We start from the raw sequence: 47,269 nt of genomic DNA on the forward strand, positions 1-47,269 counted from the left end.
CACATTCATATGACGGGCAGATAATGGCTTTTTTATCCGGGCAAGACCTCGCTTAACTGCCCGGGTCATAATGCCGTCAACCGCATTCCAGCTGAGCTTTAGCTGTTTCCTTACAGCATCAACGGTGCTGATTTTCAGCCATGAGAGCACGAACGATTCGAACAGCAGCGTATACCGGCTGCCAGGCCCTGCCCACGGTACAGGCAATGTCTGGCAGCCATGCTCCGGACACATAATGCGGGGAACATCGGCTTCGACAATGGTGGTGAACTGGCAGGTATCAAGATGGCGCCATTTACGATGACGGTGATCGTGAACAGAACAGGATTTACCGCAGGTCGGACAGGCTAACCGGGTGTTTTCAGCGATCCCAACAGTGACAGTAACAGAACCGGCATTTTCATCGAGAGAAAGGGACTTTACCTGCCACGGAGCGGACAGATTGAGAATATGAGCGTAGAGGGACTTTTCGTCCATGGCGGTGACCTCTGGCGATTAAATACACCATTATCATGCCTTCAGCCACCACAACAAGGGAAGACCCATGTATGTACAGTCTAAGGTTTGGCTATGCGTAAAATCATCCACGTTGATATGGACTGCTTCTTCGCGGCGGTGGAAATGCGTGACAACCCTGCACTGCGCGACATCCCTATTGCCATTGGCGGCAGTCGGGTGCAGCGCGGTGTTATCAGTACGGCTAACTATCCGGCGCGTAAATTCGGCGTGCGCAGCGCCATGCCAACCGTCACCGCGCTCAAACTTTGCCCCCACCTGACGCTGCTTCCCGGCCGCTTTGACGCCTATAAAGAGGCGTCGAACCATATCCGGGAGATTTTTTCCCGCTATACCTCGTTAATCGAACCATTATCGCTGGACGAAGCCTATCTCGACGTTAGCGACAGCGTTCATTGTCAAGGGTCAGCGACGCTGATGGCGCAGGAGATCCGCGAGACTATCCATCGTGAGCTAAATTTGACCGCCTCCGCAGGAATTGCGCCGGTAAAATTTCTCGCAAAAATCGCCTCGGATTTGAATAAACCCAACGGTCAGTTTGTTATTGCGCCGCATCAGGTCGCAGAGTTTGTCAAAACGTTGCCGCTATCGAAGATCCCGGGGGTCGGCAAGGTTTCCGCCGCGAAGCTCGAGAGCATGGGGCTGAGGACCTGTGAAGATGTGCAGAACAGCGATCTGGCGATGCTGCTCAAGCGCTTTGGTAAATTTGGGCGGATACTCTGGGAGCGCAGCCAGGGGATTGATGAACGAGAAATCAGCAGCGAGCGCCAGCGCAAATCGGTGGGCGTTGAACGAACCCTGATAGAAGATATCCACGAATGGGCGGAGTGTGAATCGATTATTGAGAACCTCTACCCGGAGCTGGAACGGCGACTGGCGAAGGTTAAACCGGATTTGCTGATTGCCCGTCAGGGTGTCAAGCTGAAGTTTAATGATTTTCAGCTCACCACCCAGGAACATGTCTGGCCCCGGCTGAATAAAGATGATTTGATTTCTACCGCGCATAAAGCCTGGCACGAGCGGCGCGGAGGTCGGGGAGTCAGGCTGGTGGGGCTGCACGTGACGCTACTTGATCCGCAGCTGGAGCGGCAACTCGTTTTGGGATTGTAATGATGTTAACGATAAGAATGTACGAAGAGGGGGATTTTCCGGCGCTATGCGCACTATTTTTACGCGCCGTTAAAGAGACCGCCAGCGCCGACTATTCCCCCCGGCAAATTGCCGCCTGGGCGCAGGTTGATGAAGCCCGCTGGCGGCAAAAACTCGCGGCGTCACGCGTACTGGTGGCAATAAATGATGCCTCGCCGGTCGGGTTTATTACCGCCGTGGATGACTACATCGATTTACTATTTGTCTCTCCCGACTATAGCCGCCAGGGCGTCGCCAGCGCGCTGCTCAATACGCTATTGAGGCAGCTTCCCGAGCGCGCTTATACGGTAGAGGCCAGTATTACGGCAAAGCCCTTTTTTGCGCGTCACGGCTTCACGGTTATGCAGCCACAGGAAGTGACGGCGCGGGGTGAACGATTTCTTAATTATTTGATGCGGCGGCAAATCGATCCCACATATAGCGCGTGACAGGTATGCCCGGATGCGGTTACCACAATCGGCACGGCGTGCTTTTCGCTCGGTCATCTTACAAAGAAAAGGCCCACTCTCTGCGGAGTGGGCCTGTGTTGTCTTACTTCGCCGGAATGGATTTCAGCAGTTCAGTCAGCAGCGTCCAGTACTGGCCCACGCTTTCGATATGAACCTGCTCATCCGGGGAGTGAGGACCGGTGATGGTTGGCCCGATAGAAACCATGTCCATATCTGGATACGGTTTTTTGAACAGACCGCACTCCAGGCCCGCGTGGATAATCTGGATGTTCGGCGTCTTGTTGAACAGACGCTGATAGGTTTCACGCACCAGATGCATCACCGGCGAGTTGGCGTCCGGCTGCCAGCCAGGGTAGGCGCCTTTCGCTTCGGTTTTCGCACCGGCCAGCTTGCCCAGCGAATCCAGCATGCTCACGACATAATCTTTTCCGCTGTCGATTAGCGAGCGAATCAGGCAGTGAATCTGCACGTTGTCGCCGGTCATGGTCACCACGCCGACGTTCAGCGAGGTTTCCACCACGCCTTTTGCCACATCAGAGTTGCGGATGACGCCGTTTGGCGTGGCGTTCAGCAGACGCACAAAGGTATCATGAGATTGGGCCGTCAGCGCAGGCTGCTCGTTAGCAACCGACTCCAGCAGCACAGTCAGGTTTTTCTCTTTGGCCGCCAGCTCGTTTTTCAGGATCGCCTGGTACTCATTAGCCAGCGCTTTCAGCGCGTCCGCTTTATCCGCGGCCACGGCGACTGTCGCGAACGCTTCACGCGGGATCGCGTTGCGCAGGGTGCCGCCGTTGAAATCGACCAGGCGCAGATCCAGCTCTTCAGCATGGCCTGCGAGGAAGCGCGCCAGCAGCTTGTTGGCATTACCTAAACCAACGTGGATCTCGCCGCCGGAGTGGCCGCCTTTGAGTCCTTTAAGGGTCAGCTTAAAGCTCTGAAAACCGGCCGGAACGGCTTCGCGGGTCAGCGCCAGATCAGAGGTGAAGTCGATCCCGCCGGCGCAGCCCATGTAAATCTCACCTTCTTCTTCGGAGTCGGTGTTGATCAGGATATCCGCCTGCAGCCAGTTGGCCTGCAGGCCAAACGCGCCGTCCATACCGGCTTCTTCCGTCATGGTCAGCAGCACTTCCAGCGGGCCGTGAACCACGTTATCGTCAGCCAGTACCGCCAGCGCGGAAGCCATGCCGATACCGTTGTCGGCGCCCAGGGTGGTGCCGCGCGCTTTGACCCACTCGCCGTCGATGTACGGCTGAATCGGGTCCTTAGCGAAGTCATGAACGGTATCGTTGTTTTTCTGCGGCACCATATCGAGGTGCGCCTGCAGCACAACCGGTTTGCGGTTTTCCATACCGGCAGTCGCGCCTTTACGAATCAGAATGTTGCCAACCTGGTCGCGTTCCGCGTGTAAGCCTTTTTCTTTTGCCCAGCCCATGATGTGCTCAGCGAGCTGTTCTTCGTGATAGGAGGGGTGAGGAATAGAGCAGATTTTGGCAAAAATATCCCACAGCGGCTGCGGGGATAATTGAGACAGTTCAGACACGATAAGTCTCCTTACAATCACCTGCAAAAGTCGTTTGCAGATCGAGGGGTTAGCAATCAAATACACTACAAGCCCGGGCTTGCGCGATGGGGTTGAGAATACCACTTTCCGTGTACTCTGGTAGTGTAAACCGCGTAAAAAGAGTCGTCGTGGCTGCTTAACGCTGGTTTTTAGCGCGTCAGATCTCTATAATCTCGCGCAACCATTTTCCCCCTCGAACATTATTTAAGCCGTATTACACAGGCTGGGACACTTCACATGAGCGAAAAATACGTCGTCACCTGGGACATGTTGCAGATTCACGCCCGCAAGCTGGCCACTCGCCTGCTGCCGGTTGAACAGTGGAAAGGCATTATTGCCGTTAGCCGCGGCGGTCTGGTACCGGGAGCACTACTGGCGCGTGAACTGGGTATTCGTCATGTTGATACCGTTTGCATCTCAAGCTATGACCACGATAATCAGCGTGAACTGACCGTGCTGAAACGTGCGGAAGGCGATGGCGAAGGCTTTATCGTGATCGATGACCTCGTCGACACCGGCGGTACCGCCGTAGCCATCCGCGAAATGTATCCGAAAGCACATTTTGTCACTATCTTCGCAAAACCGGCCGGCCGCCCGCTGGTTGATGATTATGTTGTTGATATTCCCCAGGATACCTGGATTGAACAGCCGTGGGATATGGGCGTGGTGTTCGTACCGCCTATCGCAGGTCGTTAATTTCCAGCATAAATGCTAATTACCACGCCCGGTTTTGCCGGGCGTGGTTTTTTTTACCCTTGCGCAGGTTACAATAGCTTCAGTGGCAACATGATGGAGGCTGCACATGTCCCAGGCTAACCTTAGCGAAACGCTGTTTAAACCCCGATTCAAACATCCGGAAACCTCCACGCTGGTGCGTCGGTTTAATACCGGAGCGCAGCAACCGATCCAGTCTGCGCTCAGCGGTAATCACGTTGATCACTGGTATCGATTGATTAACCGCCTGATGTGGATCTGGCGTGGCGTGACGCCGCAGGAAATCCTCGACGTGCAGGCGCGCATCGTCATGAGCGATGCCGAGCGCACCGACCCGGAGCTTTACGATACGGTCGTTGGCTATCGCGGCGGCAACTGGATCTTTGAATGGGCCAAGCAGGCGATGGACTGGCAGCAGAAGGCCGGTCAGGAAGAGAATCTGCTCGTGAGCGGTCGTCACTGGCTCCATGCGGCAAACCTTTACAGCATTGCCGCCTATCCGCACATCAAGGGCGATGAGCTGGCGGAACAGGCGCAGGTGCTGGCATACCGGGCTTATGAAGAAGCCGCTCAGCGCTTGCCCGGCAAGCTGCGAGAGCTGGAGTTCTCTATCCCCGGCGCCGCGCCGATCACCGGTTTCCTGCATATGCCGCCAGGCGATGGGCCGTTCCCGACGGTACTGATGTGCGGCGGGCTTGACGCGCTACAGACCGATTATTACAACCTGTATGAAAACTATTTTGCGCCGTTGGGTATCGCTATGCTGACCGTGGATATGCCTTCCATCGGTTTCTCCTCAAAATGCAAGCTGACCCAGGATACCAGTCTGCTGCACCAGTATGTGCTGCAGCATCTGGCTAATGTGCCCTGGGTCGATCATACCCGCGTGGCCGCTTTTGGTTTCCGTTTCGGCGCGAATATCGCCGTGCGGCTGGGCTATCTTGAGTCCCAGCGCCTGAAGGCGGTGGCCTGCCTGGGGCCGGTGGTACACGGCCTGCTGGTGGACCCGCTGCATCAGGGGCGGGTGCCGGAGATGTATCTTGACGTTCTGGCTTCGCGGCTGGGGATGCATGACGCTTCCGACGACGCGCTGCGCGTTGAGCTTAACCGCTATTCCCTGAAGGTTCAGGGGCTGCTGGGGCGCCGCTGCCCCACGCCAATGCTCTCAGGCTTCTGGAAAGACGATCCGTTCAGCCCGGAGGAGGAGTCGCGGCTGATTACTTCATCATCATCCGACGGTAAGCTGCTGGAGATCCCGTTCAATCCGGTCTATCGCAATTTCGATCACGCGCTGCGGCAGATCGCCCGCTGGATTAGCCATAGATTTAGTTAATATATTGCTAAATTCTATCGATTTGGTAACGTCATGGCATGACTAAAGGAGATCGCAATGACGTTACCGAGTGGACACCTGAAGAGTAAGCTGATTAAGAAATTCACGGCGCTTGGCCCTTACATCCGTGAGGAGCAATGTGAAGACAACCGCTTCTTTTTCGATTGCCTGGCTGTTTGCGTCAACGTAAAACCAGCGCCTGAAAAACGCGAGTTCTGGGGATGGTGGATGGAGATGGAAGCGCAGGAATCGCGCTTCACCTATAGCTATCAGTTTGGATTGTTCGACAAAGAGGGCGTCTGGCGTCCGGTCGCGATTGACGATCCTGAAGTCACTGAAAAGCTTGAAAAGACGCTACGTGGTTTTCACGAACGAGCCGAAGCGTTGCTGGCGACGTTCAGTCTTAAGCTGGAGCCCGCCGATGATTTTAGCGAACCGGTTAAGCTGAGAGCCTGAGTTCCGGTCAGCGGCTGTCATCCTGCTCGCAATAAAACCCGCGTTTCGACCAGCGCGGGTTTCCTTCCCAGGCAAACCCGCGCTAAATACCGTTTAATATCCGACAGGGTTGACCGACGGCAATCATTCCTGCGGCCAGATCTTTGGTCACTACCGTTCCTGCCCCAACCTTGACGTTGTCGCCCAGCGTGACCGCGCCAATCACCACGGCGTGGGCGCCAAATTCGACGTTATCGCCGATGCGCGGGCTGTCGCCCTCACGGCCCTGACTGTCGGTCACGCTACCAATCGTGACGCCCTGGCGCAGGGTGCAGTTCTGGCCGATGACCGTTCCCCGATTAATCACGATGCAGTGCGGATGATACAGCTTCAGCCCATAGCCAATGCGCGCTCGCCACGGCAGCTCAATGCAAAATACACACTCGTTAATCACGATATTGAGAATAACGAAGGGGAGCCCGCAGATCTTCCACAGAGGATTACGGCTGCGATAGAGCGTCGCCAGACGATAAAGCAGAACCGCGATTTTCGCTTTTATGCCGCCGCAGGATTTGATCTCCCGGGCGACCAGCCTGATAGCCTCAAACATGGTTATTCCTTAAGGTTAAATGAAGCCAGTGAATACCATCCATCACCGGTTTTACCTTCGTTAGCGAGTTGAATACGCGGCTGGCCCTGATGATTGGTCAGGGCCGCTTCCAGACGATATTGGCCGACCGGGAGTCCGGCAGGCAGCGGCAGCGTAGCGCTGCTGTGATGATCGCCGGGTAGCCACTGGCGAACGTCATCCGCCGTTTTGATTTGCGTAACGGTAGTTCCGGCGTCATTGACTATCCGCCATTGCACAAGGTACGGGAGATAGGCTGGCGCGACGCCGTCGTTACGCCAGGTGACGTTTAGCGTAAGCGGCATGCCGCTGCGTACGGTCGTATTCCATTCCAGCTGACCCACCCGGTAGCGGTAGCCGATTCGCAATAACGCGCTATCAACGATATCGCGATATGCTGCCGGCACAGGACGCGATTTCAGATTCAGGGTACTGGCGTGCTGCGCTAATGCCCAGTCGAAGCTTGCCTGGACCTCTTCGCGGGTATAGTGCTGCACGCTTTCCCACTCCGCCATATAACCGCAAATTTCCAGGCTAACGGGGGCGTGCTGCCAGCTATCATTAAACCCGGGCCACGCGGTCTGCGCCGCGGCCAGGCGTTGAGGATAGTCATCGCGCATATGGCTCCACTCTGCGGAAAAGTTATGCCAGTCTCCCCAGCAATCTGCGCGCCACCCCGCGCCTTTTTGGCTGGCCCAGGCCAGCGAATTACCGCCGCTGATTAACATGATTTTGGGCGTTTTCGGGAAACTGCTGAAGTGCATATCAACGTAGCGATTGAGCTGCTCCGGAGCGTACTTTTCCAGCAACGGCGCAACGTCAGTAAAATTGGAGTTGTGCCATTCCCCCCACGAACCCACCATGCCTATATCGACAAACGCGAGGTTCGGATTGCCGTCATAACGTGCGCCGAGGGCGTTAAGCAGCTTTTGCGCATAGGCGATAAAGATCGGATCGCTGAGGTCCGGCACAAAGGTTTTGCCATTTTCGACCCATTGTCCCTGAATGCCTTTTTTGATAAGCCAGGCGGGGATTTTCGAGCCCGATTGCGGTTCATCGAGCGCCATGAAACGCAATCCGACGTTCATCGCCGGCTGATGCTGGGCGGCGACGCTGAAAGCACGATCGATCGGCGCAAAATCATAGACGCCTTCTTCAGGCTCCAGATCGCTCCAGTAAAAGCGATCGTATTCGAACCCGGTGTCCGGGTACTCTTTCAGAGAAGGCTTCTGGCCATAACCATCGTGGAAACTGGCCACGCCGATCCCTGGGTTCGTCAACAGACCGGTAAAGGCCGGCGGGGTGATAACCGTGCGTTCAGCCAGCACTGCCGCTGAGGGTATGACTCCGGCCAGCAGTAGCGCCACAAGGCGCGCGGCGCGGCGCAGCGAAAAAGAGCTCATCGTTAATTCACTTTATCGTGGAGGTTCACAAACCACGTCCAGATACCGACGTGGAAGTCTTTAAACACATCGATACCCAGCGCGGATTTCAGCATATAGAGCGCCAGCAGCACCGCAAGAATGGCGAACAGCACGGCGATGGTAATCGCCAGGGTGGAGAATATACGCCCGAGCAGCGTACTCTCTCGCGGAATTTTGCGCAGATCGCGGCCGCATAAAAAGACCACGAAATAGCGGCGATGCAGAAAAGGAAAACTGTGGCGAAAATCGATGCGATGGCGCGAGGCCAGGCTCGCTCTCACCAGCGCCTGTTCAATACCGCGCTTTTGTTCCGGCGTGAGTGAGGTTTCTGTTTCCGGGTCAAGCGCGGAATAAAAGCGCTCGACGACCAGGTCGGATGTTGATTTAGTCACGGTTGACTCTTATTCATTAAACGCTGATAGACCTGAGCGGTTTTTGCCGCAATGTCCGGCCAGCGGTATTTGGGCATCAGTTGGCTGTAATCCGCGGTCTCCTCGCCGCGCCAGGACTGGATCTTTTGCGCCAGCGCGGCGACATTGCCCGTCGGAAAATAAACTTCTGCAGGCAGGCCGATCTCGAGGTTGGCGGGGATATCGCTGACGATAACCGGCAGTGACCAGGACATGGCCTCCAGCAGGGCAATGGGCAGCCCTTCGTGATAAGACGGTAGAACAAAAAGCCCGGCCTGTGAGAACAAAGTGTACAGCGGATCGCCGCTAATAAAACCGGTCATGATCGCTCCCGGGGTTTCGGCCGCCTGCTTCTTCAGCCGTTCGCTGTACTCATCAGGATGGTCGGCATCGCCAATCAGTACCAGCGGCAGCGAACAGTTCGAGGCTTTGTAGGCGGCAAGCAGATCGTGCAGCCCTTTTTCTTCCACAAAACGGGCGACGGCGACAATGTATTGCCCGGCTTTCAGCGAATACTGATTCAGCGTGGCCCGTTGCGTCTCTTCGGCGGGAAGCGGCGGTTGGCGCACGCCGTTATAGATCACGTTAGCGTTGGTACGGCCGTGTTTGGTCTTAATCAGCGTATTAATCACTTCCGAGATCACAATAACCTCGTTGGCATATTTCACCGCCCATTTCTCACCGAGGCGCAGCATCTCTTTCGCCATTTTGCCCCACTTCTGGCGATCGTAGTCCGGGCCGTGGTGGGTAAAAACGACGCGCTTGCCGAGCAGGCGCAGCAGCGGGACCACCAGGCCAGGGCCGACCGCATGAACGTGAACCACATTTGAGCCGTCAAACAGGGTCGTGAAGGCGGCCAGCGTAGAGTGAATAATGGCTTCGAATTTACGGCTTTTGGGCGCCCACAGGCTTTTCAACCGCACGCCTTTATATTCGCTACGGCGATAGTCAACGTACGGTGAGCGGGCAATGACGCAGATATCGGCGTCATTCTGGTAATAGATTTCCGGATAGAGATTCTGGCAATGGGTCTCAACGCCGCCCTGGACGTTCGGAATACCGCGGGTGCCAAGCACCGTCACTTTGAGCTTCATTTCTCTTCCCCCACGAGCTGCTGATAGAGTTCCTGCAGAACCTGCATATGCCGGGCGAGATCGTATTTCTCCTCTAAACGCTGGCGTGCGTTGATGCCCATTTCTCGCGCCTGCTGCGGATTGGCGGCCAGGCTATCCATGATGCGCGCCAGCGCGTCGGCATCCCCGGGTTCCACCAGATAGCCATCAATGCCATCGCGAATTTGCTCCGGAATACCGCCGATATTGCCGCCGACGACGGGGCGGCCGAACGCCATCGCCTCCAGCACCGACATCGAGCAGTTTTCATAATATTCGGAAGGGACGATCACCGCCCGCGCGCCGCGAATCAACGCGTTGAGCGCGTCTCCGTGGCGCATATAGCCGAGAAATTCCGGACCGCTAAAGCGGGCGCGCAGGTCGCTGCCGAGAGGGCCATCGCCGACGATTTTCAGCGGCATGGACTGCTGCATTTTTTGCTGCGCCAGCGCCAGGGTGGCCACGCCTTTCTCACGGCTCAAGCGGCCGATATAGAGGAAATAATCCCCCGCCGTATCGCCCGGGATCGTGGTGCTGGCATCAATACCGTTGACGATCACATCGATCCGCGACCTGGGTAATTTACGCAGCAGCGTCTGACGCATAAATTCGCTGGGAGCTATAATGCAATCGAGCATGGCGTAATTTTGCGCGAACTTTTGCCAGTAGGCCTCAAGCGAGAGCAGCAGGCTTTTAAAGGTATCGCCCTGCTGGCAACGATGGCGAAAGGCGTTGCTCACCGAACCGGTAAGACAGTCATCGCAGACGTGGCCATCGCGCAGCATGGTGTACGATGGGCAGACGATTTTATAATCGTGCGCCGTCAGTACGGTTTTGCAGCCAAAGCGCTTAGCGACGCCAATCAAGGCGGGCGTCAGCTGGTGGTAGATATTATGAAAGTGCACAATATCCGGGCGCTGCTCCAGCAGCAGGGTGTTGAGTTTATTGCAGGCCTCAGTGTTGTAGATAAAGTCGATGCCCGCTTTGAGCTTGCCCGTAAGCCCGTGGCTTTGATGATAATCCACGTTATGTACGAAGAAGCTTTCCCAGGGCGAAGGCTTATTTTCCGCATGCTGCATGCTGAAGTCGACAACCTGATAGCCCGCTTGCAGCATGGCGTCTCGCTCCTGGAAAAAAACGGTTTCCGCTCCGCCCTTAATAAAAAAGAATTTATTAACGAATAATATTTTCATGTTCTGTCTGGATATGTTTTGGGTTGGAGACGGTCACGGCGGGCTGTTTCAGCGGATCGCGAACGGCGTTAATCAGGCCTCGCACCATACCTGCGGAAAATAACGATAAGTTGATCACGCTCTGGACGCCGTCCCGCAGCGACTTGTTTTTAATCGCCTTCAGCGCGATAAACGCAAGCAGCGGAAGCAGGGCGATAATAATCACACCGGGATTGAACGACAGGAGGCAAATAATCAATACCAGGATATACAGCGTGAATATCAGTTCGTTGCGAACAATCTTAAGCGCGGCGGGGAAATGCTTTTTCCCCCAGCAGTTGCGTAATAGCTCACCCGGCGCCCATAAAAAACCGTTCTTCCAGCGATAGGTCAACATTTTAAATGTCGGCATGGTATAGGACGCATGGCTAAAATAGGGCGCGGCGAGGCGGTGGAGTTTATAGCCCGCGGCCTGCAAGCGGATCCCCAATTCGGCTTCTTCATAACCGTGAAGGTTAAGATTGGTCAGATAGCCAATTTTCTCGATTGCCGAACGGCGATAGAGGCCGCCGCCGCCAAGATGATCGGTATCGCCCTGCGGATAGATAAGATGCAGGCGCTGCTTGCGCGATTTAAACTCATAGTTAGCGGCGTCATCCATCTCGACGCTGCCCGCCACGCCCGCATATTCAGGATGCGTTTCAAGAAACGCCACGGCGGTGTCGAGAAAACCCGGCTCCAGCTCCATATCGCCGTCCAGCAGCAGCAGATAGTCCCCTTCGCTGAATAACCAGCCCAGCTGGTGGCCCACGCCGCAGCAGCGATCTTTTGCGTTATCGAGGCAGACCACCATCGCGTCTTTGGCGACGGCCAGCTCGCGGGTATTGTCGGTGGAGAGGCTATCGGCGACGATAATCTGATGCGGGTAAGGCTGCAATTGCTTGCGGACGCTGTCGATCGTTTTTTCAATACCCTGCGCTTCGTTGAGGGTCTTAATGCTGACGGTAATTGATGGCGTTTTATTCATATTGGGTACCGGAGTTCAGACGGACGGAACGATGAATGACAATAAGCGTCCCGAGGGCCAGCCATAATAAAAACTGTAGCATGGGAATGATCATCAGGATCTGGCTATAGGGAAGGCTGAGTAAACAGCCGATGGCAAAGACGTAAAACGCAGGCGCGGAGCTGAGCAGCTGTAAATCTTCATGTTTGAGATCGTAGCGGGAAAAGGTCTCTTTGGGCCGCATGCCGATAAGAATAGAAGCAATCATGGCGATAAATAAGATCACGCCGATAATACCCACTTCCCACAGCATCATGCTTAGCGCGGTGGAGTCGAGTATCAGATGATACCAGGCGCCGATATAGCCTGGAGAGACGGTACTGCCGCTGTTGGTCGCGTTCAGACCGTAGCCAAATAGCATTCCGCCGGGGCCAAAAAGCTCGTTATGCTTAAGCCAGAAGAAAATAGTGGTAAACCGGCCGAGCTCGCCGCTTTCCATAATGTAGTTAGTATCAAAAATATAACCGAGGGAATCGATAAATACCGAGAGCGCGCTTTTGGTTGGATCCCCGCCGAAGGCCGACGAGTAGTTGGAGGCGAGAATGGTGATAGCGGCAAAAATTAACACCACCATTCCGGCGGCGATTATCATCAACGAGCGCAGGGTGACTTTGCTGATGCCGCTGACGTAAGCGGGCATGATCCACAGCAGCGCCAGTAAGAACGGCGACAGCAGAATCACGAATTTTACCTCGCCCACCACGCAGAGGAAAAAGGCCAGCACGATATGCGCCGCCATCGACTTGAACGAGCAGATACCGTGCTTAAATTCGGACACCTTCAGCAGCATAATCAGCAGGCAGAACATCCCCATGGCCGCGGTATTGCCGCCGCCCATCGGGTCGCCGCCAAACGTGCCGACCACCGAATCCCACTTTTCATCTTCGCCGCGCAAAGCCACGCGTTTTGGCACCACCACCAGCACCTGATAGATAGCCAGCGGGAACTGGACGTAGAACAGCCAGTAAAAAAGCTGAGTCAGGCGATGCAGCTGCGACTCGCGAAACATACCAAGCAGCATGCAAAACATCACCAGCGACAGGGCCAGTTCGTTTTTAAAACCGACGATGGCGGTGACGATGCCGGATTGTAAAACCGTGGCGCAGAGGCTAAGGATGATAAAGGTCAGATACAGCGCCAGCACCACCTTCTCGCGCGCGCTGAGCGCCAGGGGCTGCTGCCGGCTTTGCATCATCAACAAAACTACCATTACCAGCACCATGAAAAACGGAAGCCATAATACGGCGACAACGCCGGTGAAATACTGCACCGTGCCGCAGAAGACGATGGTCGTCAGCGCGAATATCTCCAGATAGCGACCGGTGTTTAGCTGCATATTTTCTGCTCCTGCCGGGAGAGCTGCAGCGCCCGCTTATTCATTTTCAACAGAATGAACAGATAGCGAATGCTGGTAAGAACAGAGAAGGTCAGCAGAGCAATTTCATAGCTTTGGCCCAATTCAGGTAGAGCGATAAAAGCGACGATAATGATCAGCAGCTGCTCTATCTGAATGCGTAAAAAATAGCGTTTAGAACCAAAGATAAGCTCAATAACGGTCAGCGGACTGACGGCCAGCGCGGCGAACAGATAAGGCAGCATATAGCGTGAGGTTGGAATGGAATTGAGCCACTCCTGGCTGAAGCCCAGGCGCATGACCAGCGGATAGAAAATCCAGATCCCAAGGATACAGATCAGCGCCGCGGCCATCAGCAGCAGGCGAATTTTTTTGTATTCCGCATAGTTAAAGGTGTTGTTGCGAAAATCCATCGACCATTTTGAAAAGATGGAGTTGCGCACCGCGTTACCGACAATCATCACCGGCGATAAACAGAAGCGGCTCACCACCGAGAAATAGCCCGCGACCAGCGGTGAAAACCAGACGTTAATCAACATCGTCGGCAGGTTATTGCTGGCCATCGCCAGCACTTCCGCGCTGCCGACGCGGCTGAGGTGCTGCCAGTGCTGGCGCGCAAAAAGGCCGTTCGCCCGCGGTGAAAAGTGTGCCGGCGTCAGGGTGCTGAAGCGAAACAAACGCAGCAGGCAGAGGCCGAGCAGCAGCAAAATGCCCGCCATCCAGGCAATATAGAACAGCGTGGTATTCGGCATCGCCAGCAGAGCTATCGCCACCACCAGCGACACGGCGATACGCTGGAAGGTGAGGAACTGATAGTTACCGCCGCGCAGCGAGAGGTTCTCGGCGATCAAAACCAGCGCATAGCCGAAGGTGAGCAGGTAGAGAAACGCGATATTGAGATGGAACATCAGTCCCGTGACCACCGCCCACGGCAGCGCCAGAAGCAGGCTTTGCAGCAGGCAAAACACCACGTTCTGCCCCAGCTCATGCTCTTCCTGGCGCGGGATCAGCAGCTGCGACGCAAAGGTGCAAACCTGCGCGCCAATCAGCACGTTGCTGTAGATCATCGCATAGTGCCCGACTTCCGCCATGCCGTAGCGATGGGAAATCAGCCATACGGAAAAAGCGCCGATCGCCTGCGAGAGGACCGAGGAGCTGGCGATTGAAGAAATACTCTTAATTAAGTTCATAATCGCTACTTCGGTGAAATCAGTTCGCCCATGCCGCGCTCGGGCAGGCGTTTGCCCTCCTGCGTCTCCAGGTTCTCTTCTTGCACCCGGTTAAGCATGGTGGCGACTGGGGTTGGCGCGGCGGCTTGCAGACGATGTTGCGCGTCGCGGATGCGCGACGCCTGCTCGCCTGCGTTGACCACCAGCAGGCTGATATCGACGTGCGGCGCCAGCAGCAGGGCGTCCTGGGCCAGCCCGAGCGATGGCGCATCAATAATCAGATAATCGTAGGTCTGCCGCAGCGTCGTCAGCAGCGCCGGGAGCCGTTCAGAAGTGAGCAGCAGCAGGGCTGAGTCGCTGAGTTCGCCTCGCGGCATAAAATCCAGCGTCTCGGAAAGGGGGACCACCGCCTGGGACGCGGCGCTGCGGCCATCAAGACGCTCGCTGAACCCTGTTTTATGCTGAGGATAGCGCGCGGAGAGCCCCGCGCTTGCGAGATAATCTATATCGATGAGTAAGGTTTTGCCTGACTTAGCGGCGGACCACGCCAGCATTTCGGCAATCAGGCTGCTGCCGGCGTGGGCCTGTGCCGAGGTCACCAGTATCGTCCCGCTATGATTATTCTGGCCGAGCAGCGCCAGGCGCAGGCTGTGGAGCATATCGGCATACAGCAGGTTCTGGAACGTCAGCTTCGCGCTGTTCGCCTGAGGCAACAGCGGAAACTCACCGCTGGCATCAAGGCCCGTTTTGGCTTTGAGTTCGCTGATGCTGTTCACCGTTTTGTCGAGCGCGGTGCTGACTATCAGGTACATGATGTACAGCGCCAGCGCCATCAGGGTCGCCATCACGATAAGCAGACCGCGCTGCGGTTTAGAGGGAAGGTTTGGCGGCACGGCGGCATCGTAGATCACTTCATCGGGAACCGAAAAGCTCTCGGAGAGCTTCTGCTCATTCGCCCGCTGATACAGCGATTTATACAGCTCTTCGGTTTTGTTCAGCGCGGTCATCATGGTGTTGTATTTGTCGCGCCTGGCGCCCAGCGCCTGGAAGTCGGCTTTCTGATCGTCGAGCATCTTCTGATAGTGCTGTTCATCGTCCAGCGCGATCTGATACTGCTGGCGTAAGCCGTTAAGCAGTTCCCCCAACACCTGGCCTATCTGCCCGTTCACGACCTGCAGCTGGGCCTGAGCCTGAAGATATTTCGGATGCTTAGGGCCATAGTGTTTCGCCGCTTCCGATAGGTTACGCCGCGTCTGGATCAGCGCGATGCGCAGATCCTGAATCTGCGGATGACCGGAAATTTCCGGCAGCGAGATGATGGCTTCCGGCGCTTTTCCCTGCTGGCGGCGCACTTTGTCCCACACCGTTTGCGCTTTCAGACGGCGCTGGGTGGCGTCGGCCAGATGGTTAATCACGATCCCCAGGCGCTCGGTCTCGTAGCCATCCATGCTGCGAAAGGTCAGCAGGCCGTTTTGTTTGAGAAAATCATCGATGTCGGCTTTCTGGCGATCGAGCTTATCGCGCAGATCGTCCATCATTTTCTCGTTCCAGCCCTGGGCCTGGAGCAGGATTTTCTGCTTCTGCGCCAGGCTGTAATCGATAAACGCCTGCGCCACGCCGTTGGCGATATCGGCGGCTTTTTGCGGCGATTTCGCCTCCATCGAAACGGATACCAGCTGCGTGGTGCGCACGCCGGAGATGGTCAGGTTTTTTTGCAGGGCGCGCAGCGCATTATTGACCCGCGCGGCCTCATCAAGATTGTCCCCGCCGTTAAATTCCGGGTCCCGATCCAGCTTTAGCGCTTTTACCGCGGCTTCCAGCACCACGCGGGAGCCCATCAGCGCGTATTTGGTTTCATAGTAATCGCTGCGGGTGGAATCATAGTTTTCCAGCCGCGGCAGGGGGGTAACATCCTGCGACTGCGCTTTAAACAGCACCGTCGCGGTTGCGGTATAGCTGGATGACATAAAGCGCGTCAGGATCCACGACGCCGCGGCAGCCACCACCACCACCACCAGGCACCAGATCAGCTTGTGCTTAATTTTGTTGAAATAAGGCGTGAAGTCGATAAAGCCTTCTTTCTTCTTTCCATTTTCAACTAATGAAATAGCCATATCAGAAGAAACTCATGCCAATGATGATGGTATCTCCGGCCTGTACGGCGGAGTCGGCGGCGACGTTTTCCAGCAGTTTACCGCTGCGAAACTGACGAATGCGGATGTCATGGCGATCGGCGCGATCGGTAAACCCGCCGGCCAGCGCAATGGCTTTTTCAGCGGTTAAGCCCGGTTCCCAGGCGTAACCGTCCGGTTTTTTGACTTCGCCTAACAGATAAATTTTACGGTATTCGGCAATGCTCACGGTCACCATTGGCGCCTGCAGATAGTTACCGCGCAGCTTATCGGCAATTTCGTTGCCGACCTGTTCAGGCGTTTTCCCTTTCAGCATCAGGGAGCCTATATAAGGATAATCAACGCTGCCGCTATTATCGATTTTTACGCGCATAGTGAGATCCTGCTCGCCGGAAACCGCGATATTGATCTCATCTCCCTGGTCCAGATGATAAACGGCATCCGGCGGCGTTCGGATTGTCTGCGGCGGCGCCGAACAGCCCGCCAGCCATAGCGCCAGAAGAGAAATCACCGCCCGTTTTCCATAGCTAAGGATCATATTTGTACCTGCGTCATAAAAATAATGGCCGAGTCGTTGTAGCCCAGCGTGCGCTCGACCTCATGGTCATAGTCCGGGCCAATATAAAAGGCATCTTTTTCTTTATTAGAATGCATCGTGTTCCATTGCAGCTTCAGCTGAAAATTAACGGATGGGCGGTAGTCGTAGTTGAAGGTGAGCGACACGAGGTTTGATCGATCTTTGCGTCCGTTAGTCTGGTGTTTGTAATCCTCTGTAATATAAGAGTAATCAACCAGAGTGGAGAACCTGTCGACCAGCCAGTGGTGCTCATAGCCCAGACCGAAATTTGATACCAGAATATAGCCGCCGGAGTCGGTGGGATCTTTTATTCGTTGTGAACTGTGTAGGTTGAGCTTTATCTGTTCAAGCGGTTTCCAGTCGGCGTTAATATCCCAGTTCAGGCCGTTGAACCCCTGCGAGTCGGGATTATGGATAAAATCTTTATACAACCAGGCGACGTTGCCGTTGATCTCGGTCTTGCCGGAAAGACGATTTTTCATGCCGACCAGCAGATAATATTCATTACTGTCTTTTAACGGGTTGAGCTCATAGCGACGCTGGTTGGTAATAAAACTGTAGCGATAGCGCAGCGTCTTGGCTTTTTGATCAAAAAGCTCGGCGACCAGGCTGTTTTCATGCCACTCCTGATCGTGCATGTAGTAATGAAAGTCGGCGCTGGCGTCCTCAATGCTGTCGAGATTGCGAAAGCGCAGCTGCTTATGCATTAGCGCAACTTCTGCTTTACCGCGCCCTTCCGGCGCCCCGTAGCTATAGCGCAGTTCACTGTTAAAGAAGCGCGTGGCGATGGGCTTATTAATGCCAAACTCTTTAAACTGCTCGGGGAGAAACCCCTCGGTGGTATCGCGGCCGCGCTCTTCATGGCCGAACGTTTCATCGAGATCCAACGACAGCCCGTGCATGCTGCCGAAGCGCCATTTGCCGTTAAACATAAAAAAATGGTTGTCGCGGTTATCTGCGCTATCGCTGGCGTAGCGGCGGTAATCGCCGGAGTACATCAATAAATAGCGGTCCTCGTAGCGCTCGCCGATGGCTTTGAAAATCGGCTTAACGCCTTGATAAGCTGAGCCTATTTCATTCCCGCCGTAGCGTTGCCAGGTCACGTTGTCATTGTAACCGACGTCATAACCCACCTGGCTCTCGAAATCGATGCCAGCCACACCGGTATGTGGTTTTGCCTGCAGGTCAGCCCATGCGTAAGGCATCGCCAGCAAACCTGCCAGGAAAGTGAGTTCAGAACGCATTCTTCCCCACAAATCCGCGGAAAAACGTTAAAAACACAATTTTAATGTCCAGCAGCAGCGACCACGACTGAATATATTCCAGATCGTACTGAATGCGTTTTTCCATTTTATCAATCGTGTCGGTTTCGCCGCGAAAACCGTGTATTTGCGCCAGCCCGGTAATGCCGGGCTTCACTTTATGGCGGATCATGTAATTTTCCACCAGCACGCGATACTGCTCATTATGCGCGACCGCGTGAGGGCGTGGGCCCACTATCGACATGGTTCCCTGCAGCACGTTAAAAAACTGCGGCAGTTCGTCAAGCGAGGTTTTACGTAAAAAGGCGCCGAAGCGGGTTATGCGCGGATCGTTACGCGTCGCCTGGGTCACTACCGCGCTGTTTTCCATCACGCGCATGGTTCTGAACTTCCAGACGGGGATCTGTTTACCGTTCAGGCCGTAACGGTTTTGTTTAAACAGCACCGGGCCCGGCGAAGTCAGCTTAATGCCGATCGCCACCGCCAGCATGACTGGCAGGCTGACCAGGGTAAAAAAAGCGCCAAGCACGATATCTTCGATACGCTTGAGTACTGCGCCTTCGCCTTCAAATGGTGAGGTAAAAATGCTGATCGTCTGAATATTGCCGAACATCCGCAGCTGAGAAATATGTGAGCTGTAGGAAAAGAGGTCCGGTACCAGAAACACATCTACGGTGGTGTCGGAAAATTCATTCAAGAACTGGCGAATACGCTGCTGGGCGACCATCGGCAGGGCAATATAGACTTCATCGATTTCTCCGGCTTTCGCCAGCGCCAGCAGGTCGCGCGAGTTGCCTTTTTTCTCAATGCTGAACAGGCGACTGTCGCGCTGCACGGCGCGGTCCTCAAAGAAGGTGATGTCAATCCCGTCGTGGGTATACTCCTTAAACAGCGCCTGCTCGATGGCCAGCCCGGCTGGCGTTATGCCTAAAATAGCCACCTTGAGTCTGGATTTGAAAAAATAGCGGCTGGAGATAACGCGAATCAGAAACATACTAATAAATATGGCAATCGAGCACAGCACAATAATTTCAGCTAATCGCACCGCGTTTGTGCTGGCGTGATTGTTCAGTAATACTTCGGCGCTTACAAACAATAAAAATGATAACAAGCCGCTTATGCTGACGCTGAAAAACAATTTAGTTAATTTTTTTAAATACTGGCCTTTAAATTGACCAGAATATAGCTGAAAGTGTTCATTGGCTCTGATAAAAATCAGTGAATATATTATGCCCAGGAACAGAGAGGCCGTTGAGGGTTCGACGAAAAAGTATTTTAAATAAGCGAAAATAAACAAGTTGACGGCAATAAAATCCAGTAGCTTCATCAGCTTACTATAGCGGGCGTTGTAAATTTTAATGGTGCTATCCGTCATCTTTTTGCTCGTTTTATAGTCAATAAAATGATGTCCTGTCCTTCTTTAAAGCTGAATTTATGTCTATGAATCTATTCAAAAATTAAGCTTTAGCTCGGCGTTGATTATTGTAGCCTACGATTAATCCTATGTCGAACCTGCCCCGGACTGAGAGGAGATAACTTTTCCTGACGGGCAATAATATTTTATCATTGCCTGAAGCATAAAAATGGCGGTTACGATTAAATAGGGGCGGAGAGAACCGGGCGGCAAACGAACGGCCATCATGACTACATTTCCTGGCCGATCCGCACTTGAGCGTTAAAAAATTCGCGCCAGCGGGGCTGGCGCGTTTATTGGTTAAATCCCAATGCACATGTATTTGATTTCTAAGTAATCATCGATGCCATACTTCGACCCTTCACGGCCGAGACCGGAAGATTTCACGCCGCCGAACGGGGCGACCTCGGTGGAGATCAGGCCGGTATTAATCCCAATAATGCCGTACTCCAGCGCTTCGCCGACGCGAAAGACGCGGCCCAGATCGCGAGCGTAGAAATAGGCCGCCAGGCCGAATTCGGTGTCGTTGGCCTGAGCAATAACATCCGCTTCATCTTTAAAGCGGAATAGCGGGGCGAGGGGGCCAAAGGTCTCTTCTTTCGCCACTTTGGCATTACCGGGGACGTCCACCAGAATCGTTGGCTGAAAGAAGTTTCCGCCGAGCTCATGAACTTTCCCGCCGGTTACTATCCGCGCGCCTTTGCCCAGCTCATCGGCGATATGCTCCTGCACTTTAGCGATCGCTTTCTCGTCAATCAGTGGCCCGATGGTGACGTTGGGCTGCAGGCCATCGCCGATTTGCAGCTTACTCACCGCCTGCTGAAGCTTTTCGGTGAAACGATCGTAGACGCCATCCTGGACGTACAGGCGGTTGGCGCAGACGCAGGTCTGCCCGGCGTTGCGAAACTTGGAGGCCAGCGCGCCTTCGACGGCTTTATCCAGATCGGCGTCATCAAAAACGATAAACGGCGCGTTGCCGCCGAGCTCCAGCGAGACCTTCTTGATATCTTTCGCGCACTGTTCCATCAGCTGGCGGCCAATTTCCGTCGAGCCGGTAAAGGAGAGTTTGCGCACCAGCGGGTTGCCGGTGAGCTCACCGCCGACCTCGCTGGCCGAACCGGTAACGACGTTAAATACCCCTTCGGGGATCCCGGCGCGGTTGGCGAGCTCCGCCAGCGCCAGCGCGGAGAACGGGGTCTGGCTGGCGGGCTTGAGCACCATCGTGCAGCCAGCGGCCAGCGCCGGGCCCGCTTTACGGGTGATCATCGCCGAGGGGAAATTCCACGGGGTGATAGCGGCGGTCACGCCTATCGGCTGCTTAATCACCAGCAGCCGCTTATCGGCCTGATGGCCGGGAATGGTATCGCCGTAGATGCGTTTGCCCTCTTCGGCAAACCACTCGATAAAGGAGGCGGCGTAGCTAATTTCGCCTTTTGCTTCCGCCAGCGGTTTCCCCTGTTCCAGCGTCATCAGGCGCGCCAAATCGTCCTGATGTTCCATCATCAGCTCAAACCAGCGGCGCAGGATACTGGAGCGTTCTTTGGCGGTAAGGGCGCGCCATGCGGGCAGCGCGCCGGCGGCGGCATCGATAGCCTCGCGGGTTTCTGCGGCGCCCATTTTGGGCACGTTGCCCAGCTGCTGGCCGTTGGCGGGGTTCGTGACCGCGAGGGTCTCTTTGCTGCTGGCGTCGCGCCAGCGTCCATTAATCATTGCCTGCTGGCGAAAAAGGGTAGGGTCGTTAAGTTGCATGGTTACGTCCTGTCCTAATCTGTTTTAGTAGTGAATGTGTCCGGCTCGGCGGGGGCTGCCATCGATTGATACTCGCGGCAGACCCAGCGGTATCAAACATCTGTCCCTGTCTAGTGTAGTCGAACGCGTTCAGGAAGCCGGGGGTTCTACGGCTGCAATAACCATATTTAATTTACGGTTATTTGAACTGGCGGTACGTTATTGTGCAAAAAATGCGGTATTTTTTATGCTCAACTGGCAAGAAAGGAGCGCTCTATGTCACAGCAAGAAAGGTTTTGTCAGGCCTGTGGAATGCCGATGTCCGCCGAAGGTGCGAAAAGCGCAAGCGACGATTATTGCGCCTGGTGCTGCGATAGCGAGGGGAAGCTTAAGTCCTGGGAGGATGCCGTTTCCGGCCTGGCCGAGTACCTCGATTCCTGGCAGAAGGTCGGGCCCGTGGAATCACGCAAGCGGGCGATGCGTTATTTAACCGCCATGCCCGCGTGGGCCCATAAAGCGGAAGATTAATCGGCTGCCCGGAGCCAATAACTCCGGGCTTTTAACGTTATCAGAACTTCCAGGAGACGCTGCCGACGATGCTGCGCTCCGCGCCAAAGTAGCAGTAGGAGAGCGAGTTACAGGCGGCAATGTAGCTCTTGTCGGTCAGGTTATTGACGTTCAGCTGGGCGCTGAGGCCTTTAATTCCCACTTTCGACAGGTCATAGCCGATCGTCATATCCACCAGCGTCCAGGACGGTAGAGTGTGCGTATTCAGGCGGTCGCTGGTAATGCCGTTGACGTAGCGCACGCCTGAACCCAGCGTCAGGCCATCCAGCGGGCCGCTTTTCACATCATAGCTCAGCCAGGCGCTGGCCTGATTGCGCGGCGCGTAGACGGCGCGCTTGCCTTGCTCTTCCGGGCTGCTTTTCTTATAGCGAATGTCGGTCCAGGTATAGGCGGCCTGCAGGCGGAAGCTGTCCGTTAGCTGGCTGATCGCCTCCAGCTCCACCCCTTTCGACTCAATTTCACCAATCGAACGATACGGATCGGTCGGTTCTTCTTTGGTGGCGATATTGGTCTGATTGATGCGGAATACCGAGGCGCTGAACTGGCTGTTCATTCCTTCCGGCTCATACTTCAGCCCGGCCTCCCACTGCTTGCCTTTCATCGGATCCAGCACGTTGCCGTTTTCGTCGGCGAAGCTGGTGGGCGTAAAGGCGGTGGAGTAGCTGATGTACGGGGCAAACCCGTTATCGAACAGATACAGCAGCGCGGCGCGGGTGCTGAAGTTGTTCTTATCCAGATCGCTGCGCGTTTGATTAAGCTTATCGATGTTGGAGACGCTGACCTGGTCATAGCGTCCGCCGAGGGTGAAGCGCCAGCGCTCCCAGGACATTTGATCCTGTAAATAGTAGCCGGTCTGGCGCAGCTTGTGCTTCTCGCGGCTGTACATGGTGATGTAATCCGGCTTCGCGCCGTAGACCGGATTAAAAGCGTCGATGGCCGGGAATGCGCCATAGTAGCCGGTGGTGTCGTTGCTGCGGTCCTGATAGTCGATCCCTATCAGCAGGCGATGGTTAACGGCCCAGGTATCGACGCTGCCGTCGAGCTGGTTATCGAGGGTGATGGCGTTCATCTTTTCGTCCGAGCCGGAATAGCCGCGGTTCAGCTCGGTTTCGTTCAGCCAGCCCGCGGCATAAACCTGATTCAGCTCGACTTTGGTATGCAGGTAGCGCAGCTTCTGCCGCACCGACCAGCCGTTATCAAACAGATGCTCGAAGTTGTAGCCGACCATATTTTCGCGGCGATCGTACTTGTCGTAGTCATCTTCTCCCTCGAAGAAGGTGTTAGCGATTTTCTTGCCGTAGTGCGGCACCACGGTACCTTCATAGGGGAGGCCCGAGTGGCTGCCGCCCTCCGGGTCGCGATGCAGATAGGCCATTAAATCAAGGCGCGTCTGGTCGGTGATGCGCCAGGTCAGGCTGGGCATAATCGCGTAGCGCTGCTCTTTTAAGGTATCAAACTGCGAGTCCGCATAGCGGGTCATGCCGCTTAAGCGCGCCGCCACGCGATCGTTATCGTCCAGCGCCCCGGTAACGTCAAACGCTGCCCCGCGCTGGTTGTTATTCCCGGCAAACAGCTTAATTTCTCCGCCGGGATCGAATGAGGGTTTACGCGAGGTGAGGGCGACGATGCCGCCGGGTGAAGAGCGGCCGTACAGCACCGAGGCCGGGCCGCGCACCACTTCGATATTTTCCAGGAACCACGGATCGACCACCAGCGAGCTGTGCGAGTTGGTATCGCCCATCATTTTCAGGCCGTCGAGATAGACGTTATCCAGGCTGCCGTCGGAGAAGCCGCGCAGGACGATATAGTCAAAGCGGTTGGAGGCGCCAATCTGGTTGCTGTAAACCCCGGGGGTATAGCTCACGGCCTGGCGGACGCTGATCGCGCCCTGTTCTTCAAACTGCTCGCGCGTGATAATAGACACCGATTGCGGGGTCTCTATATCCGGGGTGGCAATTTTGGTCGCGCCGCTCTGCATCTGCGAAGTGACCACGATGGTTTCGTTTTTTGTTGTTTCCTGGGCCAGCAGCGGGAAGGCGACGCCGCCGGTCACCCATCCTACCAGTAGCGCCAGGCGAGTTTTCGCAAACATGAACATCTCCAAAGGCATTTCTAATTGTTAATAAGAATTATTACCTTTTTGATGCTCTCTATAGCTATGCGCAATGCCAGGATACGTATGCGCGCTGCCAAAGACGCTGACTATTTTTCGCAAAAACGGGAAAAATAGATTAGCCCGGCTTTTGCACATCGCAGGGCGAGATGCCGTAGCGCCGACGAAAAGCCGTAGAGAAGTTGGTGGCGTGCTGGTAGCCCGACATCCAGGCCGCCTGCTGCACGCTATAGCCCTCCAGCAGATAGCCTCTTGCCCGCGCCAGGCGGCAGTCGCGCAGGTAGTCAAAAACCGAACAGCCGTATGCCTGGCGAAATTTGCTGCGCAAGCTGCTGGAGCTCATCGCCGCCCGCTGGGCCAGCTCATTGAGGGTGTAGTCGTTTTCCGGCGACTGCTCCAGCAGGCGGCGAACTCTCTCCAGCCGCTGCTGTTCGCCGCCCGCCGGGGCGACGTGCTTCGCGCTTTCATCCTGACAGACGCTCAGTCCATGGCCGAATAGCTGCAGGATAAGCCCTTCCAGCATCAGCTGTCGGGACACGCGACTCAGCGCGCTCTGCTGCGCGTACTGCAGTCCGCTCAGCAGAAAACCCGGTATCTGCCAGATAAGCGTTGGCGTCTGGCACCTTTCCCACTCGCGCATCAATGAATCGAGCAGGCCATCGCGCCAGGTGCCGTCCGGGTAGAGTCCGAGGGAGAGCGTACGGAGCCGGCTGTCGGCATCGTGGCGGGCGCGCATGGCCTGATGTTCGCTAAGGCGCGAGGTGAAGGCCATCCCGGAACGCACCAGGTGCTGCTCCCCGTTGAGGGTCAGCGCGACGCAGCCTTCCAGCACCACCAGCATATAGAGCGGGCTACTGTGGCGGGAGGTGGTCTCATAAGGCTGCAATACGTGAACATCAGAATGGGTGACGCACATGCCGCAGGGCAGGGTCATCTCTTCCACTTCTCCCCGCAGCACCGGGCTGGTGTGTGAAGGCTCCGGCTTTTGCAGCAGCTGCGGGAAGCGGTAGTCGATACCGTATCGTTCACCAAACGCCATAAACTCGCTGACGGAGAAGGTTTTCCTCAGCGCCTGGCGGGCGGGTTCGTTCTGCGTAGTTGTCTTGTTCATGCGGTTTTCGGCACCGGAGAGGGCGTCATCGGATGACGTCACCTTATCACTGCGCGGGCAGGGCGACAATAAAGATGAGAATCATTATCAACTTTTGCGCTGTGGCACAGAAGGCGCGCGGACGGCCGCTATCCGTGCGCCAGCGGCAGGGATCAGGCGTCTGCGTTGTCCAGCGGCCAGGAGTCGAACAGGTAGCCGTCGAAGTAGATATCATCGACGTTGGAGAACTCCAGCAGGCGGCGTTTGACGTTTTCCAGATGCTGCCACATGGCAAGCTTGGCCGCCCGGGCGTCTTTTTTGATTAGGGCGGCGAGGATCCGTTTATGATCCACCAGCCACTCCTGGCGGTAGTGGGTATCGCCGAGATGGCGATGCAGCTGGATCCACATGGGGTTATTTTCCCGCCATTGCCATGACTGCCTGAACAGCTCGACCAGCATACTGTTGTGGGTCGCTTCGGCAATGGCCAGATGAAACTGCATATCGCCGCTTTCGGAGCCGCCCGGCGCGCTGCTGGCCAGCTCGCGCTCCTCCAGCTGCAAAGCCTGGCGCATTTTGATGATATCTTCCCGGGTTGCCTGCAGGGCGGCAAATTCGGCGATATTGCTCTCCAGCAGCTGGCGGGCCTGCAGCAGTTCAAACGGACCGGCATCATTGCAATGATTGATGTCCGCGCTCTCCGCCGCGCCTTCTCCGACGGCGTTATCGAGCACGTAGATCCCGGCGCCGCGGCGCACTTCGACCAGCCCTTTAATCTCCAGCATGATCAGCGCCTCGCGGACCACGGTGCGGGTCACGTCCAGCATCTCGGCGATTTCGCGTTCCGGCGGTAAGCGATCGCCGGGGTTATAGGGCGTCTGGACGATCAAATTGCGGATCAACGCGCCGACTTCCTGATAGGGTCTGTGCTGAGAAGTTTGTGATTTCATGATGTTATGCTGTGAGATGCGATAGCCCGGTGGCTGACTATAGCATCTGGCCAGGGGGTTGGCACCTCCCCGTGCGCGGAGAGTGGGAAAACGGGTCAACCACATTGGTGTGCAGTTGACCCGTAGCAGGACAGAGCGTTACAGGCCGCCGCCGAGCGCCGCAACGCACTCGCGGGCACCGCGTTCGCACAGCGCGTGGTAAGCCTGCGTCACCGCCGCAATAAAATCGCTATTGTCCGGCAGATCGTGGGCAAAAATTCCGCTTAACGCCAGCAGCGCGGCGACGCGTTCTGCACCCCGATAACGCTGGTTGATCTGTTGGATCTCCGCCAGCAGCGGGTCGACGACATCAATAGGCTGCCCCCGCTCGTCGATGCCCTGGGTATAGCGCATCCAGCCCGCCACGCCGAGCGCCAGATGGCGCCAGCTGCTGCCGTTTTGCAGATGCAGACGGATGGGATCCAGCAGGCGCTGCGGCAGCTTCTGGCTACCGTCCATGGCGATCTGCCAGGTACGATGGCGCAGCGACGGGTTGCTGAAACGGGCAATAAGCAGCGTGGCGTAGGCCTGGAGATCGGTGCCTTCCGGCATGGAAAGCGTCGGCGCCTGCTCCTGCATCATCAGGGCGAAAGCCGCTTCGCGATAGGCCGGGTTGGTCATGGTATCGGCGATGGTTTCATAGCCGCCGAGATAGCCAAGATACGCCAGGAAGGAGTGGCTGCCGTTGAGCATCCGCAGCTTCATCATTTCAAACGGCACGACGTCTTCAACAAACTGCGCGCCGACTTTATCCCACGCCGGGCGGCCGCTGACGAAGCTATCTTCAATCACCCACTGGCGGAACGGTTCGCAGGCGATGGCGCACGGATCGTAGACCCCAAGCTGGTCGGCAATCTCCTGCAGCGTTTCCGGCGTCGCCGCGGGTACGATGCGGTCAACCATGGTGCACGGGAAGGTGGCATGGGCTTCAATCCATGCCGCCAGCAGCGGGTCGCGCGCCTGGGCCAGGCCAAGCACCGCCACTTTCGCCACGTGGCCATTCTCGCGGACGTTATCGCAGGACATCACCGTAAAGGCCTCAAGCCCCTGCTCACGGCGCAGGCGCAGCGCTTCGACGATATAACCTATGGCGGATTTCGGCGTCTCCGGGTTGGCGAGGTCGTGTTGAATCAGCGGGTTGTTGAGATCGAGCTGGCCGCTGGCCGCATCGGTGCAGTAGCCTTTTTCAGTGACCGTCAGGGAGACGATTGCCGTGTGCGGACGCGTCATGGCGCGCAGAATGCCGTCACAGCCGTCGATTTCCGGATGCAGTGCCTCTTTCATCGAACCGATAATTTTCAGCGCGGTGCTGTCAGCGCCTTTTTCCGCCACCGTGTAGAGCAGCTGCTGATTTTTCAGTTGTTCAATCAGAACGCGGTCGTTGCCCGGCATCAGGTTGACTTCGCAGATGCCCCAGTCGCTGTCGCTGGTTTCCAGCAGATGATGGGTATAAAGCGCCTGATGTGCGCGGTGAAATGCGCCGCAGCCCAGGTGAACGATGCGGGATTCCAGGCGAGAACGATCCCATGCGGGGCGCGTCACCGGCAGGTTGCTGTCGGCAATGGTTGCAGTCATAGCAAACTCCAGAGTGGGCCGCAAAAGGCGGCCGAAGAGGTAAAGGCGGGACGTCGGCCCCGCCAGTCAGGAATTAGCGGCTAAAAAAAGCGCGCTGAATCGCCAGCTCGACGCCGCGAACTTCAGCCAGCCCTTTCAGGCGACCAATCGCGGAATAGCCGGGGTTGGTTTTCTTTTTCAGATCGTCGAGCATCTGGTGGCCGTGGTCAGGACGCATAGGGATAAGATCCTCTTTGCCTTCCGCTTTACGGCGGTGCTCTTCTTCAACAATCGCTTTCACCACTTCGTACATGTCCACGTCGCCGTGCAGGTGAGCGGCTTCGTGGAACGTTTTCGGGTTCTCTTCGCGCAGCGTAGAGCGCAGATGGGTGAAGTAAATGCGCGGGCCGAACTGCTTAATCATATCCACCAGATCGTTGTCGGCGCGGACCCCGTAGGAGCCGGTGCACATGGTAAAGCCGTTAGCCATACTGTTCACCGTGTCGACCATCCACTGCATATCTTCGATGGTCGAGACGATGCGCGGCAGGCCGAGAATCGGGCGCGGCGGATCGTCCGGGTGTACCGCCATACGCACGCCAACCTCTTCGGCGACGGGGATAATCGCTTTCAGGAAGACGGCGAAATTCTCGCGCAGCGCGGCTTTATCAATATCTTTATAGGTGGCAAGGTGCTGGCGGAACTGGTCGAGGGTATATCCCTCTTCCGCGCCCGGCAGACCGGCGATAATGTTGCGGGTCAGGCGCGCTTTATCTTCATCGCTCATGGTGGCGAAACGCTGATTCGCCTGAGCGACCTCTTCGGCGTTATAGTCCGCTTCCGCGCCCGGGCGCTTGAGGATATGCAGTTCAAAGGCGGCGAATTCAATTTGATCGAAACGCAGGGCTTTGGAGCCATCCGGCAGGACGTATTCTAGATCGGTACGGGTCCAGTCGAGGACCGGCATAAAGTTGTAGCACACGGTACGGATGCCGCACTGGGCCAGATTGCGCAGGCTCTGCTGGTAGTTAGCGATCCACTTCGCGTAGTTGCCGGTATGGGTTTTGATCTCTTCGTGAATCGGTACGCTTTCGACCACCGACCATACCAGCCCGGCGGCTTCCACGATGGCTTTACGCTTGAGGATTTCGTCAACCGTCCACACTTCACCGTTCGGGATATGGTGCAGGGCGGTAACCACTCCGGTCGCGCCCGCCTGACGGACGTCAGCTAAAGTGACCGGATCGTTAGGGCCATACCAGCGCCATGTCTGTTCCATGCTTAACCTCTTTCACGTTATTGACCTGCTTCAGGCCGCTGCTTTGATGGTAGCGTCGGTTCCGGTCAACCATCGTAACGGAGGGGAAACCAGACGATATGGCGTATAAATTCCTCCAATTGGTCGAACATGTCAACCATGAATGGCAAATTGGTAAACCAAAGTGTGACGGAGATGCGCGAAAGGGAGGAAACGTTAAACAGGGCGGCATTGATAAACCGCCACGGGGCGCGGGCGGATTCTGCTGGCGTTAGCGTTAAGCAATTTTCATGTACTTCAAGAGATTACTCACAACCGGGGAAGTGGAATTCTTCATGGGCATAGGGTCAGCGCGCGGCGGGTAGCGTCGTGTTGCGAAATGGTTAACCAATGTGCCAAACCTATCGACCAGAAGAAGGGAGGCGGTCATTGATGCCGGCCGGAGCGCGTACGGACTCGCAGCAGATCACACTTTTTGATTATTACGATTTCCATATAAAAACTACGTGTTATCATTCCGCTGGTAAATACCTTTTCAACTCTCACCGAGGCTTTGATGCTGGAGAATGTCATCATCAGATAATCAGCTTCCCGACCTTTTCAGGCCGGACTGGTTATCGCTGCGCTTAAACCTTACGCGAACACCTGCGGGTGTTGGCTCGTTTTTACGCATGATGATTAACAGGTTTCTTCAGTATGAATCTATCCCGTCAGGAACAACGTACCTTACACGTTCTCGCTAAAGGTGGCCGGATCGCGCACATCCGCGATGCATCAGGCCGCGTCACCTCTGTTGAATGCTACAGCCGCGAAGGGCTCCTGCTCAGCGACTGTACGCTCGCCGTTTTCAAAAAACTCAAAACCAAAAAGCTGATTAAGTCCGTCAACGGACAGCCCTACCGCATCAATACCACCGGGCTGAATAACGTCCGCGCACAGCTGGACAATCGTTAAGGAGCCTCTGATGACAAACCATAGCTTCACTTTTCATGTCGCCTCTGAAGGCGATACCGATGACATTCTCGACGTCGAAACCCGGGCTTTCGGCTACAGCAAAGAGGCCAGGCTGGTGGCCGATTTGCTCAACGATGAGAGCGCCTGCCCGACGTTATCGCTGCTGGCCAGGCATAACGGAGAGGCGGTTGGGCATATTTTATTCACCCGGGCGACGTTCAAAGGGGAGCCGGACTCGCCGATGATGCACATCCTTGCTCCCCTGGCGGTGGTGCCGGAATACCAGGGCGTTGGCGTTGGCGGAGAGCTTATCCGGCACGGCATTGAGCAGTTGAAAGCAATGGGAAGCCAGATGGTAATTGTTCTGGGCCACGCCGCTTACTACCCCAGGCACGGGTTTGAGCCATGCGCGGGAGATAAAGGCTATCCGGCGCCTTATCCGATTCCCGAGGCGCATAAAGCCTGCTGGATGCTGCAGCCGATTTCGTCTCAGCCGCTGGGACGAACGGGCCAGATACAGTGCGCCCGGGCGTTAATGAAACCCGAGCACTGGCGCGAGTAATCAATAAGGAGATGATGATGACTATTGGCACGATTATTACAGGTTCCAGGCATATCGCGTTGTCATCCCGGGAGCGCAAAATCCCCTGGGATGAACCGGCTTTTAGCCAGCGCATGCTGGAAAACCATCTGTCGCAGGAGCACGACTGGGCCAGCCGCAGGCGGGCGGTTATCGAACAACAGGTCGCGTGGATTGCCGGACAGCTACCCGCCGGCGCGCGCATTCTGGACCTCGGCTGCGGGCCAGGCTTTTACACCCGCCTGCTGGCGGAGCGCGGCTTTTACTGTACGGGCGTGGATTTTTCGCCGGCGTCGATCGCCTGGGCCCGGCAGCAGGCGCAGGCGGCCGGGCTGGATATTGCCTATCACCAGCAGGACGTTCGCGACTACGCGCCGGAAACCCAGTTTGATTTCATTATGATGACCTTCGGTGAACTGAACGTGTTCAGCGCGGCTGAGGCCCGCTCGCTGGTTCATCGCTGCGCGCAGTGGCTGGTTCCGTGGGGAAAGCTGCTCATCGAGGTTCATACCTATGCTGAAGTTAAACGTCAGGGAATGGCCGATCCCGGCTGGCAGCGCTGTCCGCAGGGGCTGTTTCTTGATGTTCCGCACCTGCTGCTGACGGAGCACGCCTGGGATCCGGCGGCGCAAACCAGCTCCACGCGGTTTATGGCGATTGAAGAGAGCGGCAAGGTGACGCGCTTCGGCAGCCGGATGACCGCCTGGCACGATGACGCTTATCTCGACCTGCTGCGCACGGCGGGTTTGACCACCATTACCCGCCCGGATGAGGCGGAATGGCCGGTCAGCGAAACCTTTACCGGCAAGCTGTACGCGCTGCTGGCCGAAAAAAACGTTCCCGATTCTCTTTCCGCAAAACCCATAAAAGGAATTCAACCATTGGATATCCCACGTATTTTCACCATTAGTGAAAGCGCTCACCGCATCCATAACCCGTTTACGCCGGAAAAATATGCCGCCCTTGGCCGCGTGCTGAGAATGAAGGCCGGAACCCGGATACTCGACCTTGGCAGCGGATCGGGGGAGATGCTCTGTACCTGGGCGCGCGATCACGGCATTCGCGGCATCGGCGTCGACATGAGCGCGCTGTTCAGCGAGCAGGCTAAGCTGCGGGCAGAAGAGCTCGGCGTTGCCGACCGCGTGACGTTTATTCACCAGGACGCCGCCGGTTATGTGGCCGGGGAAAAATGCGACATCGCCGCCTGCGTGGGCGCGACCTGGATCGCCGGCGGCGTCGCCGGGACTATCGAGCTGCTGAGCAAAAGCCTCAAGCCCGGCGGTATGCTGCTGATCGGCGAACCGTACTGGCGCCAGGTACCGGCAACGGAAGAGATAGCACAGGCCTGTGGCGCCTCTTCGCTCGCCGACTTTCTGACGCTTGCCGATCTGGTCTCCTCTTACGATGCGCTTGGCTATGACCTCGTCGAAATGGTGCTGGCGGACCAGGAAGGTTGGGACCGCTACGAAGCGGCGAAATGGCTCACCATGCGCCGTTGGTTAGAGGAAAACCCCGATGATGATTTTGTGCCAGAAGTCCGGGCGGAGCTGACGATGGCGCCAAAACGCCATGCGACTTATACGCGTGAATACTTTGGCTGGGGCGTATTTGCGTTAATCAAGCGGTAGTTGAAATACCTGGCATAGCAGGAAGGCTATGCCGGGATCAGGGTGGGGGCAGAACCGAAGGAACGGGTGCCCCTGGGTGTTCTCTTGTCAGTTTACGCTTTGCCCTGGACAGCAGCCTGTTAGCGGCGAACTGGCCATATTCATTACGTTTTCAGGATAATTTCTTGGGGATTTCTGGCACTGAAAGCGCGTCAATTTGATTCTGCGTACTCCGCCGCTAATTATTTTTTTCCGGGCTCACAACCATCCAGACAGCTATACCTATAATGAGCGCCCCGATAACAAAACCATTGTTAACGGTTTCGTTCAGTACCATGTATCCCCATAGCACGCCAAATGGAGGAATTAAAAAGGTCACTGTGAGTGAACGTAAGGGGCCGATATCAGCGATAAGCCGGAAATAGAGTATGTAGGCAAATGCGGTACAGATCGCTCCCGCGGCAATGACGCTTATCCATGCCTCTTGCTGTAACCAGTTAACGGTCGGTCCACTATGGGGGCTCCATATAAAAAAGGGTAGCAAAAAAAAGGACGCACCTATCTGACTACCGAAGGCCACGATTTTAGGATCGAGTCCACCTTTATTTGAAATCCAGCTACGCGTCAGAAAACCGGCGATCGCATAGCAACTGGTCGCGATGAGGCAGGCAATAACGCCGGCAATTGGTTTCTCCGCTGACAGGGGTTCACCAATTGTGGTGATCGTGATGATCCCGACAACGCCCAGGAGCATGCCAGCCCATTTTCTGAAGGTTAATTTCTCTGCAAAAAATGCAAACCCAACCAGTGCCCCCATCAACGGCGTTGTTGCATTCAGAATGGCTGAATACCCTGCCGGTAACCATTTGGCGGCCAGGCAATACATCAGGAAGGGTAATCCAGAATTAATGACGCCAAGAATCACAGAGGACTTAAATTTATCTTTAAAGTCAAAAGAAGATTTAAAGATAAATAAAATAACCGCGAGTCCTGTGAAACCAAAAAAGACGCGCAAAAAAGCAGTGTTAATAGCGCCAAACTGCGGTACGGCTATACGCATAAAGAGAAAACTCGCGCCCCAGATAGCGGCGAGCAACAATAACCGAAGATAATCAGCAATGCGCATAGCGGTTCCTTTTATTTGAATGAGAAGTAACAACGCAACTGTGAAACAGGGCGGGCGTACTGACAAACAAGATTTTTGTTTATACTTAAGCTTTTCTAATTCATGAAGTCGTGTAGCCGATGAAAATGCCACCTTTACATGCGCTTATGTGCTTTGAGTCTGCGGCAAGGCTGATGAGTATGAAAGCGGCTGCCGATGAGTTATGCGTGACATCCAGCGCGGTCAGCCAACAGATTGCTAAGCTGGAAAGCATGACGAACAGCCGGTTGTTCATCCGTAGTCCTCGCCGTCTCGAACTGACAGCCGAAGGCCGCATCTACCTGCGGGCGATAAGGCCAGCTTTCAATCAGATAGCAGAAGCAACACAGCGCTTAATGAATGAAGGAAAGGCAAACAAAGTGACGGTCAGTTGCACAAGTGGTTTTGCCATCCAATGGCTCCTGCCGCGGCTGCCTGCATTTGAAAAAGCCAACGCGGGCGTGGAAGTGCAAATCAGTACAACCAACAGGCAGGTTGATTTACTGTCTGAAGGGATTGATTTCGCCATCCGACACGGGGCTGGTGACTATCCCGGGTTGGAGTCTGAGTGCCTGATAAACGATAAACTACTCCCGGTCTGTAGCCCCCGGTTAATTGCATCAGAAGACGAGCTCTCATCACCGGGCGATATGGCTGAATACACGCTGCTGCACGATGAACACCGGCTGGACTGGGCTCTCTGGTTTCGTGCTCTGGGTATTAGCGATCTGAAGACAGACACGGGGCCCGTTTTCATTGATTCCAACGGCGTGATTGAGGCCGCAATCGCGGGCAAAGGTATCGCGCTCGTGCGCAGTTCTCTTATTTGTGAAGAACTGAAGAGTGGTTTGCTGATTAACCCGCTAAAAATACCGGTTGATACGCCGATTGCGTACTATCTGGTGTACGATGAGTCCGCGGTCTTGCAGAAGATATGCCGGCGTTTCCGTGACTGGATAACCACGACCGCGACCAAAGAATTTCCCGCGATAGACAAGAGGGCTAAATAAAGAAGCTGACTCCAGTTCTGTCCGTACTCCTTCTGAATCCCCTGTGGCGTGGGGAGTAAATGGGGAGATAATCTCCTCTCCCCCTGGAAAGACATGTGTCTGGTCGTTGATTCAGGTGCGCTAAAGCGTTGAGAGGCTGCGTATTGCTGAATAGAGCAGCCCGGACGGTAGCAGCCCGTTTTATCAGAATTTGACGGTCACCTGATTGCCGAGCACCCAGGCGTTTTTAATCTCTTCGCTTCCTCCCGGATGAACGAGCAACTGCAGGTTAGGGCGCACGGTCAGCCATGGCGTCGCGCGAAAGCTATAATGCAGCTCTGCGGCATACTCGGCTCTGCGAACCGGAACATACAGAGGGTTATCATAATCATCGATCCCCCGCATCTGGTTCAGGAGCTGCGCCCGACGGGCGACTCTGTCGTTGGCGTGCATTTTACTGACGCCGAAGCTGATAAAGTCCTGCGGACGGCTGGCGAAAGGGCCTTGATAAATGGCGCCTGCCTGAATCTGATAGTCCATTGTCGCCGTATCTTTATCATTCATTGCCAGATGCCCGAAAAGGCTAAGGCCACGTTGGCGCTGGCTGCTCGAGTAGGTCAGCTGCTGGACGACATAGAGATAACCTCCGTAGCGGCCGTCGTGTCGCCGGGCGGCCTGGTGCGTGAGCACATAGGGATCGCCATTGTCATCATCCAGCACATCATTGGCGTCCGCCGTGTTATACCATCCCCCGAGTTTCCAGATGCCGGGGAGTTTTGCCGCGCCGAGAGTAGGTCGATATCCCAGTTCAAAAAGGTACATGTACCCCAGATGCCCGGTACCATCCAGCTGGAAGCTTCCGTGGCGGGTGGCGTAGGCAGGATTGTACTGAAACGCGCCGGCCTGGACGTAAAGCGCCGGGGCAGGGCTGTATTTAATACGGCCGCCCCACTGGCCTATGGGGGTGTTATACCAGACGCCGCTGCCGTGGCCGGCTAAAGAGCCGCACAGCGACAGGTTTTGAAAAAAGCAGCCGTTGTTATCAAAATCCTCTCCCGGCGGCATCAGGCCCACCTTGAGATCCAGCTTTTTATCCCACCCGGTTTTTTTGAACCAAAACTGCGTCGCGTGCCATGTTTGCCCCCGACCGTAGTTGCTCTGAACACCGGAGCCTATTACCGGCGCGCGCGGATCCTGAAGGCGATCCTGAGTCAAATCTCGCCCGTTACGATTATTCACCGACGCTTTAAATTCACCGTCGTGAATACCTAAAATCTTTTCCAGATCCATATTTACGCCGAGAATATACTGGTCGCTGTAGCGCAGAGTTTTATCGCGATCGTAACCGCCGGAGATATTCGTGGCCGTCATCGCGCTATATTCCAGCGTAAAATCATAACCATGACGGCGCAGATCCGTACGCACGCCTCCCCATTCTCCGGTCATGTTTTTTGCGGTGGGAGAAAAAAGCGTCTCGTTGGCCAGCGTCTGTAAAGGGTGTAGTAAAGCCAGCAGCATCGCGCCGCTGTGGATGAGTTTGTTCATGTTTTTACCGCCTGTTAATGATCCAGGTCTATGAATATTTCCCGGTAAGGCGCGGCTGAATCAGCCGACTGCGCCGACCTCCTGTCAAAGGTGGCTCCGCGCTTTCCGGAGCCACAGGCCGTCTATGGCGACAGCTCTTCTAACGATTTTCCTTTGGTTTCAATGGCAAAAAGCCAGGTAATTAAGCCGCCAATCAGCGCAATGACCGCGAAAGTGATAAACACAAAGCGGATCCCGAAGCCGCTGACGATAAAACCGACCATCAGTGGGCCGATGGATGACCCCGCCCGGAGCCATGCGCTGGAATACGCGGTGCCGATAGCGCGCAGTCGGGTGGGATAAAGCTCAGCCGCGTACAGATAAAGCGAGAAAGCGATGGTCTGCAGAATGGCGTAGGTCAGGCTGCCCAGAATCAAAATTTCAACGGCGGATTTCGCGCCCAGAACGGAGAGCGTGATCAGCGGAACGACGGCCAGTAAAAAGGCCCATGTGTACCAGCGTTTGCGCCCGACGCGGTCGATCATCAAGGCGCAGATCACTGAAGCCACGACGCCGCAGGAAGAGGTGATCCAGCCGTAGGCCAGGCTGGTATCGAGGGAGAGGTTAAACCAGGTTTTGTAGAGAGTTGGAAACCAGGTGATCATTCCGTTGTTGACGCTATAAACCGTCAGCCACAGTCCCCATAGCATAAAGGTGCGGGATTTATAGATACCGCCAAAGAGGGCTTTAACCCCTTCCGGAGCCGCTTTTTGCGCCGCGGGGGCTTTTATTTCCGGTTCGGGCAACGTCATCCCGCGCCTGATGACCTCTGATTCCAGCGTCGATACGATGCTGTCCGCTTCCTTCAGCCTCCCTTTTGCTGTCAACCAGCGCGGTGATTCCGGCATCAGCCAGCGCAGGGGAACGGTCAGCGCGGAGGGGACTAAGCCAATTAAAAACATGACTTTCCAGCCATAGATGGGCACCAGAAAATAGCCGACCAATCCGGCAAACATCATGCCGATAGGGAAAATCACTTCATACAACAAAAAGAAACGTCCGCGCTTTTTGGCACCGACAAATTCATTGATATAGGCGCTGGCAACGGGGACTTCCGCACCGATACCCACCCCCTGTAAAAAGCGAATAACAAGAATTGACCAGCCGTTCCAGGCAAAAAGGCAGGCCGCATCCATGAGTACGAACATGATGATGGTGATACGCAATACGCCGATACGGCCTATTTTTTCCGCCAGCGAGCCGAAAAACAGGGCGCCGCACAGCTGGCCCACGTAGCTGGCTGCAATAATAAGGCCGACAAACGTCGGCGTGAGACCCCACTCCTGGGTAAGCTGGGGGAGCGCAAAAGCGATAGCAATAATGGTATAGGCATCGAAAAACGTCGATAAGCCGACGATAACGCGGATCGCTTTCAGCCGTCGGGTGATGGGGAGGCGTTCCAGCCTTGCCAGCAGCGCGTCTGGCGTGGACGTCGTTGCGCTGGCAACGGCGTAATCTGAAGCAATGGCCTGAGTTGACATAGTATTACCCTGTTAAACGTTGTCTGGGGCATACACGTAAGGTTCTGAATAACCACAGGGCAACGAACCCTTATTCATCGACGTGCTGCATATAATGCTGTCCTGATGTGTTTATGATAACGTTACTGCAATCGATTTCACTTGCAGCTAATCCTTTGCTGGATTCGCCGCTAAGTCAATTACGCCTGTTGTATAAATGTCGAGCAGTTCACAATCTGAAAAAACTCACGCGCAAAAAGACGAAGCGGCGAATGCAAAGCAAAATGAATAAGAAATGTGAATTAAAGACCGGCTGAATGAACCCGGCAAAGTGAAGCACCATTCCTTTTGTCCGGGCGAGGTTTGACGTAAGATCCTTTAACCCCACGGTTTGCACGATGGTATCCGTTGAACGGGCAACACGGATTTTTACCCGCATTGATGAGTTGGAGCAGCAGATGGATCAAGAAAGTGAACTGAACGATTTGCCGGAAAAAAAGCTGGCGACAATGCGGGATGTTGCTCGCGCTGCGGGCGTGAGCGTCTCGACCGTTTCGCGCGTACTCGATGAACGGTTACCCACCTCGCGCAGCGCCTCGGCAGAGAAAATTCGCCAGGTGGCCCGTGAGCTGGGCTACCGTCGGGACTATGTTGCTTCCAGCCTGCGCCGGGGCGATACCGGAACGCTTGGCGTCCTGGTGCCGAGGCTGACCGATGCCGTTACGGCGATGCTTTTCGAAGAGATAGCCAGGGCGGCGGCCAGGCGAGGCTATTTCGCGATCGTTGCGACCTGCGGTGATAGCAAGGATCAGGAGAAAAACGCCGTGGAATCGCTGCTGGATCGCCGCGTGGATGGGTTGATCATGTCCACCTGCCGGCTGGACGATCCTTTGCCGCAAACCCTGCGTGAACGGGATGTGCCCCACGTTCTGGCGCTGCGTACCGACGGTTTTAGCCCCTCATCGGTCGGGGACGATGAGCTTGGCGGCTATCTGGCCACCCGACACCTGATTGATTTAGGCCACCGCGATATTGGCCTGATTGGCGGCCCTGATTTTGCCTCCAACGCGCGCAACCGGCGTAAGGGCTTTGAGCGGGCAATGCAGGAAGCCGGGCTCAGGATCGAAGCGGAATGGTGCTGTCATTCAGATTTTAATATCGCCTCGGGGGAGCAGCAGGGAATGAAAATTCTCAGCCAGCCTCATCGCCCGAGCGCGCTATTTGCCGTCAATGACGAGCTGGCGATCGGCGTCCTCGCGGCCGCGCACCAGCAGGGGCTGGTGATTGGCGAAGATCTCTCCCTGGTCGGCTACAATGATATTCCCCTTGTGAGCAGACTGCCCGTGGCGCTGACCTCGGTCAGAACGCCGCTGGAGCATATCGCCAGCAATGCGGTTGATATGTTATTGAATCCAGAGATAAATAATAATATGCGGATTACCACGCCTTCCCTTATTCCCCGTAAGTCTACTGCGTCTCCACGTAAATAATCCCCCTGCGATCCTCCCCCGACTTTCCAGGAGAAAGCGGGGAGGGTTGAATTTTGTATAACGGATCTCATCCCGGATGCAGATCGCGGTTTAGTTTGTGATCTGCGTTGCATTTTTAACCAACATGGCGTTGACGGTTTTATTTTTGAGGTTCAATGTCAATCTCGTGAAAACGATTGCAGAAACGATTTCACTTCCGTTTCAAAGAATCGCTTAACCGTAAACAAATGCTTACTCATCAAGGGGATATTTATGATTAACATCGATCTGAGAGGTTTGACTCCGGCTCCGGTTACACCCTTCACTCGCGATGGACGCGTAGACTATGATGCCATTCAGCGCCTCGGTAGCTGGCTGGGCAGCATCGACGGGGTGAAAGGTCTGGTGGTGCTGGGACACGCAGGGGAGGGGACTTTTCTGACCCAGGAAGAGCAGGCGAATGTGATCCGTGCATTTGTGAAGTCTGTGGATGATAAGCTTCCGATCATTGCCGGCATCACCGGGGAAGGGACGGAAGTGGCTGCGCTGGAGGCGAAGCGCGCCGTTGCCGCTGGCGCATCCGCCGGTTTGCTCTATCCTTCCCACGGCTGGCTGCGCTTTGGCTATCAGGATGGCGCGCCTCAGGATCGCTACCGCGTGGTGTATGAAGAAAGCGGCCTGCCGCTGATTCTTTTCCAGTATCCGGATGTCACTAAAGCCACCTACAACCTGAAAACGCTGCTGGATATCTCCGCGCAGCCGGGCGTATTTGCCATGAAGAATGGCGTACGTAATATGCGCCGCTGGGATACCGAAATTCCGGTTATTCGCCGCGAGCGTCCGGATCTGCAAATCTTAAGCTGCCACGATGAATATCTGCTGCATACCGCCTTTGATGTGGATGGCTTCCTGGTCGGTTACGGCAATATCGCGCCTGAGCCGTTAATTGAAATGATTAAGGCGGGTAAAGCGGGCGATTACGTTAAAGCGCGCGAGCTGCACGACCGACTGCTGCCGGTGACCAAAAGCGTCTACCACCGCGGTTCGCACATGGAAGGTACCGTGGCCCTTAAACATGCTCTGGTTGCGCGCGGGATCCTTGAACATGCCACCGTTCGCTCTCCGCTGCTGCCGCTCGAAAATGGCGCTGAAAAAGAGATCCACGACGCCATGCGCGCCGCTGAGCTGGGCCGCGTCGGTTAATTTATTCTGCGTCTGTTGTTAATCCGCAATGCAGAAATATCGCTTACTGTATTGCGGATCATCGGTTACTTCGCCCCGGTATTTTTTGCTGCTCTTCATCATAACGTCGGGGCTTTCACCTCTGTATATTCCTGGGTGATTTATGAAACTATTAAGCTTTCGCGTTAATGATAAAAACAAATATGGCCTGGCGACCGCTGACGGCGTCATCGATCTGCAGGCGCGGTTTCCTCAATACGGCAGCCTGCTGGAATTTATACCGCATCTTCATCTTGTTGATACTCTGCCGCCGTCTGCGAAACAGGCGAACTATTCTTTCGACGAGATCGCTTTCCTGCCGGTCATTACTGAACCGAAAAAAATTATCTGCGCTGGCGTGAATTATCGCGATAAAAACGCTGCCGGTAACGAGAAACCCTCTAATCCTGTGCTATTCATCCGCTTTGCGGATTCACAGACCGGGCATCTGGCACCGCTCCTCAAGCCGGAACGCAGTAATGAGTTTGACTATGAAGGCGAAATGGCGCTGGTGATGGGCCGTGGAGGACGCAATATACCAGAGCAGGAGGCGCTGCATTATGTTGCCGGCTACAGCTGCTATATGGATGGCTCCGTGCGCGACTGGCAGCATGCCTGCTTTACCGGCGGGAAAAACTGGCCAGCGACGGGCGGCTTCGGCCCCTGGCTGGTGACCGCGGACGCTATCCCCGACCCGCAAAATCTGAATATTACCACCCGGCTGAATGGCCAGACGGTCCAGCAGGATAATACGGGCAGCATGTTGTATTCAATTGCCGAACTCATTGCGTATATCAGCACCTTCAGCGCGCTCTCTCCGGGAGATGTCATTCTGACCGGCACGCCCGGAGGCATCGGAAAAAAACGTACCCCGCCGCTCTTTATGCAGCCCGGGGACAGGGTGGAAGTCGAGATTGAGCAGATCGGATGCCTGATGAATACCGTGTACAGCGATGCCGCGTTAGCGCGATAAGTTATCGTTTGTATCCAAAAACAGGGTGAGAGCGCGTTTGCCCGGCGGCCAGGACTTGCAGGCCATTTAATCATGTAAAGGGTTAATGCCGGACAGGGAGCCGTGGAGGCAATATATGATATTGGTTCAGTTTCTGGTGGTGCTGCTGTTTCTGTACATCGGCATGCGGGTCGGGGGGATCGGCGTGGGGTTTGCCGGCGGCGCCGGCGTGATTGTCCTCAGCGCGCTCGGCGCCACGCCGGGTGATATGCCGATGCTGGTTATCGTATTTATCATGGTGGTGATCGTGGCGATTGCCGCCATGCAGGAGGCCGGCGGTATTGAATACCTTGTTGACCTCACCGAGCGCCTGCTGCGCCGCTATCCGCGATTGTTAGTCATCACCGCGCCGCTTTCCACCTGGCTATTAACCATGATGGCCAGCACCGGGCAGGTCTCTTTTGCCTGTATGCCGGTTATTGTCGGCGTGGCGAAAGAGAACAATATAAAACCCACCCGGGCGCTTGCTCTTTCGGTCGGCGCCTCTTTGCTGGGCATTGTGGCGTCGCCCATTTCTGCGGCGGTGATTTTCTTCTCGGGGATTCTGGAAAAGGGCCATTCTGGCTGGGGCTATATTGAGCTTATTGCGGTATCAATCCCGTCCACCTTTCTGGCGCTGCTGGTCACCTCCGTTTTTTACCTGTGCTGGGACAGGATCCGCCAGCAGGATCGGCTCAATGACAATCCGGTTCAGGTGCAGGCAAGGACTGCGCGGGCGATCCCGCCCTGCGCCGGTCGTTCGGTGCTGATTTTTATCGTCGGGTTAGTTGTGGTGCTGGTTTATGCGATTGTCACCAGTCCGAAACTCGGGCTGATTGCCCATCCGGTCATGAGCAGCGGACAGGCGCGGGTAGGGGTGATGATGGGCGTTGCGCTGCTGATTGTGGTGTGCTGCCGGGTTAACGTACACAAGGTCCCGTCCGGCTCGGTGTTTAAAACCGGGATGACCTCCTGCATCTGTATTCTCGGCGTCGCCTGGCTGGGTTCAACCTTTATGGACAGTAATCAACAGTGGTTGCAAAGCGCGGTCTCGTCACACTTGCTGGATTCGCCCATGATGCTGGCCATTATTATTATGGCGGCCTCATGCTTCCTGTATTCTCAGGCGGCTTCCACAAAAATTTTATTCCCCGCCGCGCTGAGTATGGGCGTTGCCCCGGCTATTTTGGTTGCCTGCTTCCCGGCAACGGCTTCTCTTTTTATTCTGCCAAACTATCCGACGCTGCTGGCGGCGGTAGAGCTGGATGATACCGGCTCCACCAGACTGGGCCGACATATTATCGATCACCCTTTTCTGCTGCCTGGCCTGGCATCGGTCCTGCTTTCAATGCTCTTCGCCGCGGGGCTGGCTTATTGGATTCAGTGAATCGCCTGAGGCTTTTACTTTGAATACATCCGAAAACAAAGCGGTTCACCGTCGGTGAACCGTTTTTTTCGATATCAGGCTGCGAGATCTTTCATTACCTGAATAAATGCCTGAGAGACAGATTCTTCTTTATGGTGATGCCCATCCTCAATCACCCAGCGTCCGCCAGTCATCACCGCGGTAATGGGATTAGACGAGCAGGCGAAGATCCAGCGGTTGAGCAGCATCTGGTCTTCTGCGCTGGCGATAAAGGGATTCTGGCTATCCAATACGACCAGATCGGCCCGATATCCTACGCTTAGCTGGCCAATGTTTTGTCCCAGCGCTCTGGCGCCGCCTCGTAGCGCCCCTTGATACAGCACGTTGCCGACGTGAGGCTCGCCTGGGACGATGAGCCGGTTGCGGCGCTGGGCTACCAGGCGCTGCCCGTATTCGAACCAGCGTAAATCCTCGCTGACGCTGACGCTAATGTGGCTGTCGGAACCAATTCCCCAGACGCCGTTATGCTCCAGATATTGTGGGCCAGGGAATATGCCATCGCCGAGATTGGCTTCGGTGGTCAGGCACAGGCCGGCCACCGCACCGGATGCGGCGATCTTCATCGTTTCCTGAGGCGTCAGATGAGTGGCGTGGATCAGGCACCAGCGCGAATCCACGGGGAGATGGTTGTACAGCCACTCCACCGGGCGCTCGCCGGACCAGGCCAGGCAGTCATCCACCTCTTTTTGCTGTTCAGCAATATGAATATGAATCGGCTGCTGGCCAGGATGGCAGGCCAGAATGGCGCCAATCTGCTCCGGCGTAACGGCCCGTAATGAGTGGAAGCACAGACCGGTACGCTGCATTGGCTCGCCGGCCAGCCGCGATGTGAGCGACTCGTACATAGTCAGGTAGCTGTCGCTATCGTTGATAAAGCGGCGCTGTCCAACGGAGGGCGGCTGCGCGCCAAACCCGGCGTAACTGTACAGGACGGGCAGCAGCGTCAGGCCGATGCCGGCATGTTTCGCCGCGCTGGCGATACGCAGCGCTAATTCCGTCCGCTCTTCATAAGGCGCGCCGCTGCTGCTGTGATGCAGATAGTGGAATTCGGCGACCGAGGTGTACCCGGCTTTGAGCATTTCGATGTACAGATAGCTGGCGATGGTTTCCAGCTGTTCTGGCGTAATTTTATCTACCAGCCTGTACATCAGATCCCGCCAGGTCCAGAAGCTATCCGACGGGTTTCCCGCCACCTCCGTTAACCCGGCCATCGCCCGCTGGAAGGCATGGGAGTGCAGGTTCGGCATACCCGGCACGACGACCCCTTTGATGCGCGTCGCCTGCGGATTCGGCGCTGCGTTCTTTTCCAGCGCGGTTATGATGCCTTCTTCGGACACGGTTATGCCGACATTATTTGCCCAGCCATCAGGCAACAGCGCTTTTTCTGCCAACCAGACTGCCATTTTATCACCTTATTATCAGTGCTAATGTATATACATGTACATATATATACATCTAACAGGTCATAGAGTAAACTGACAACGTCAGCATATGAGGAATGGTTAATGGCGCGTAACGACCTGTCAAATTCGGATTCCATGGATGAGTTACTTGAACATCCCGCCCCCTTTTATGAAAGGGTAAAGGCCATGATCAAAACCAAGATCCACAGCGGGGCATGGCCCGCGAATTACCGTGTTCCTTCTGAAAGCGAACTGGTCACGCTGTTTGGCTATAGCAGAATGACGATTAACCGCGCGTTGCGAGAACTGACCGCGGAGGGCTTGCTGGTGCGGATGCAGGGGGTCGGTACTTTTGTCGCCGAAATTCGCGGCCAGTCGGCGCTGCTGGACATTAACAATATCGCTGACGAAATCGCCAGCCGTGGCCACCGCCACCACGCCAGAGTCTTCAGACTGACGGAAATCGAAGCCGATGCCCAGCAGGCGTTCAGCTTTGGCATGCAGCAGGGTTGCGGTCTGTACCATTCGCTGATTTGCCATTATGAAAATGGCGTACCGGTTATGCTGGAAGACCGACTGGTGAATATGCAGGTTGTGCCGGACTACCTGCAGCAGGATTTTACACGTATCACGCCGAACGCCTATCTCTCCTCAATTGCGCCGATTGTTGAAGGCGAACACGTTATTGAAGCGGTCAACGTCACGCGGGCCGAGTGTGTTTACCTGGAAATCGATGAACATACGCCTTGTCTGCTGGTCAATCGTCGGACGTGGACCGGCCGTCAGGAGAAGAAAATCGTCACCAGCGTGCGCCTGGTCTATCCCGGTCCGCGTTACCGCCTGGAAGGGAGCATGCGCAAATGATCCGTCTGCTCCCTGCCGGGTTGTATACGGAAATGCCCTGGAAAAACGGCCAGGGCGTGACGCGCGAAGTGGCCCGCTATCCGGAAGCGGGGGAATATGACTGGCGTATATCCCTGGCGACCATTCGCCAGCCTGGTCCGTTCTCCGCATTTCCCGGCTACCTGCGCAATATCAGCGTGCTGGAAGGCGGCGGGATGTACCTGACAATCGATGGGCAGCGCAGCGCATTGATTGCGCCTTTCCAGGCGCTGGGGTTTAACGGCGCAAGCAGCGTATCCTGTGAGATTGTCGGCGGCCCGCTGCTGGATTTTAATGTGATTTACCGGGAGGCCGCTCTGCGGGCGACGGTGAGCTGGTGCGGGGCGGGAACGTGGTCGCACCAGGGCGGACTGCGGATATTGTTTAATGCCGGGCCCGCGTTGCGGGTGAGCGTTGGCGACCAACGCTATTTACTGGAACATTACGACAGCCTGCTGGTGGATGAAACGGTGGCGCTGGTTATCCAGGACTCTCCGGGCGCGCGTCTGGCCCGCATCACGCTGATTCCCCTTTAATCACGCCGCAGGCTCCTTCTGCGGCGCGTGTTGTCACTCCTCTTCGCACAATGCCTGCAGCATCTCGCTGAGTTCGCCCTGATTAATCAGGGTGCGTAGCGCATGTATATCGGGGTAGAGCAGCGTATCTTTATCCCGGAACGGCACCGCCTGACGCACTCTCTCCAGCGTCGCTTCGCTGCCCACGGCGGCACGCAGCGGGCGATGGAACTCCAGCGCCTGACAGGCGCACAGCAGTTCGATGGCGACGATGTCCACGGCGTTTTCTACCGCCTTAAGCGCTTTACGTGCGGCGGCAACCCCCATGCTGACATGATCTTCCTGACCGGCGCAGGTGGATACCGTGTGGATACTGGCCGGGCCGGCCAGACTGCGGTTATCGCCCGCCAGCGCAGCGGCGACGTAGGGTGGGATCATCATCCCGGAGTACCCCGAATCCGGCGAGATAAGAAAGGCCGGCAGCCCGCTGAGATGCGTATTGGTTATTCGGTCGCAACGGGCCTGGGAAGCGGTGCTCAACTGGGCAATCGCAACGGCCAGCGCATCCAGCGCCAGCGCCGTTGGCGCACCGTGACCGTTGCCCCCTGGCATCACGATAAGCCTGTCTTCTTCAACCAGAAACAGCGGGTTATCGGTCACCGAATTGAGTTCGATGGTCATAATCTGCCGACAGTGAGCCAGCTGGTCGCGCACCGCGCCGTGGATCTGGGGGATACAGCGTAAACTAAGCGCGTCCTGAACCCGGTGGTCGCGATAACGCGCCAGGATCTCGCTGCCTTTCAGCAGGCGGCGCAGGTTTTGCGCGGTTTCCTGCTGTCCGGGATGAGGGCGCAGGGCGTGCAGGCGGGCATCGTAGCCGCGCGTATTGCCCCGCATGGCCTCGAGGCCCATCCCGCCCGCCATATCGGCGACGGGGAGCAGACGCTGGAAATCCGCCACGGCCAGACAGCCCAGCGCGGTGATCTCATAGGTGCCGCCGACCAACGCGTGACCCTCTCTGGGACCGGGAACATAGGGCGGGATACCCGCCCGCGTCAGCGCCTGTTGCGCCGGCAGCAGTTCTCCCTGATACCAGCATTTGCCTTCGCCGAAGACCGCAAGGCCGATATGGGCGGTGGCAATCAGGTAACCGACGGAGCCGCCGGCGGGTGACCACGGCGTGACCTGACGGTTCAACATATCGGCGATACGCTGCGCCAGCGCCGGGGTAACGCCGCTGTATCCCTGTAGCAGGGATTTTAACGTCACCGCCATCATGGCCCGCACTTCACGCACCGTCAGGTCCGGACCGACTCCGCAGGCGTGGCTGCGCAGCATATTCAGCTGGGTATCCGTCATCCTGTCCGGGGAAAGCCGGGTGGTGACCAGATCGCCGACGCCGGTCGTCAGCCCGTAGATCACCTGGCCTTGTTCAATGGCGCGCTGAATACGGCTGCTGACCCGCGCCATATTATCCAGCGCCGCCTTCTCCAGCACGATCGGCGCGCCGTCGGCAATCCGCACTATCTCATCCACAGTACCTGGCGCCTGCCCGAGGGTAATGCTGCCGTTCAGAGGAGTTGTCATGTCTGCGACCTTATTGGCTAAATCCGTGTTTTACCAGCCACTGATGCGCGATATCGTCGATGCTGACAAATTCGGCAATTTGCTCGTTCATGTCGATCAGATCTTCAGTCGTTAGCTGAGCAGAGACTTTGTTCAGCGTGGTGGTCACGGCGTCATTCAGCGCTTCACTGGCGACGATAGGCACAATATTTTGCGCCGCGAACAGATGTTTTGTGTCTTCCAGTACGACAAGGCGATCTTTTTTGATGGCTGGCGAGGTTGAAAGCAGATCGGCGACCTGG

At 55.9% G+C, this 47,269-nt stretch carries 42 protein-coding genes and 1 pseudogene; 17 read left to right on the top strand and 26 right to left on the bottom strand.

Annotation, left to right across the window (positions count from 1 at the left end; translation table 11 throughout):
* A partial coding sequence (locus tag HMPREF1144_RS23440; RefSeq protein WP_009654167.1) for an ISL3 family transposase occupies positions 1 to 477 on the bottom strand: 477 nt, incomplete at its 3' end.
* A 93-nt stretch (positions 478 to 570) separates the two neighbouring features.
* Here HMPREF1144_RS23440 and dinB point away from each other — a divergent pair.
* A complete protein-coding gene (gene dinB, locus HMPREF1144_RS23445; protein ID WP_009654191.1) occupies positions 571 to 1,626 on the top strand; it encodes a DNA polymerase IV in 1,056 nt (351 codons plus the stop codon).
* Between the two features lie 2 nt (positions 1,627 to 1,628).
* Positions 1,629 to 2,093: a GNAT family N-acetyltransferase gene (locus HMPREF1144_RS23450; RefSeq protein ID WP_042928345.1), complete on the top strand. Its 465-nt coding sequence runs from the start codon at positions 1,629 to 1,631 to the stop codon at positions 2,091 to 2,093.
* Between the two features lie 103 nt (positions 2,094 to 2,196).
* On the opposite strand, the gene pepD is transcribed toward HMPREF1144_RS23450, so the two are convergent.
* Positions 2,197 to 3,654: a cytosol nonspecific dipeptidase gene (gene pepD / locus HMPREF1144_RS23455; protein WP_009654180.1), complete on the bottom strand. Its 1,458-nt coding sequence runs from the start codon at positions 3,652 to 3,654 to the stop codon at positions 2,197 to 2,199.
* Positions 3,655 to 3,912: 258 nt separating this feature from the next.
* Here pepD and gpt point away from each other — a divergent pair, with 258 nt between their 5' ends.
* From gpt to crl, 3 genes are all read left to right on the top strand, one after another.
* Entirely contained in the window at positions 3,913 to 4,371 is a 459-nt protein-coding gene (gene gpt, locus HMPREF1144_RS23460) for a xanthine phosphoribosyltransferase (protein WP_004129200.1), read from the top strand.
* 106 nt (positions 4,372 to 4,477) lie between these two features.
* Entirely contained in the window at positions 4,478 to 5,722 is a 1,245-nt protein-coding gene (gene frsA, locus HMPREF1144_RS23465; protein WP_004129202.1) for an esterase FrsA, read from the top strand.
* A 57-nt stretch (positions 5,723 to 5,779) separates the two neighbouring features.
* Positions 5,780 to 6,178 carry a sigma factor-binding protein Crl gene (crl, locus tag HMPREF1144_RS23470; protein WP_004847949.1) on the top strand — a complete coding sequence of 133 codons (399 nt, stop codon included), beginning with the start codon at positions 5,780 to 5,782 and terminating at the stop codon, positions 6,176 to 6,178.
* Between the two features lie 82 nt (positions 6,179 to 6,260).
* Here the strand turns inward: crl and HMPREF1144_RS23475 are convergent, their stop codons facing one another.
* The 13 genes from HMPREF1144_RS23475 to gabD form a co-directional block, all read right to left on the bottom strand.
* On the bottom strand, positions 6,261 to 6,767 hold the full coding sequence (locus tag HMPREF1144_RS23475; protein WP_009654175.1) for a serine acetyltransferase: 507 nt from the start codon (positions 6,765 to 6,767) through the stop codon (positions 6,261 to 6,263).
* A gap of 2 nt (positions 6,768 to 6,769) precedes the next feature.
* Positions 6,770 to 8,188, bottom strand: coding sequence for a DUF4832 domain-containing protein (locus tag HMPREF1144_RS23480; RefSeq protein ID WP_009654169.1), 1,419 nt, complete (start codon positions 8,186 to 8,188; stop codon positions 6,770 to 6,772).
* A 2-nt stretch (positions 8,189 to 8,190) separates the two neighbouring features.
* On the bottom strand, positions 8,191 to 8,601 hold the full coding sequence (locus HMPREF1144_RS23485; protein WP_004847955.1) for a hypothetical protein: 411 nt from the start codon (positions 8,599 to 8,601) through the stop codon (positions 8,191 to 8,193).
* Positions 8,598 to 9,713 (bottom strand): glycosyltransferase family 4 protein, encoded by a 1,116-nt coding sequence (locus HMPREF1144_RS23490; protein ID WP_009654192.1) that lies wholly within the window; start codon positions 9,711 to 9,713, stop codon positions 8,598 to 8,600. The genes HMPREF1144_RS23485 and HMPREF1144_RS23490 overlap by 4 nt, the downstream gene beginning before the upstream one ends.
* Positions 9,710 to 10,924, bottom strand: a complete 1,215-nt coding sequence (locus HMPREF1144_RS23495; RefSeq protein ID WP_042928340.1) for a glycosyltransferase family 4 protein — start codon at positions 10,922 to 10,924, stop codon at positions 9,710 to 9,712. The genes HMPREF1144_RS23490 and HMPREF1144_RS23495 overlap by 4 nt, the downstream gene beginning before the upstream one ends.
* Positions 10,905 to 11,930 (bottom strand): glycosyltransferase, encoded by a 1,026-nt coding sequence (locus HMPREF1144_RS23500; RefSeq protein ID WP_004847962.1) that lies wholly within the window; start codon positions 11,928 to 11,930, stop codon positions 10,905 to 10,907. The genes HMPREF1144_RS23495 and HMPREF1144_RS23500 overlap by 20 nt, the downstream gene beginning before the upstream one ends.
* Positions 11,923 to 13,305, bottom strand: coding sequence for a hypothetical protein (locus HMPREF1144_RS23505; protein ID WP_009654196.1), 1,383 nt, complete (start codon positions 13,303 to 13,305; stop codon positions 11,923 to 11,925). Before HMPREF1144_RS23505 ends, HMPREF1144_RS23500 begins: the two co-directional genes overlap by 8 nt.
* On the bottom strand, positions 13,296 to 14,513 hold the full coding sequence (locus tag HMPREF1144_RS23510; protein ID WP_004847967.1) for a lipopolysaccharide biosynthesis protein: 1,218 nt from the start codon (positions 14,511 to 14,513) through the stop codon (positions 13,296 to 13,298). The genes HMPREF1144_RS23505 and HMPREF1144_RS23510 overlap by 10 nt, the downstream gene beginning before the upstream one ends.
* Before the next feature lie 5 nt (positions 14,514 to 14,518).
* Positions 14,519 to 16,606: a GumC family protein gene (locus tag HMPREF1144_RS23515; protein WP_009654174.1), complete on the bottom strand. Its 2,088-nt coding sequence runs from the start codon at positions 16,604 to 16,606 to the stop codon at positions 14,519 to 14,521.
* A gap of 1 nt (position 16,607) precedes the next feature.
* The gene (locus tag HMPREF1144_RS23520) at positions 16,608 to 17,162 is read right to left on the bottom strand and encodes a polysaccharide biosynthesis/export family protein (protein ID WP_004847971.1); all 555 of its coding nucleotides are present in this window, start codon (positions 17,160 to 17,162) and stop codon (positions 16,608 to 16,610) included.
* The gene (locus HMPREF1144_RS23525) at positions 17,159 to 18,445 is read right to left on the bottom strand and encodes an outer membrane beta-barrel protein (RefSeq protein WP_009654184.1); all 1,287 of its coding nucleotides are present in this window, start codon (positions 18,443 to 18,445) and stop codon (positions 17,159 to 17,161) included. Before HMPREF1144_RS23525 ends, HMPREF1144_RS23520 begins: the two co-directional genes overlap by 4 nt.
* Positions 18,435 to 19,838, bottom strand: a complete 1,404-nt coding sequence (locus tag HMPREF1144_RS23530) for an undecaprenyl-phosphate glucose phosphotransferase (protein WP_009654190.1) — start codon at positions 19,836 to 19,838, stop codon at positions 18,435 to 18,437. Before HMPREF1144_RS23530 ends, HMPREF1144_RS23525 begins: the two co-directional genes overlap by 11 nt.
* A 339-nt stretch (positions 19,839 to 20,177) precedes the next feature.
* A complete protein-coding gene (gene gabD, locus HMPREF1144_RS23535) occupies positions 20,178 to 21,626 on the bottom strand; it encodes an NADP-dependent succinate-semialdehyde dehydrogenase (protein ID WP_009654171.1) in 1,449 nt (482 codons plus the stop codon).
* 255 nt (positions 21,627 to 21,881) lie between these two features.
* Here gabD and HMPREF1144_RS23540 point away from each other — a divergent pair, with 255 nt between their 5' ends.
* On the top strand, positions 21,882 to 22,133 hold the full coding sequence (locus HMPREF1144_RS23540) for a zinc ribbon domain-containing protein (protein ID WP_004133790.1): 252 nt from the start codon (positions 21,882 to 21,884) through the stop codon (positions 22,131 to 22,133).
* Positions 22,134 to 22,173: 40 nt separating this feature from the next.
* On the opposite strand, the gene foxA is transcribed toward HMPREF1144_RS23540, so the two are convergent.
* The 5 genes from foxA to uxuA form a co-directional block, all read right to left on the bottom strand.
* Positions 22,174 to 24,282, bottom strand: a complete 2,109-nt coding sequence (foxA, locus tag HMPREF1144_RS23545) for a ferrioxamine B receptor FoxA (protein WP_085955006.1) — start codon at positions 24,280 to 24,282, stop codon at positions 22,174 to 22,176.
* Between the two features lie 121 nt (positions 24,283 to 24,403).
* Positions 24,404 to 25,396 carry a helix-turn-helix transcriptional regulator gene (locus tag HMPREF1144_RS23550; RefSeq protein ID WP_032721281.1) on the bottom strand — a complete coding sequence of 331 codons (993 nt, stop codon included), beginning with the start codon at positions 25,394 to 25,396 and terminating at the stop codon, positions 24,404 to 24,406.
* Between the two features lie 152 nt (positions 25,397 to 25,548).
* Positions 25,549 to 26,325, bottom strand: a complete 777-nt coding sequence (gene uxuR / locus HMPREF1144_RS23555) for a Uxu operon transcriptional regulator (protein WP_004847986.1) — start codon at positions 26,323 to 26,325, stop codon at positions 25,549 to 25,551.
* 138 nt (positions 26,326 to 26,463) lie between these two features.
* Positions 26,464 to 27,939 carry a fructuronate reductase gene (locus tag HMPREF1144_RS23560; protein WP_009654193.1) on the bottom strand — a complete coding sequence of 492 codons (1,476 nt, stop codon included), beginning with the start codon at positions 27,937 to 27,939 and terminating at the stop codon, positions 26,464 to 26,466.
* A gap of 73 nt (positions 27,940 to 28,012) precedes the next feature.
* On the bottom strand, positions 28,013 to 29,197 hold the full coding sequence (gene uxuA / locus HMPREF1144_RS23565) for a mannonate dehydratase (protein ID WP_009654188.1): 1,185 nt from the start codon (positions 29,195 to 29,197) through the stop codon (positions 28,013 to 28,015).
* 675 nt (positions 29,198 to 29,872) lie between these two features.
* On the opposite strand from uxuA, the gene HMPREF1144_RS23570 reads away from it, so the two are divergent.
* The 4 genes and pseudogenes from HMPREF1144_RS23570 to HMPREF1144_RS33770 all read left to right on the top strand — a co-directional run bounded on the left by HMPREF1144_RS23570 (position 29,873) and on the right by HMPREF1144_RS33770 (position 32,338).
* The gene (locus HMPREF1144_RS23570) at positions 29,873 to 30,130 is read left to right on the top strand and encodes a YjhX family toxin (RefSeq protein ID WP_004110819.1); all 258 of its coding nucleotides are present in this window, start codon (positions 29,873 to 29,875) and stop codon (positions 30,128 to 30,130) included.
* Positions 30,131 to 30,140: 10 nt separating this feature from the next.
* Positions 30,141 to 30,692 carry a GNAT family N-acetyltransferase gene (locus HMPREF1144_RS23575; protein WP_009654186.1) on the top strand — a complete coding sequence of 184 codons (552 nt, stop codon included), beginning with the start codon at positions 30,141 to 30,143 and terminating at the stop codon, positions 30,690 to 30,692.
* A 113-nt stretch (positions 30,693 to 30,805) separates the two neighbouring features.
* Positions 30,806 to 31,231: pseudogene (locus tag HMPREF1144_RS33765) on the top strand (class I SAM-dependent methyltransferase); the annotation flags it as partial.
* A gap of 360 nt (positions 31,232 to 31,591) precedes the next feature.
* Complete coding sequence (locus HMPREF1144_RS33770; protein ID WP_227500453.1) at positions 31,592 to 32,338, top strand: SAM-dependent methyltransferase; 747 nt, start codon at positions 31,592 to 31,594, stop codon at positions 32,336 to 32,338.
* A 217-nt stretch (positions 32,339 to 32,555) separates the two neighbouring features.
* Here the strand turns inward: HMPREF1144_RS33770 and HMPREF1144_RS23585 are convergent, their stop codons facing one another.
* Complete coding sequence (locus HMPREF1144_RS23585; RefSeq protein WP_009654181.1) at positions 32,556 to 33,443, bottom strand: DMT family transporter; 888 nt, start codon at positions 33,441 to 33,443, stop codon at positions 32,556 to 32,558.
* 119 nt (positions 33,444 to 33,562) lie between these two features.
* On the opposite strand from HMPREF1144_RS23585, the gene gcvA reads away from it, so the two are divergent.
* Positions 33,563 to 34,471 carry a transcriptional regulator GcvA gene (gcvA, locus tag HMPREF1144_RS23590; protein ID WP_009654176.1) on the top strand — a complete coding sequence of 303 codons (909 nt, stop codon included), beginning with the start codon at positions 33,563 to 33,565 and terminating at the stop codon, positions 34,469 to 34,471.
* 183 nt (positions 34,472 to 34,654) lie between these two features.
* On the opposite strand, the gene HMPREF1144_RS23595 is transcribed toward gcvA, so the two are convergent.
* Both HMPREF1144_RS23595 and HMPREF1144_RS23600 read right to left on the bottom strand, forming a co-directional pair.
* Positions 34,655 to 35,995 (bottom strand): carbohydrate porin, encoded by a 1,341-nt coding sequence (locus tag HMPREF1144_RS23595; protein WP_009654189.1) that lies wholly within the window; start codon positions 35,993 to 35,995, stop codon positions 34,655 to 34,657.
* Between the two features lie 122 nt (positions 35,996 to 36,117).
* Entirely contained in the window at positions 36,118 to 37,515 is a 1,398-nt protein-coding gene (locus HMPREF1144_RS23600; protein ID WP_009654185.1) for an MFS transporter, read from the bottom strand.
* Positions 37,516 to 37,952: 437 nt separating this feature from the next.
* Between HMPREF1144_RS23600 and HMPREF1144_RS23605 the strand changes: the two genes are divergently transcribed.
* From HMPREF1144_RS23605 to HMPREF1144_RS23620, 4 genes are all read left to right on the top strand, one after another.
* On the top strand, positions 37,953 to 38,984 hold the full coding sequence (locus tag HMPREF1144_RS23605) for a LacI family DNA-binding transcriptional regulator (RefSeq protein WP_004848002.1): 1,032 nt from the start codon (positions 37,953 to 37,955) through the stop codon (positions 38,982 to 38,984).
* Positions 38,985 to 39,236: 252 nt separating this feature from the next.
* Complete coding sequence (locus tag HMPREF1144_RS23610; RefSeq protein WP_004848004.1) at positions 39,237 to 40,166, top strand: dihydrodipicolinate synthase family protein; 930 nt, start codon at positions 39,237 to 39,239, stop codon at positions 40,164 to 40,166.
* A gap of 142 nt (positions 40,167 to 40,308) precedes the next feature.
* Positions 40,309 to 41,157: a fumarylacetoacetate hydrolase family protein gene (locus tag HMPREF1144_RS23615; protein ID WP_009654187.1), complete on the top strand. Its 849-nt coding sequence runs from the start codon at positions 40,309 to 40,311 to the stop codon at positions 41,155 to 41,157.
* Positions 41,158 to 41,272: 115 nt separating this feature from the next.
* Positions 41,273 to 42,562 (top strand): anaerobic C4-dicarboxylate transporter family protein, encoded by a 1,290-nt coding sequence (locus HMPREF1144_RS23620; protein ID WP_004848008.1) that lies wholly within the window; start codon positions 41,273 to 41,275, stop codon positions 42,560 to 42,562.
* Between the two features lie 74 nt (positions 42,563 to 42,636).
* Here HMPREF1144_RS23620 and HMPREF1144_RS23625 read toward each other — a convergent pair whose 3' ends face one another.
* Complete coding sequence (locus HMPREF1144_RS23625; protein WP_004848011.1) at positions 42,637 to 44,004, bottom strand: formimidoylglutamate deiminase; 1,368 nt, start codon at positions 44,002 to 44,004, stop codon at positions 42,637 to 42,639.
* 102 nt (positions 44,005 to 44,106) lie between these two features.
* Here HMPREF1144_RS23625 and hutC point away from each other — a divergent pair, with 102 nt between their 5' ends.
* Together hutC and HMPREF1144_RS23635 are read left to right on the top strand one after the other, a co-directional pair.
* Positions 44,107 to 44,868, top strand: a complete 762-nt coding sequence (hutC, locus tag HMPREF1144_RS23630; protein WP_004848014.1) for a histidine utilization repressor — start codon at positions 44,107 to 44,109, stop codon at positions 44,866 to 44,868.
* A complete protein-coding gene (locus HMPREF1144_RS23635; RefSeq protein WP_004848016.1) occupies positions 44,865 to 45,422 on the top strand; it encodes a HutD family protein in 558 nt (185 codons plus the stop codon). Before hutC ends, HMPREF1144_RS23635 begins: the two co-directional genes overlap by 4 nt.
* Positions 45,423 to 45,455: 33 nt before the next feature.
* On the opposite strand, the gene HMPREF1144_RS23640 is transcribed toward HMPREF1144_RS23635, so the two are convergent.
* Entirely contained in the window at positions 45,456 to 46,988 is a 1,533-nt protein-coding gene (locus tag HMPREF1144_RS23640; RefSeq protein WP_009654194.1) for an HAL/PAL/TAL family ammonia-lyase, read from the bottom strand.
* Positions 46,989 to 46,998: 10 nt separating this feature from the next.
* Positions 46,999 to 47,269 (bottom strand): glycine betaine ABC transporter substrate-binding protein (locus HMPREF1144_RS23645; RefSeq protein WP_009654178.1); only part of this gene is annotated, 271 nt, incomplete at its 5' end.

The sequence above is a fragment of the Klebsiella sp. OBRC7 genome (assembly GCF_000293135.1).
Lineage (GTDB): Bacteria > Pseudomonadota > Gammaproteobacteria > Enterobacterales > Enterobacteriaceae > Klebsiella > Klebsiella michiganensis.

What these genes read in the sequence shown, in the direction of transcription:
- HMPREF1144_RS23550 (WP_032721281.1), bottom strand. Translation starts at nt 25,396, where the DNA reads ATGAACAAGACAACTACGCAGAACGAACCCGCCCGCCAGGCGCTGAGG.
- dinB (WP_009654191.1), top strand. Translation starts at nt 571, where the DNA reads ATGCGTAAAATCATCCACGTTGATATGGACTGCTTCTTCGCGGCGGTG.
- HMPREF1144_RS23615 (WP_009654187.1), top strand. Translation starts at nt 40,309, where the DNA reads ATGAAACTATTAAGCTTTCGCGTTAATGATAAAAACAAATATGGCCTG.
- HMPREF1144_RS23595 (WP_009654189.1), bottom strand. Translation starts at nt 35,995, where the DNA reads ATGAACAAACTCATCCACAGCGGCGCGATGCTGCTGGCTTTACTACAC.
- HMPREF1144_RS23515 (WP_009654174.1), bottom strand. Translation starts at nt 16,606, where the DNA reads ATGGCTATTTCATTAGTTGAAAATGGAAAGAAGAAAGAAGGCTTTATC.
- HMPREF1144_RS23540 (WP_004133790.1), top strand. Translation starts at nt 21,882, where the DNA reads ATGTCACAGCAAGAAAGGTTTTGTCAGGCCTGTGGAATGCCGATGTCC.
- HMPREF1144_RS23600 (WP_009654185.1), bottom strand. Translation starts at nt 37,515, where the DNA reads ATGTCAACTCAGGCCATTGCTTCAGATTACGCCGTTGCCAGCGCAACG.
- HMPREF1144_RS23525 (WP_009654184.1), bottom strand. Translation starts at nt 18,445, where the DNA reads ATGCGTTCTGAACTCACTTTCCTGGCAGGTTTGCTGGCGATGCCTTAC.
- foxA (WP_085955006.1), bottom strand. Translation starts at nt 24,282, where the DNA reads ATGCCTTTGGAGATGTTCATGTTTGCGAAAACTCGCCTGGCGCTACTG.
- HMPREF1144_RS23480 (WP_009654169.1), bottom strand. Translation starts at nt 8,188, where the DNA reads ATGAGCTCTTTTTCGCTGCGCCGCGCCGCGCGCCTTGTGGCGCTACTG.
- HMPREF1144_RS23585 (WP_009654181.1), bottom strand. Translation starts at nt 33,443, where the DNA reads ATGCGCATTGCTGATTATCTTCGGTTATTGTTGCTCGCCGCTATCTGG.
- HMPREF1144_RS23605 (WP_004848002.1), top strand. Translation starts at nt 37,953, where the DNA reads ATGGATCAAGAAAGTGAACTGAACGATTTGCCGGAAAAAAAGCTGGCG.
- HMPREF1144_RS23640 (WP_009654194.1), bottom strand. Translation starts at nt 46,988, where the DNA reads ATGACAACTCCTCTGAACGGCAGCATTACCCTCGGGCAGGCGCCAGGT.
- HMPREF1144_RS23575 (WP_009654186.1), top strand. Translation starts at nt 30,141, where the DNA reads ATGACAAACCATAGCTTCACTTTTCATGTCGCCTCTGAAGGCGATACC.
- HMPREF1144_RS23610 (WP_004848004.1), top strand. Translation starts at nt 39,237, where the DNA reads ATGATTAACATCGATCTGAGAGGTTTGACTCCGGCTCCGGTTACACCC.
- frsA (WP_004129202.1), top strand. Translation starts at nt 4,478, where the DNA reads ATGTCCCAGGCTAACCTTAGCGAAACGCTGTTTAAACCCCGATTCAAA.
- HMPREF1144_RS23560 (WP_009654193.1), bottom strand. Translation starts at nt 27,939, where the DNA reads ATGACTGCAACCATTGCCGACAGCAACCTGCCGGTGACGCGCCCCGCA.
- HMPREF1144_RS23510 (WP_004847967.1), bottom strand. Translation starts at nt 14,513, where the DNA reads ATGAACTTAATTAAGAGTATTTCTTCAATCGCCAGCTCCTCGGTCCTC.
- hutC (WP_004848014.1), top strand. Translation starts at nt 44,107, where the DNA reads ATGGCGCGTAACGACCTGTCAAATTCGGATTCCATGGATGAGTTACTT.
- uxuR (WP_004847986.1), bottom strand. Translation starts at nt 26,325, where the DNA reads ATGAAATCACAAACTTCTCAGCACAGACCCTATCAGGAAGTCGGCGCG.
- HMPREF1144_RS23490 (WP_009654192.1), bottom strand. Translation starts at nt 9,713, where the DNA reads ATGAAGCTCAAAGTGACGGTGCTTGGCACCCGCGGTATTCCGAACGTC.
- HMPREF1144_RS23530 (WP_009654190.1), bottom strand. Translation starts at nt 19,838, where the DNA reads ATGACGGATAGCACCATTAAAATTTACAACGCCCGCTATAGTAAGCTG.
- gabD (WP_009654171.1), bottom strand. Translation starts at nt 21,626, where the DNA reads ATGCAACTTAACGACCCTACCCTTTTTCGCCAGCAGGCAATGATTAAT.
- crl (WP_004847949.1), top strand. Translation starts at nt 5,780, where the DNA reads ATGACGTTACCGAGTGGACACCTGAAGAGTAAGCTGATTAAGAAATTC.
- HMPREF1144_RS23570 (WP_004110819.1), top strand. Translation starts at nt 29,873, where the DNA reads ATGAATCTATCCCGTCAGGAACAACGTACCTTACACGTTCTCGCTAAA.
- uxuA (WP_009654188.1), bottom strand. Translation starts at nt 29,197, where the DNA reads ATGGAACAGACATGGCGCTGGTATGGCCCTAACGATCCGGTCACTTTA.
- gpt (WP_004129200.1), top strand. Translation starts at nt 3,913, where the DNA reads ATGAGCGAAAAATACGTCGTCACCTGGGACATGTTGCAGATTCACGCC.
- HMPREF1144_RS23620 (WP_004848008.1), top strand. Translation starts at nt 41,273, where the DNA reads ATGATATTGGTTCAGTTTCTGGTGGTGCTGCTGTTTCTGTACATCGGC.
- HMPREF1144_RS23520 (WP_004847971.1), bottom strand. Translation starts at nt 17,162, where the DNA reads ATGATCCTTAGCTATGGAAAACGGGCGGTGATTTCTCTTCTGGCGCTA.
- HMPREF1144_RS23625 (WP_004848011.1), bottom strand. Translation starts at nt 44,004, where the DNA reads ATGGCAGTCTGGTTGGCAGAAAAAGCGCTGTTGCCTGATGGCTGGGCA.
- HMPREF1144_RS23505 (WP_009654196.1), bottom strand. Translation starts at nt 13,305, where the DNA reads ATGCAGCTAAACACCGGTCGCTATCTGGAGATATTCGCGCTGACGACC.
- HMPREF1144_RS23495 (WP_042928340.1), bottom strand. Translation starts at nt 10,924, where the DNA reads ATGAAAATATTATTCGTTAATAAATTCTTTTTTATTAAGGGCGGAGCG.
- HMPREF1144_RS23450 (WP_042928345.1), top strand. Translation starts at nt 1,629, where the DNA reads ATGTTAACGATAAGAATGTACGAAGAGGGGGATTTTCCGGCGCTATGC.
- HMPREF1144_RS23635 (WP_004848016.1), top strand. Translation starts at nt 44,865, where the DNA reads ATGATCCGTCTGCTCCCTGCCGGGTTGTATACGGAAATGCCCTGGAAA.
- HMPREF1144_RS23475 (WP_009654175.1), bottom strand. Translation starts at nt 6,767, where the DNA reads ATGTTTGAGGCTATCAGGCTGGTCGCCCGGGAGATCAAATCCTGCGGC.
- HMPREF1144_RS23500 (WP_004847962.1), bottom strand. Translation starts at nt 11,930, where the DNA reads ATGAATAAAACGCCATCAATTACCGTCAGCATTAAGACCCTCAACGAA.
- gcvA (WP_009654176.1), top strand. Translation starts at nt 33,563, where the DNA reads ATGAAAATGCCACCTTTACATGCGCTTATGTGCTTTGAGTCTGCGGCA.